The following is a 57,671-nucleotide window of genomic DNA, read 5'->3' on the forward strand; positions in this document are numbered from 1 at the left end:
TTTGTATTGTAATTTACACCAAATCTAGCTGTGGAGATAGAAACAATCCCACCTTTGGTATTACTGCTATTTGTGTCAACTATAGTTAATATAAAATTAGCGATCGCATATCATAACTGATGCTTGGGAAAAATCAGAATTTTGATGAAAATTTGAGTTAAAAAACATCAAAAGTTACCTATGCAAATCTTTACCGAATGTTATGATGCAGTAATCAGATTGCGTATTAGGATTGGTGTAAGTGATGGAATTAGCAACAAATACTCCAGTGCAAACTCTCGGAGACTATGCATACGAGGCTGTACAAAAACATTATAAGAAAATTCTCAAGTGGGAAAAATCAGTCAAGAAAGATGAAGATCCCGAAGCATTGCACCAAATGCGCGTAGGGATGCGGAGACTGCGTACTGCTGTCAGTAGATTTGCGATCGCTTTAGATTTAGCCAAGCCTGTTAGTGATAAAAATATCGGTAAAATTGCTCGAAAGCTGGGTAGCTTAAGAGACTTAGACGTACTCAAAGAAAATTTAGAAAAAGACTATAAACCACGGTTATCTCATAAAGAACAGACATATTTACATACAGCATTTGATGCGATCGCTAAACAACGCGAACAAGCATTATCTTTAGTTCTGACAACCTTAAAGGATGAAGCTTACAAGTCTTTCAAGCAATCAATGGAAGATTGGTTAGAAAAACCCATATATAAAGATTTAGCTGATATTAGTATTGGACAAGTTTTACCAGATTTACTATTACCAGAAGTGAGTGAATTTCTCTTGCATCCTGGTTGGTTGATAGGAACTGAATTTGTAGACTCACAGTTAAAAGTTCATCAAAATTGGGAAGCAGAAAAGATAGAACAACAATTAACCAAAGAAGGCGAAACACTACATGATTTGCGCAAACAAGCAAAACGTGTACGCTATCAAATGGAACTCTTTGGTGATTTATATAGCGAGTCTTACGCCGCTTACATAGCAGATGTAAAAAGTATCCAAGATATTTTGGGTTCGATGCAAGACAGCGTCGTGTTAACTGAGTGGCTAGAGAATGTCTTTAAGTCAGACATGCACAGTCATTTGCATGGACTGACTAAATTATTAGCAGATAATCGCTATCAATTATGGCAGCGTTGGCAACCATTGCAAGAACGATATTTAAAAATCGAAACCAGACATGGTTTTCATTTAACAGTATTACATCCCAAAGAATCTGGTTTTTCTCATGCAGATGAAACTAACGCCCAGAAAGTTGGATAGGTGCTTCTAGGGATAAAACGTAAACACTGCTTTGGGGAATCTGGACAATTCTGGTATTTTCTGCGGAACGCAAACCGGAAACTAAGCCAATAGCGCTTCCCAGCATTGCACCTCTATCAAATTGTTCCGGATCGCCATTGCTAATAAAGCCTAAAGTACTGCCAGTAATTCTACCCCAAACAGAACCATTTTCTACAGCTTTATCATTAGCTCGTTTTTGGGTAATAGTAGTACCAGGAATCATTTGACTCGATGCTTTAATCGAGACAATTCGCCCATTAATTACTAAGGATTGGGCGATAATTTTCGCACCGCCATCAGTCGGTTTTAAAACAATAGTTACCGGAGTATTTTCTGGTGCTACAACATTACCTTGAGCATCTTTAATTGCACTGGCTAAAGGAAGTGTCAAAGGATAATCTTTCTTTTGCCCCACATCAACAGTTACAGGGGCAGGAAAGGAGACAATAATAGCTGTATCTTGAGGGATAGTAATCTCTTGAGAAATTGCTTGGGGTTGAGGTGCTACGCTAGGAACTTGTTGCGCCATAGCTGGAACTGTAACAGCACCTAATAAAGATAGAGAACAAGCAAGATTTAAGAGAATTTGAGTTTTCATTGTCGTTTTCCTGTTGATATGAGTTATGTTGGCGAGGTTTTAACCCCTTCACTCCATCAATAGGTTTGCGATCGCAATTTTATGCAGACTGATTATACACCTGAGTTATTAAGTTTTGTAAATCTTCAATTGTCTCAGATGCGATCGCGCCTCGAAAAATCGCTGTTAAGCTATCCAAATCAGCAATTTGGTTAATTTGTGACATTAATTGTAATCCCTCATTACCAAATTTCATTTCCAGCGTCATTTGAAGATTTGCTAGCGTTTGTTCCCTTTTACCCCGTTGTTCGCCTCGTTGTTCCCCACGGATTTCACCTTCGCGCAAAATTTCTTGATACCAGGGTGACTCGCGCAATACTGTCATATCCCACCTCATAATTTGTTTAACTAAAGCGCTATCTATTACAAAAGTAGCAAAAAATGCTAAAACCGTTTCCAGTTGGTTTAATTGTTCATCCGCTTGCAATAAACGTAAGGCTTCTCTAATTTTAGATTCGTCTTCACCACCTTGAAGAATTGGTACAAAAGGCAGTAAAGATGGTACAGGTTGTTCAAAAGCGATATTAGCATCAACTTCCCACAAGTTAATTACGCGGTAATCTTGATAGGCTGCTATCCCTGCAATATTCGATTCATATCTTGTAGGAATCTCTGTATTACTCGTTTTCAGAATATTAATTAATACAGGATAAGTTGGTAGATTATATTTTTCTTCAGCTAATCCCGCATAAGCACGCATTCTTTTTGGCATTTCTGGTTTGTAGCGCAATTGTAATTCATTGAGAACCAGAAATTGTCCATACTGGGGACTTTCAACGCGGATGAGTACATCACTTTCACGACTAATCCATTGAAATTCTGAATTGAGGATTTCATCTGCTATTAAATCAGGTATCTGCGTTACCCACTTTACCCAATTATTTGGAGCCAAAATAATTAACTTTTTAGTGCTAATATCAGCCGATTTAGACATATAAAAATCTAGATTTACCCATGCATAAAATTTATCATACTTGATTCCTAATAATTAATTACGAATTACGAATTACGAATTACGAATTACGAATTACGAATTATAAATAATATTTAGCAGCTTCCGACATTTTGAAATGTAATAAATTTTCATTGCCTAGTTCTTGAACTACTTCAGGTTTACATGACAATTTACCCAAGGCATTCATAACTTCTAATGCTATAGATTTAGCTAAAAGTGGCGGTACAGAGTTACCAACTTGACGAAATCCATGCCATTTAGTCACGTGAAATCTAAACCAATCGGGATAAGAATGTAACCGTGCTGCTTCTCTGACTGTGATACATCTAGGTGTAAAAGGATGAATTGGGCGAGGCGAAGTAAACGAACCGCGATACATATCTGTACCTGCTCTTAAAGTATTACAAACACCAGCCGGATGCAATTTATGAAATCGACTAATTGGTTCTCTTTCACCTTGAACTGTCGCAGCAAAACGTTCTCTAGTCGCATCTGAATGCTTGGTACGGAAGCTAGAAGAAAGAATTCGCGAATCAAATCTACGCGGGTAGGAATAATCATTATCTAAAGTCTGAATACCGCGCAGTATGAGAGCATAATTACTTGGTTTACCATATTCTGCTTCTACCCAATCTCTTAGCAGTAACTCAGGATATTGTTCTACTTCTGGGATATCGCCAATTGCATCCCAAACTGTTGGACTTATGGGTAATACAGATGATTTTTTCTTTGATGATGTATGAGGTTTAGCTATTTGCGTCAGCCGTTGGGGATATTTTGGTAATAATACATCTTCCCTGGCACCTAACAGAAATAATCTTTCTCTCGCCTGTGGTACTCCATAATGAGCAGCGTTCAGAATTTGGTAATTTTCTGCTACTTGATAACCTTTAAGTTGGAATTCAGTAATCAAATTTTGCAGAATTTGTTTATGTTCGCCGATGGTAATACCTCGGACATTCTCCATCACAAAAAATTTTGGTTGTAATTCCAAAACTAAGCGATAAAAATGAAATACTAAAGAGTTGCGCGGGTCATCAAAAAGCCGTTTCCCAATAATAGAAAAACCTTGACAAGGACTCCCGCAGATGACAACATCAATTTCTCGATCGCCAATTTGCGATCGCTTTCTAATCTCTTCCCCGGTAGTATCCACTACACTTTGGCATAACACCGTCCAAAAGGGAAAATTATATTCGTGAATTGCACAATGAATCGGATCAATTTCCACCGCCGCTAATACATCAAACCCCGCTTGTTCAAAGCCAAGAGTCATCCCACCTGCACCTGCGAACAAATCAACTGCAATGGGTCGTTGGCTAATGCTGAGTTCTGAATTTTTCTTTCTCAGTCTCATTTATAATTTAGACTTTGACCTATAAAATCTGTTGCGGTGCGTAAACCAGCGATAACACGGAAATTATAATTTAAAGCAACATATTATATCACATCTCACCCAAAAAATTAATAATTTAGAGATGACCCTTGTACAGACGCGATGAATCGCGTCTCTAGCAAATGACAAATGACCAGGTTGTGATACGCTAACTGCGAGACAAAGCTATTAGGTACTGAAGATGACTAAACTGCGGGTAGGTTTGCTGTTTGGCGGTCGTTCTGGAGAACATGAGGTTTCAATTAGTTCAGCCAGAGCGATCGCAAAAGCTTTGAGTGCAGATACAAATGCTAGTAAATATGATATTCTGCCATTTTACATCCAAAAAGATGGTTTTTGGCAAGCAGGAGAAATTGCGCAACAAGTTTTAGACTCTGGCGCTGTTTATCAAAGTTCTGTTACCTCTCCGAATCTTTGGCAATTTCCTCCCCAAACACAAGAAGTAGATTTATGGTTTCCCATTCTCCACGGGCCGAATGGGGAAGATGGGACAATTCAAGGGTTACTCAGTCTCATGCAAGTTCCTTTTGTCGGTTCTGGGGTGTTGGGTTCAGCTACGGGGATGGATAAAATTGGTATGAAAATTGCCTTTGCTCAAGCTGGACTACCCCAAGTCAAATACAAAGCAGTCACGAGAGCGCAAATTTGGTCAAATCCTTGTGTATTTCCCAAATTATGCGATGAAATTGAAGCGGAACTCGGTTATCCCTCCTTTGTCAAACCCGCAAACTTAGGTTCATCGGTAGGAATTGCCAAAGTGCGATCGCGCCAAGAATTAGAAGCGGCGTTAGATAATGCAGCTAGTTACGATCGCCGGATTATAGTGGAAGCTGGAGTTGTCGCCAGAGAAGTAGAATGTGCGGTTTTAGGTAACGATCAACCCCAAGCCTCGGTTATTGGCGAAATTACTTATAATAGCGATTTTTACGATTACGAAACAAAATATACTCAAGGACTAGCAGATTTACTGATACCTGCTGTTTTACCAGAAGCGATCGCTAGTCAAATCCAAGACATGGCATTAAAAGCCTTTGCTGCTGTAGATGCTGCTGGACTTTCCAGAGTAGATTTCTTTTACGTAGAAGCCACAGGAGAAGTGTTGATTAATGAAATCAATACCCTACCGGGATTTACCGCAACTAGTATGTATCCTCAACTTTGGGCACACAGTGGAATCTCTTTCCCGGAATTAGTCGATAAATTAATCCAACTAGCTATAGAGAGAGATGCTACAGCCGCAGGAAAGAGTTAGCCGCAGCCATGCAGTTAATAAACAGTTTTAGAGGCAACAAAAATCAGATTTTTGGGCAAAGTTTGCAGATTTAGTAGCTTAAACTGCAAACAAAAGTTACTTCATTACAAAATCTGACTACGGATACATGATACTTGCTTCCTCCAGTATGATCTTGGATCTAGAGGGGTACAAATCTGAAAGTAATCTATGGAAAAAAGTCAGACTGTACAGCACGAGCCAACCCAACCTACTGGGGTCACTCCAGAGCTGACAAACAGTAAATCGAGAACCATCCGTAGCTCGCAATTTCTGATACATCTGCTCACGCGCCATCCTTGGCTGTTGTTGATTGGGTTATCAGCAATATTTGTTGCAAGTGCTGTGCTTGCTTTATATAACCTGGGTTCTGTTGGGAATGTACAACAGCCAGAAGAGATAGAGAAAAATCTAGATGTCGCCACCGTAGCCGAAGCAGTCAATAATACGCCCTCTGAGAACAATAATCCCACACCTTTGTGGATGGTTGCAGCGATCGCTCTCAGCTGTGCTAGTGGATGCTTCATCATTTTGCGCGTCCTCAACCGTCCAGCAAATGGTAAAACAATCCACAAAACAGCTAGACGTTATCCCATCCGCACAGTCCCCAGCAAACCACCAACAGTAGAACCATCACCAGCCAAAAATCCTCCGGTTTTTGTCCCATCCTCATCACTCACTCCCCTAGTTTCCATGCAATCTCAGACAAAACCGCGCATGACAGTTCTACCACCAGAACAAAGCTATCGTCCAGAAAAAAGCAAAGAGTCTTTAGCAGATTTAATGGATATACGTAAGCAGAGTTCTTTGTCTGCAATTTTACGCAACTAATCATTCTGTATAATTCACTGTTTTTTCAATCAGGTTATGGTAATTCCATAGCCTGATTTATTATTTAAGCGAATGTGCTTCTAATATTGCAGTCAACCGTCAACCGTCAACCGTCAACCGTCAACCGTCAACCGTCAACAGTCAACAGTCAACCGTCAACCGTCAACAGTCAACCGTCAACCGTCAACAGCCCTCACAATAGATTGCATTCTAGCGAAAATGCCAAATTGGCAACCCACTGACAGTTAGTAAAATTAAAATAAATTAGATAAACGACTTCAAGGGTATTGTTATCAGGGTCTACCAAGCTCTTAAATCGCAATTAATTATTGATGTATTACTAAGCATGTAAAAGATAGTTTAGTTCTGCAGATAGCCATTCTTTAAACATTTTATCCAAAATTTCTTGATGTCTTTCTGGCGTTAACTCAGCCGGAATAAATTCTTCTACCATAAAAATGTAACTGGCTTGGTCTACAATTAGCGGCCCTAATAAATCTCCTGGCCTAGTACTAAACACAACTGCTGCGATATCTGGCTTCAAATTCCAACGATAAAATTTGCCTTCATAGCCACAATTAATGCGGCGTCGCTCATCAATATCATAAATGTGCGCAGCTTCATAAAAGCTGAGTTCGCCTTCTTCAATTTGATAACAAATTTCTTGAGCTAATTGTATATGTGGGACTACTATCTGATAAAGAATAACTTGATCGTAATCAAGCTGATTTTCAGAAAAATATTTTTCCACATCTCTATTAAATAAACTCTGCGATAATTTTTTACTCAACAAACTATCGCGAATTCCCGCTTCCCAATCATCCGCAACAATTAGCTGATCTGCTAGCCATGCTAAAGTATCGCTGGCTTTGACTAAACGATTTTCATAGCGTAGTCTATCCGCTTCTGTCTGGATTTCTTCAGGAGTTAATGTTATTCCTCTTTCTTGGGCTGCACGATTAATAATTTTTTGGTATAAAATATTATTACATAACTCTTTAACCTGTAAAGTCTTTTTGAGATATTCAATAATCTCTTCGGGAAAAATAATATGGCCTTTGAAGTCAATCATTTTTGTCTGTGTTGTCATTGTTTTAAATGTTGAGTAAGAATTACAAATTTTAAGATATTTAAATTATAAGAATCGCTCACAGCCCCTTGTGCGATCGCTTCTCTACTTAGATTTCCAGCGTCTAAATTGCATAACTACTAATAAAGGCTGTTATCCTGACGATGGATCGTGCAACTTACAGCTATTTTCAGGTAAATAGACCACGCTGTAGGGGCACGGCATTAGTAAAATTATTGTATGTACCAACAGATTGTCGGTGCCGTGCCCCTACGATAGATGTGGTTCAAATAGGTGAAAACTGCTGTAAAAGCAGAATTTATTTGGACATATTAATCCACAGTAGAAATGGTACATTCTACTTGAGAAAATTAGCTTTCACACAGGGCAGATTAATTTATATTTATAGATTAAAGAATTCTGCCAAAAAAAGGTGGTCATTTTGGCGAAAAATATTTTTATTTATCTGGATATACTTACTAGCTGCATCCAAATTGGTGAGAAAAAAATCTCAGGATATGTAGTATCTGTAGGATTGGTATTGCTACGTATATTTGAAAATTTATACCAATACTGCTAACTAAATAGGACTTACGCAGTGTCAGATATTTTTCATGCTTTTTGTCAATGGTCAATAGTCCATAGTCCAAAAACCTGAATTTTGACCATTGACTTTTGACTTTTGACCAGCCTTGTCAGGATTTTTGTGTTCGGTGCGTAAGTCCTAATAAATAGATACCCGACCTTTTGAAAAAGCCGGGGGCTGAACAATATGAAAAATCCTCATTGAGTGAATGAGGATTTGATCGGCTGTCAAAGCTCAAAAGTCTAGCCAGTAGTTGCAGCTATTTTAAAGAGTCGCGAGAATGGGTAATCAGGTTTTGATTAACGGCTTCGGGAAACAACAACAAATTATTACCGCCTTTGAGACTAGCCTGTTTTTTATCAGATGTTTCCAGATAATCTAGGTCATGAATTTTATTTAAACCCTGAGAACCACCTTTGCTAGTGGAGAGGTTAGCTGACAAGCTTCTATTAGTAGTCGAGACAATTGTACTTTGAGGTTGGCTATTTTCTTTAATTAAACGGCTGTAAGTTCTTTGGGGAATAAAGTGCAGGGGATTGTAACCCACAAAACGGAGTAGTAGGACACAAGCCCAAGAATATCTACCTTCAGTAATAGCTTCTATAACTTGATTCAATTGTTCAGAACTAATAGCTTTTTGATAATTTTTTGGTTGAGAGGAAACTTGGTAGCTCATACAATTAACCCTTATTTTACTAGACTACATAGAAGTTTATAAATTGAGTCCGCCTTTTTGTAGCTGCTTAATTGGTTCTAGCAGCATATCTGCAATGCGACGGCGACGGATAATAATCTCCGCACTAGCTGTCTGACCGGGTTTAAATTGGATAGTTTGCTGGCGTGTTTTCACATAATTCCGGTCTAGGGCGATTCCCACCCGGTAGACAGCTCCTAGTTTTTCATCGGGCTGACTATCTGGGGAAATAGAGATCACTTTACCTGTAATCACACCATAATCTTGATAGGGATAAGCATCAAATTTTACTTTGGCGCTGTTTCCTACTTTAATAAAGCCGGCTTCTTGAGTAGGTAATACAGTCTCTAGAATTAATGGTGCATTTTCAGGAGCAACTTCCGCGATTATTTGTCCTGGTTGAACTACTTCTCCACTATTTTTAATATTCAAAGACAGAATCATTCCATTCACCGGAGCAGCTAAAGACAGCTGTTTTAACAGCGCTTTGGACTGTTGCAGAAGTTTTTCTGTCTGCTGCATTTTGGCGTATAACTGAGTTTTTTCTACTTGCAGTTTTTGAATTGTTTGTTGAGTCTGAATTTGGACTGTGTTACCTTCAGCTTGCTTTTGAGCTAGTTGTTCTTGTAGTTGTTGAGCTTCTGCAAGAACTTGGCGTAAGTCTGCTTGTAGTCGCTTGGATTCTGTGAGCGTTTGTTGGCTTTCTCCTATTTGTTGGGTAATAGTTCGTTGGCGATCGCCTAGATTTTGCTGTGCTTGAAATATTTGGTCTTTGGAGATTGCGCCTTGGTCTGCTAAAGATTTTAACCGTTCTAATCTTTCCTGTTCCGCACTAGCAGCCACATTTAGCTGGGCTACAAGTGATTTGTTAATTTCGGCTCTTTGTTGTCCTTGGGCGATCGCTACTTTTTGACTCTCAATTTTCGCTTGAGCTTGATTAATAACTGCTTCTTGCGCTTTGATTTCTGCATTATTAATCGCTAGACGGGTTTTCGCTTCTAATTGAGTTTTGTCTATTAAAACTTGGGTTTGAATTAATTGTGTTTTATAAGAGGCAATTTCTTGGGCTAACCGCTCAACTTCATTGACAGCAATTTCGCGGTCAAGTTGTGCTATTACCTGTCCTCTGATTACCGTATCCCCTTCTTTGACATCCAGACGCGCTACTTTCCCAGAGACAACTGTATTGATTTTATATGGCTTTCCTTGGGGGACTAATCTACCAGAAGCTTTACCCACTTCGTCAATTTGTCCCACTGTCGCCCAAACCATAACAGATATCCCAAACAGAATTCCCGCCAGCAGTATGTGATAGGGAAGAGCAGAGGGTGGATCGTCTAAAACTGTTTGTAAAGAAGCAGACCAATCACCTGATTTAGGTGGAACAGCCTGGGGAGTTGCTGGGGAAAAATCATCTGGGAAATTATGGCGCTGCTCCGTCGCTACCTCCGCAGAAGCAGCTGTCCCTCCATAAAGGTAGGCTGTTTCTTCGGCTAAATCTAGTAGTTGGTCATCTGCATCAAGAGATTTTTTCTTGATCGCTGATGATTCTACATGTCGAGCAACTAGGGATTTTAAAGGTTGTTTCATGGAAGCTCTCTACCATTGAAACTTCTCTCATTTAGCTACTTTTGCTCAGAAAATAGCTGTAATCAAGATGATTTTTTACCTGTAAGTAATTCAGGTTAAATGGAAATTATCTCAACATTATTGCTTGTTAAAGCTATCTTGCATGTCCAGCTATAAATCTACTACATCATCATAGGTTAGGGATAATAATTTATCTAAACACTTGGTTGTTCAAGTCTCCATATTCATCAACTTAGCTGGCTAAATTTTCAGTAATTACTACTTCTTATATCCATGCATAATGATTTATGGAGACTCTATGACTCATTATGTATGTACATAATTATATGATACTCTTTCTTACGAATGATGTTAGCCAAATTGGCTAGTTTTTTGACAGAAAAATGTAATCATCGGCACAATAATGGATTAAATTGATGTAATCGCTTATTTTTTCATGAAATCTTCACATTTATCAGGTTATATCCTTGATTTAGCCCAAATACTAGTATGTTTCCTTTCTGAGATAAACCTGAATTTTGCGTGATTTAATCACCTAAACTAAACAATAACAATTATTTAATTAAATTATTTTGCAGAATTAATCATTCATAACTCCCCTCATTTTTTAAGTTTTTCTCAGAAAAGTTGATGTTAATCACAGCCGTTTGTCAATCCATAGTTCATAAAAATCATTGAAAATCTTGGGCGGTTAACAAGTCCTGATTTGCATAGAGAAAACTTTGGCTATGCATCAATTTACCTAAATAAATTGATATTAAACATCTATTTGCTGTTGAGCTAGATGATAGTAAAGACCTTTACTGGCAATTAGTTGATCGTGGGAACCTTGCTCAACAATTACACCGCGATCTAATACGAGAATATTATCGGCATTTCTGACGGTAGAAAGACGATGGGCGATGATAAAGGTAGTGCGATCGCGGCTGATGTATTGTAAATTTCTTTGAAAGCGGCGTTCGGATTCGGTATCGAGGGAACTAGTAGCTTCATCTAAAATCAGAATCCGGGGATTAGGTAATAAAGCGCGAGCGATCGCAATTCGCTGTCTTTGTCCCCCAGAAAGATTAGAACCCCGCTCCCCTACTTTGGTACTGTATCCCAAGGGCAAACTTTGGATGAAAGCGTGAGCTTCTGCGAGTTTACTCACTTCTACCACCCCTTCTAAGTTATATTCTTCCCGATATAAAGAAATATTCTCGAAAATCGTGCCTGAAAATAAAAAGCACTCTTGGGGAACTACACCCAATTGACGGCGTAAAGATTGGGGCGAAACATGGCGAATATCATGTCCATCAATCCAAATTTTTCCTGTAGTCGGATGGTATAAACCCTGTAATAAACTCACCAAAGTACTCTTACCAGAACCACTACGACCGACAATGGCTATTGTTTGACCTGGATGAGCTTCAAAGGAAATATTTTGCAGAATATTGCGATCGTCGTCAGCATTGTAACGAAAGGTGACATTTTCAAACTGCACATCGCCTCGGAGTTTGGGCAATACCATCAAAGATTTTTCCGTAGTTTCTTCTGGTTCGGTATTAAAAATATCATCTAACCTTTCTACAGAAACCATGACTTCCTGCAATTCATCCCACAAACCCACCAAGGACATCACCGGGCCTACCACGTTACCAATCAACATATTAAAGGCGACTAATTGCCCAATCGTCAGTTGGTCTTGAATAACTAGTGTAGCAGAATACCAGAGCAATGCCGTACTACCGAGAGCATTAATTAATTCACTAACCACACCTAAGCCAATGCCCAATTTATAACCGCGAAATTGAGCATTAATTGTACTGGTGAGATTGTCTTCCCATCGCCAGCGTAACTCGTGTTCGGCGGCTGCGGCTTTAACTGTAGCCACCCCTGTGAGCATTTCTACTAGGGTAGAACTTTGTTTGGCAGCTTCATTAAAAATTTCTCGCGACACTTGGCGCAGCATCGGACTAGCAAACACGGTCAAGAGGATTAAGGGTAATAGTATTGACAGCACCAATAAGGTTAAATGCCAGTTGTAATATGCCATCAAACCTACATAGACTACTGCTGTTAACACATCTAACCAAGCACCAATCGCTTGACGAGTCAGGAAAGATTGAATTTTCTCGTTTTCTTGAACTCTGGTGAGGATATCGCCGACATGACGGGAGGCGAAAAACTGCAAGGGTAAGTTTAAAGCATGGCGGATAAATCCACTCACGAGGGTTAAGTCTACGCGATTGGAAAAGTTGACTAGCATGTATTGGCGCATACTTCCCAAAGCAATCCGCCAAACATTAAACACTAACAACCCCACCGCCATGACTTGCAAGGTGCTTAAACTTTTATGAACTACGACTTGATCGAGAATAATCTGTGTAAATAAAGGCGTTACCAGACCAAATACTTGCAAAAGTATAGAGGAAGCAATGATGGGGATGAGCATTTTGCTATAGGGCAAAAATGCACCCCAAAATCTGCCTAAAGAGGGTTTACTATTGGGTGTTTGTTTTAACGCAGGTGTGGGGGTTAATAAGAGTGCGTATCCCGTCCAGTTAGCTTGAAATTCCTTCAGACTCAGCTTGCGCCGTCCCACTCCCGGATCGGAGACTATGACATGATTTTTTTTGACTTTGTAAACAACTATATAGTGGTCTCCTTGCCAATGTGCAATCCAAGGATGTTGGCGATCGCTGAGGCGATTAAAACTGGCGCGTACTGGTCGAGCTTGATAGCCTAAGGTTTCAGCAGCTGCGGCTAGGCTTTTCAGGGAGGCTCCCCCGCGTCCCACATTGGCTAAATTCCGCAGGATGTTAATAGTAAATTTTTTCCCCCAATATTGGGAAATCATCGCCAAGCAAGCTGCACCACAATCAGATGTACTCTGCTGTTGAATGAAAGGATAGCGTTTACCAAACCAAGGACGGCGGTATTTATGGGGATGGGGAAAGGGTATAGATTGAGAGTTGGGTTGGAGGGTGGGAGCTGGTTGTTCGGTTTGTACCTTGGGTGTTGGTTGCTCAAACAATAATGTCGGGGCGATCCGGCGAGGGCGATGGGGCGAGGCTCCATTGAGATCTGCATCAGCGATGGTGGGAACGATGGCGATCGCTGCTTCCCAATGCTCTATGGGTAGTTTATAAGCTACTAAATCGGTTTGTGCTATCCAATCATCGGGGATTTCTTGGGGATATCCCCAACTGTCGCCTATTCCGATTGCTGGTTGTGATGGGTTGTTTTGACTGTGAATCTCACCACTACGTAAAAAGAAGCGTCCGCTATTGGCTGGGGTTGCTTGGGCTAGTACAGAACCTGCGGGGATGTTGATTTGTTGTAAGTAGGGTAAAAATTCTTTCAGGGTATGACTGGAAAGTGATGTCTGACGCCCAGTTCCTTTTTTGAGGCTAGATTGTTGTTGGCGCAGATCCTCCTTGATAACGGAACTTCCGCGCTGTTTTTGCAAATCGACTGTAGTTTTAAAGAACAGCAACATTTGCCGGGTAGCTGTGGTGCGTTGCAGGTAATCTGGGAGTTGGGGAAGTTGGGCGCACCATGTTTGCAACTTAGCTGTAGAGATAAACGCGATCGCACCTGTACTGGCAGCGATCGCTTTGTAACCTAAAGGGCGATCGCCAAATAACTCATCCGTACCAAAGCTATCTCCTGCTTCTAGCAATGCAGATGCTACTTCTCGTTGTGCCGCAACATCAAACCCAACTAATCGCACTCGACCTGCACAGACTATGTAAAAACCCTGGTGATTTTGTTCAGATTGAACAGATTGGTCTTCACTTGGGAATGTATTATATCTGACAATCTCCTGTCCCAAGGAAAAAGCGTTAATTTCAAATGCTTGACTAAAATTCGTGACTACGTTTTTATTTTCCGAGAGTATATTGAGTAATATCTCTTCTAGAAGTTGATGCGAGTTGCTTTGTGTGTCACCGATACCTGCTTCGACTTCTAATATCTTCTTCATAAAATACCCATACCCAACAGAATTTTAAAAAAATTTTTCTTTTTATATACAATGCTTGTTAATTTGTCAGCAGACAAAATTGGGGAATTATTCACTAGCAGTGTCATCCATATATCAATTGATAGTTATTTAGATAATTGATTGATAACTGAACTGCTAACAAAAATCCCTAAATTATCAATGAAAAAGCGCGATAAAAGTTACGTCAGCAAAAATTCTGCTTGAGACAAATTTACTCAATGCTTTGACAAAATTCACAACTTGGAAGTCATACATTGACGGAGACGAATTCATTAGGCGATCGCTCAACTGACGCAAAAAGAATATTATTTGCAGTTACTATTAACAACTTTTATCCTCAAAATCAGGACTAGAGCCGCTAACTACAAAGAAAAAACTGTAACTTTTTCTCACAATTGCGTCAGTCTTCTAGGAATTCACCTGTGAAAGACTAGTAACCTGTCTTAAAAAAGCAATTAAGACAGCTTGCACCTCGTCGATATAGGTACTTTGCAGTTGTAAACAATGTATTTACAAGATAGTTTCGGATACATAAGATGCCACCTGGGAAAAATTAGCTAGCCGAGTCGAAGGGGTTTAAATATAATGCTGCTGTTTAGGCTTCTACGTACACATACACAAGAATACTACGCATTTCATAGTTGCTTTGTCAAGAAATGGCAACTTGAAAAAGCCCGCTTATACGTTATTTACGGAATTCTTCACCATATCCTTAAAAAGTAAGTGCTATTTATAAAATTTTGGTAAAAGTCAGACCAAGCTAAATTCAGTAAATTGGATTTAACTGTATTATTTGCAACGTTTATTTATTCAGTATAAAAACTATAAAATAAAGTTAAGTATTGATTAATCTCAAGTTAAGAACATTATAAATAATTATGTAACTGCAAGTATAAGTCATATTAGCAAAGGATTTGAGCCGAATTTATTATTCCTTACCTATTTGTCTGTGTTTGTACTTTTCTATTTATATGTCTGCAATATCTACCTTAAGGATGAGGGCTTAAAAGGATATATATGGTATGCAATCTAATTAAACAGAGTTTTACAGCCGTAATCCAGAATTAGCGATCGCCTGGTGCTGAACTTTGATGAGTTGCTAGATTCCCTCGTTGATATCTTGCACTTACACCCTTAGGACTTACGCACCGAACACAAAAACCCTCACAAGGGTAGTCAAAAGTCAAAAGTCAATGGCCAAAATTCAGATTTTTGGACTATGGACTATTGACCATTGACAAAAAGCATAAAAAATATCTGACACTGCTTAAGTCCTAGGGAGCATCCCAATTTTGACGCAATACCCTAGAAGGGTATTGCTATACCAACAAAGCCTGCCTTCGCAGGCTATCAAACTTTTAGCCTGCGAAGGCAGGCTTCGTATTTCTAGCCCCACCCTTATAGGGTGAGGGCGTTTTTGCACATTTGGGATGCTCCCAAGTCCTAACCCTAGAAAAGCGAGGCTATACAAACAAAGCTTGCTTACCCAGACTAATAAACTTAGTTTATTAAAAAAATATTAACTCAATATCAATACTTGAGTGCCAGATCTGAGCGCGAAATTTTCAAAACCTCATCCTCTAGCTAGACGAGAAGGGCTTGACTGGTTTTTTAAGATATGAGGGGAAATGCACCTCTACAACCAATATGGCTCAGTTAAGCATAATTTAAGGATAATTTCAGGTTTTTGGCGCTAACTGAACCGTATTACCGCTGAGGAGACAACTAATGAGGTCGTGACCTACTGAGATTACTAGGGCTGAGTCATGTATGAACTAGTTCAAGCTGCCTGCAACAGTGATGATAAAATTGCTCTGCAAGAGCTAATTTTGGCACTTAGAGCCACTGGGAAGCCTTACTTCCTCAGAAATGAGATTTTACAAATCTTTGCTGAATATTGCCAGCAATCCCATCGCCCTATATACTTTTATCATGCTTCTGCTGTCGGCAAAATCATTAACTACTGTCATGAAATCATCTTAGAAGATGACAGTGCTTGGTTTGTAGTTCGTCCCCGAATTGCGAGTCAGGAAGTGTGGCGATTAACAGCCGAGTGTGATGATTTCCAGCAGATGACACCCCAAGCCATACTAGATGTGAGAGATCGTTTAGTTAATCGCTACCAGCCTCACATTTTAGATATAGATCTGCATCCCTTTTACGCTAATTCACCCACAATCAACGATCCGCGAAACATTGGTCAAGGGTTAAGTTTTCTCAACCGTTATCTATGCACTCAGGTATTGACAGACCCACAATACTGTTTAGAGGTATTATTCCAGGTACTACATAGATTAAATTATGATGGCATTGGCTTGCTAATTAGCGATCGCATTACTTCCGGCGCAGAACTAGCCGCAAGTATGCAGCAAGTACGCAAATTTTTGACTCAGCTACATCCTGACACCCCATACGCAAAATTTCGCGCTGACTTAGCAGAATTCGGCTTTGAGCCAGGTTGGGGTAACACAGCTTCCCGCATCAGCGAAACTTTAGAACTTCTGCAACGCTTAATTGAAAATCCCCAACCAGGACTTTTAGAAGCATTTGTCGCGCGGATTCCTGCTGTTTTTCGTGCCGTCTTAATTTCCGTACATGGTTGGTTAGGACAAGAGGGAGTGCTTGGTAGAGATGAAACCTTAGGCCAAGTTGCCTATGTTCTTGAACAAGCACGGAGTTTAGAGAACCAGCTGCGTCAAGAAATGGAATTAGCTGGTTTGGATCTTTTAGGAATTCAACCCCATGTAGTTGTTCTCACCCGATTAATTCCGAACTGCGAAGGTACATTCTGTAATTTAAGGCGAGAAAAAATAGCTGGGACAGAAAACGCTTGGATATTGCGGGTACCTTTTAGGGAATTTAATCGAGAGATTACCGATAATTGGATTTCTAAATATGAGATTTGGCCTTATTTAGAAACATTTGCTCATGATGCGGAAACAGAAATATTAACAGAATTTTCTGGTAAACCCCATCTATTAATTGGCAATTATACCGATGGTAATTTAGTCGCTTTTCTTTTGGCGAAAAGTCTGAAAGTTACCCATTGTCATATTGCGCATATTTTAGAAAAACCCAAAAATTTATTTAGTAATCTTTACTGGCAAGATTTAGAGGAACAATATCACTTTTCTGCTCAATTCAGTGCCGATTTAATTAATATGAATGCAGCCGACTTTATCGTAACTTCATCCTACCAAGAAATTGTTGGCACGCCAGAAACTGTTGGTCAGTATGAATCATACAAATTTTTTACCATGCCGGAGTTATATCACGTAATTGACGGCATAGATTTATTTAATCATAAATTTAACGTGGTACCGCCGGGAGTAAGTGAAGATATATTTTTCCCCTATAGCCAACCGCAAAACCGAGATTCTCAACTGCAAGCCCAAATTAATGATTTACTTTTTTACCGTCAAGATTCAGATATTTTAGGAGATTTACAGCAGCCAGAAAAACGACCCATTTTAACGATAGCACCGATAATTTCCATTAAAAATTTGACTGGTTTAGCTGAATGTTTCGGTGAAAGTAAAGCCTTACAAGAGCATTGCAATTTATTTATTTTAACTAGTAAGTTGCATACATCAGCAGCCGCCAACCCAGAAGAAGCAGCAGAAATTCAAAAACTGCATGACATTATCAATCGCTACCAGCTTCACGGTCATATTCGTTGGTTGGGAATGCGTCTGTCAAATCAGGAAATTGGCGAAGTCTACCGCCTAGTAGCAGATAAAAAGGGTATTTACGTTCATTTTGCCCGCTTTGAGGCTTTTGGCAGAAGTATTTTAGAAGCGATGATTTCTGGCTTACCAACATTTGCAACTCAATTTGGCGGCGCTTTAGAAATTATTGAAGAACAGGAGCATAAATTTGTATTAAATCCGACAGATTTAACAGGTTCTGCTACTAAAATAGATGATTTTTGTAGTCAGTGCGATACTCATCCCGAATATTGGCAAGAAATTTCCGATTGGGCGATTCAACGAATTCGCAACAAGTACAACTGGAAATTACATAGCAATCAGTTAGTATTGCTAGCGAAAATTTATAGCTTTTGGAATTTCGTCGCCCCAGAAAACACCGAAGCCAGATTGCGTTATATGGACACACTATTCCATTTAATTTATAAACCCAGAGCCGACAGGATTTTAGCAAAGCACATGCATCGTTAGGGAAGGAGACTGTTGACTGTTGACTGTTGACTGTTGACTGTTGCCCAATGCCCCATGCCCAATGCCCAATGACAAATGACTAATGACAATGGACAAACAAGGTAATTACCGCGATTTTATTTATCAAGACTGGATTTTAACGGAGACCCAGTTTCACCCCAACCAATTGCAGTCTCGAGAAACCATTTTCACCATTGGCAATGGTTATTTAGGCACCAGAGGTAGCTTTGAGGAAGGGTACATGGGTGCATTACCGGCTACTTTTATCCACGGTGTTTATGATGAGGTTCCTGTTGTCTATACAGAATTAGTCAATTGTCCTGATTGGTTACCATTGGTGGTGACGATTAATGGCGATCGCTTTCGTTTGGATCGAGGTGAGATACTAAACTATAGTCGCCAGCTTGATGTCAGCCAAGGTCTTTTAACTCGTTCTGTACGTTGGCGTAGTCCGCAGGGTAGTACCATAGACTTGCATTTTGAACGCTTCGCCAGCATCGCCGATCGCCATGTCTTAGGGCAACGCTGTCAAGTTACGCCTTTAGATTTTGATGGGTTAATTGAAATTCAAGCCAGCATCAACGGCTACCCCGAAAACCCCGGTTTTAATCACTGGGAATATCTGGAACAAGACAAAACCGACAGAGGTATTTGGTTACATCGCCGCACTCGCAACTCCCGAATTGATATTGGTTTGGCGGCTAATTTGACTATCTCTGGGGCAGAAGCATCATTACAGGTTTACAGTGCGCCTGGTTATCCCACATTAAGCGCCACCTTCATGGCGACAGCTAATCAAACAGTCACCGCCGAAAAGGTAGTGACGATTTTTACCTCCCGCGAAGTGTCAGCACCAGAACAAGCCGCAAGGGAAAAACTAGTAGTTTTACCGAACTATGAAACACTTCTTTTAGAGCAGCAACAAGCTTGGGCGAAAATTTGGCAAAAAAGTGATATTATAATCGAAGGGGATGTTACAGCTGCTTTTGCAGTTCGCTACAATTTATTTCAACTTTTAATTGCTGCTCCCCTAGATGACGATAAAGTGAGTATCCCTGCCAAAACCCTTTCTGGTTTCGGCTATCACGGGCATATTTTTTGGGATACAGAAATATTTATTCTGCCATTTTTCATCTATACCCAACCTGAATTAGCGAGAAATCTCCTGAGTTATCGCTACCACACCTTAAATGGAGCGCGACGCAAGGCGGCGCATGATGGCTATAAGGGAGCGATGTATGCTTGGGAAAGTGCTGATACTGGGGATGAGGTGACACCTAGATGGGCGCTACCTAACGATCCCTATGGGGAAGATGTGCGGATTTGGTGTCGCGATCGCGAAATTCATATTAGTGCAGACATCGCTTATGCTATTTGGTTCTACTGGCAAGCCACAGGCGATGATGAATGGATGCGCGATTGTGGCGCGGAGATTGTCTTAGATACAGCGATATTTTGGGGGAGTAGAGTGGAATTTAACCCCAAATACGAACGTTATGAGATTCGCGGCGTCATTGGAGCCGATGAATATCACGAATTTGTCCATAACAATACCTTCACCAACCGCCTGGTGCAATGGCATTTGGAACGCGCAATTAAAATATATGATTGGCTGAAGGCGACATTTCCAGAAAAAGCTCAGGAATTAGAAGATAAATTACATCTGGGAACAAAACAGCGATCGCGCTGGCAAGATATCATTGCAAATATTTGGCTGCTGCAAGATTCTGCCACAGGAACGATTGAGCAGTACGAGGGGTTTTTTAAATTAGAAGATATCGATTTAAATGAATACGAACCGCGCACTCGTTCCATGCAAGCCATTTTGGGAATAGAAGGAGCAAATAAACGCCAAGTCCTCAAGCAACCAGATGTGTTAATGCTGCTTTATTTGATGCGCCAATCAGGGGAATCGCCCTACGACGCCAAAACCTTGCAGGTAAATTGGGATTACTACGCACCCCGTACAGATATCACCTACGGTTCCTCCCTCGGCCCGGCAATTCACGCTATTTTAGCCTCAGACTTGGGGAAATCCGCAGCAGCTTACGAACGCTTCATGCAAGCGGCGATGGTAGATTTAGAAGATGTCCGGGGTAATAATAACGATGGTATACATGGGGCGAGTGCTGGGGGAATTTGGCAAACCGTGATTTTTGGCTTTGGTGGTATCCAAATGACCGAAAATGGCCCTGTAGCCCATCCCCAGTTACCCCCTAATTGGACGCGCTTGAAATTTCAACTGCATTGGCGGGGGAAATGGCATGAATTTGATTTGCGATCGCAAATGGAAGCAGAGGAGCAGGGAGCGGGGAGCAGGGGGGAAAGTTTCTCTTCCGTGGTTCCGGAATCACAATTACACAACAAGGTGACTACTGCTGCTGAGATTCGCGGCGTGATTTTCGATTTAGATGGTGTATTAACAGATACCGCAGAATACCACTATCGCGCTTGGCAAAGACTAGCCGATGAAGAAGGAATCCCATTTAATCGGGAAGATAACGAAGCATTGCGGGGAGTGTCGCGACGGGAATCACTGATGCTGATTGTTAAAAATAGACCGTATACAGAATCCCAACTGCAAGAGATGATGGAGCGGAAGAATAATTATTATGTAGAATCAATTCAAAATATTACACCCAAAGATTTATTACCAGGTGCGATCGCACTTTTAGAGGAATTACGCCAAGCTGGGATTAAAATTGCGATCGGTTCAGCTAGCAAAAATGCGCATACAGTTGTCGAGAAATTAGGCATTGCCGATCAAGTAGATGCGATCGCCGATGGTTATAGCGTCCAAAAACCCAAACCTGCACCAGACTTATTTTTATTCGCCGCCCACGAGTTAGGATTACCAGCAAATCAATGTATAGTTGTAGAAGATGCAGCAGCTGGCATTGAAGCTGGTTTAGCGGCGGGAATGTGGACAGTAGGACTCGGCCCTGTTGAACGTGTAGGTGCAGCGCATGTAGTTCTGCCTAGTTTAGCAGGGATTACATGGGCAGAGTTAAAAGCCAAATTGAATAATCTTGTGACTCCAAAACAATAAGAATTTTTGGCGTTGTTAAATAATTGGATAATTGGTAGCAGTTCACAGGATTTAAAACGTTACCAAGAAAAATCAGTACAGATAGATGGCATGGTTGCCAGTTGGCAACCATGCCATCTATCTGTGGTCAATTACAAATGATCGGCGATTACCTTTGTCCCTGACTGAGGTGAAGTTTATAAAGTTTTGATGAATTTATGCCTATTTTTGTTGCTATGTGTCATCAGGGCTGGCAGTATATCTAAATCATCTACCATCATTTAACTTAATATTAACTTGCCTTCTCTGGCAAGAATAAGAGCATACTCTGTAGCTTCACTTTTTACAAATACTTTCTAAATATAATGAATAAACTGCTATTCATAGATGCCTTGCGTGGCATGGCGATTTTAGGCGTATTAATCAACCATGCAGCACGAAACATCGAAGTCTGGGGAATTTTAGGTAAGAATGTACATTTAACCCCGTGGGTTTACCAGATAATGGCGCAGGGGTCGCGAGGTGTGCAACTCTTTTTTGTGGCCAGTGCTTTTACCCTGTGCCTGTCTTATGAACGACGAAAAAATGAGAAAAATCCCCTCCTAAACTTTTTTATTCGGCGCTTTTTTCGTATTGCCCCTTTGTTTTATTGCGGCTTCTTATTCTATACAATCCGCCCTGTTTTGCTTGAAAATAAAGAACTACCATCCTTCGGACACATATTCTCAACACTTACATTTACCAATGGTTGGAATCCATATTGGTTCAATGCAGCAAATGCAATCGTGCCAGGTGGGTGGTCAATTGCAGTTGAAATGACTTTTTATCTTTTGTTCCCTTTTTTGTTTAGCAGAATCAGATCCCTCAATCAAGCAATTTATGTGACAGCAGGTTCACTTTTAATCAGTAGAGTAATATTTTTTGTCTTAGATTCTTACTTCCAGATTAATGACAAAAATCTTTGGAACATTTTTATATCTGGTTGGTTTCCTAATCAACTACCAATATTTTTTATCGGTTTTATATTCTATTTCATTTTTAGCAATTTTCGCTCAACCTCTATCGACTTGGATAGAAAATATTTGAGTGAATTTATTACAAAAAAGTCTTTCATCAAACTACTGTTAGCAGTATCTATTGTATTACTAGTAATCCTTCCTTTTTTTCACCACAAGCTAATACCTATCTCCTTTGTATTTGGATTGGATTTCCTTTTATTGGCAACCTGTCTAGCTATATATCCTTCCCGCTTACTAGTGAATCGATTCTTTTGCTTTTTAGGCACAATCAGCTTCAGTGGTTACATAACGCATTTTTATGTACTGAATCTAGCTCATCGTGCTTTGCATAGGTTGCACTTAAACTATCTTCCACCTGAACTTTATTTAATAGTGCTAATAGGCATAGCATTAGCTGGAACAATAGTTATTTCTTACTTTTGTTACAAATTTATAGAGATACCAGGGCAAACACTAGGACGTAAGTTAATTGTTGCTCTGGAAGCCAGAAAATTATGGTTTTTAAAGTAGACTTGGTTTAAACATTAAGTCATCTCATCTGGAGTTTTTCTCAATCAGTCAAGATTTTTATGAATATGAGTTTATTTAAACACTAATTTCACTATCAAGTCGTAAAAATATCCGCCTAATAATACACCTGCTGCCCCGATTAATCCTAGTAATGGAGGAACTGGAGCAGGTAATTTAATCCAACCAAATACCACACCGATAATAAACCCTCCCAGCAGCGACATCCCAGCCTGTCTTAAGAAGTCCATTAGTTAGTCCTTGTTAGTTTTATGATGACTTCGGGCAGTAAAAATTAAAGCTTATAACCAATTTGGCGCAAAAAGCTTTGACGCGCTTTTACATCTTCCGGCGTTTCTAATCCTTTGGGCGAAAATCCATCAATTACCCCCAGAATCCCTCTACCTTGTTCGGTTTGAGCGACAATTACCTCTACAGGATTGGCGGTAGCGCAGTAAATCGTACAGACTTCTGGACATTGCTTAATCGCATTGAGAAAATTGATGGGATAGGCGTCTTTGAGTAAAATGATAAAACTGTGACCGGCACCAAGGGCGATCGCATTATTAATTGCTGCATCTTCCAAAGCGCGATCGCTTCCTGTACTTCTGACTAAACAAGGGCCTGAAGCTTCGCAAAAAGCAATGCCAAATTTCACCTGTGAAGATATACTTACCATAATTTCGTGCAGGTCTTCCACAGTTTTGATAAAGTGAGTTTGCCCTAAAATCACGTTACAGCCTTCGGGAATTTGCATTGCCACTGCTTTGAGTTCCATGTTGCTTGCCTCTAGATGCAGGACTGTTGGACAACAAAATTGTCATGAAACTATTTTTGTATCGCTGGGAATCATCCACCCAAGAAATACACAATTCCTTACAGGAAAGCAATTCTGACTAATTAATAAGCTTTCTTTATCCAAATAAAAAACAAAAATATTTGCTTCTATGGTTCAGAATCTCTAAAGTTAAATCAGCTAGTCAAGCTAAAATGGACTAGCACACTTTTACTCATATTATGAGAAAAAAGTCAACAGTAAAACTTAATTTATTAATTAATATATTACACCTGTGGAAATCTCTAACAAATCTGAATACGCACTTCTAGCTCTGTTAGAGTTGGCGAGTCGTTACTCTAGTGGCGAATCTCTCCAAATTCGGCAGATGGCTGTACTACAGGATATCCCCAACCGCTACCTAGAGCAATTGCTCGCTACTTTGAGGCGTGGCGGTTTAATTAAGAGCATCCGGGGAGCCAAGGGAGGTTACGTTTTAGCAAGGGAACCGCGCAAAATTACTTTACTGGAAGCTTGGAGCTGTATTGAAGGGGTAGATGCAATAACCCCGAAAATTGAGCAACATGGCAAAACCTTAGAAACCCAAATTATCCAGGAAGTGTGGCAAGAAGCGCGTCAAGCGGCTAACGCAGTTTTAGAAAGTTACACTCTCCAAGATTTATGCGATCGCCGCAGCAAGCACCGCGAAAAAGAACTGATGTATTACATTTAATTAACCTAAGACAGGGGAAAACTTATAAAACGTTTCTCCCCTGCTTCCTCTGCTTCCTCTGCTTCCTCTGCTTATCCAACTACTTCTTCTCTGGCTGTTGGGAAATAGAGAGAGTGTAGTTAACCTGACGTTGAGATACATCCCCTACGTAAAAAGAGTATTGTCCAGATTGCCAGTAACCAGCCAGTTCCGCCTTACCTTCAGAACTATCTGCGAGGACACAAAATTTACCTCCAGGCCCGTCAATTAGCAAAGTCGGCTGTCCTTTACTCTCTACAGTGACGCGCAAGTAAGGCAGGGATTTTGGTACTTGAATAACTTGACTAGGTTTAGTAGGAATATTACCACAATTACTTTTGACAGCAGCATCAGATTTGCCATTTAATACTACTGGGTCGGAGCTTAAGTTAGCACTAATGATGTTGGCAGGGGTTTGCGCCAAATTAGCATCACTCAGTACCAAACTCATAGCCAAAGCTGCGGGAACAACCGTAAATAGTTGATGTGTTTTCATATTATTAAGTAAATGCTCCCGACTGATAAGTAAGCGATATTTTTAAACATAATCTAAGCTTTGAGACGATGATAATTAGATTATGTTCCAAAATACAAGGTATAAATTCTCATCTTTACATATCAGAAATATAGGACATAAAATGAATTAAAAAACTGTAAAGTAACTATTTGCCAAGAAAGCATAAATAATCAACATATACGGAGATTTGTGCAATTTAAATACTCAGTATATAAGTAGTCAGTAAATATTTTTGTTCGCGATCGCACCTGTACTATTTTGGAATGTCCGGATTAGTGACAAATAATCATGAAATCATTGCCATAAAGGTGTTTGAGGAAGCTATTAAATTGAAATTTTGACGCAAAATATAAGTGTTAAGTTATTTAAAACCATCAGGCAAACATATACATCAGCTAAAATCACAGACAAAACCGCCTACAAGCTGAGGTAGAAAAGATTCATGAATCCTCAACCAGAAGAAGACTTGCAACGTCGCCTGCAAAACCTAGAAGCACAGATTAATTCTTCGTCGCCACAAGTTTCCCCACCAGAAACACCAAAACCAAGCTTTGAGTTTAGTTTTGCCAGCTTAAATTCTCAGTTAGTGAGATTGCAAAACTGGTTTAATAGCTTGACGGACATGAAAAAGCTAGTAGTTTTAGGCGTGACGGCGCTTTTAGGGATAGCAGTGGTGCAAGCATTGCTCAAACTTGTAGCCTCCGTCATTAGTCTGGCAGTGTTGGCAGTGTTGGTGTATGTTGGATACAAATTTTTTGTGTCTAGTAATTTTCAACAGAAAAAATAGCTGAGTTAAACCGTATCCAAAGCGGTGTAAAAATAAATTCAAAGGTAATTCAGACGATGACGACACCAGTTGTTAGGAGTAGTAACGATCGCTCTAACCGCTCAAAAAATCCCGAAAAATCCCATTCACTGTCATTAGTAACGAGACGTTTTGCTGCTTGGGCTGCGGAAATCACCTTAGTAGCTGCTAGTGGGTTGATTCCCTTTGGTTTAGGCGCTTATGCCAACTCCAAGAGTGATTTAAATCGCGTACCCCTGAATCCATTATTAGTAGTCACAGAAAGAGCGATCGCTCGTCCTTTAGCGTTACCCGTGAGCTATGGTATTCGTAATGTAGCTTGGCCGACGAATATTTTGTGGAGTTTAGCGATATTTGCCCCTGTAACTCTCTCTACTTGGCAGTTATATTTACTCGCAAAAACAGGTAGCACAATCCCCAAACGGCGCTTTGGCGTTCGCGTCGTCAACGAACAAGGAAAAGCACCCGGTTTCGGTGCAGTTATACTGCGTGAAGGTGTGGGACGTTGGACTGTACCTTTATCCGTCGCTTATTTGCTGTGGCGCTATAGCTTAGGCTTTCCCAATTTAACTTTATTTGCCGCCTTAGCATTATTAGCGATCGCAGCTGAAAGCATGGGCTTATCATCAAAGCAAGGTCGGCGCTCATTTCATGATATTGTCGCAGGTACTTATACAGTAGATGCCAATCGTCCCTTACCCAGTTCCCTCTCAACTGAGAATGCAGGAGTGGAAGATGCATCGGCAGAGGATGAAGGCGATTATTCCCAAATCCATCCGTTATTGGCAAAAATCCGCCAGAATCCCAATCTTACCATGATTGCGGTCGCCCTGGTAAGCATGACAGCCGTATTAGCAACTCTAGTCGGCACGCAAATTTACATCCAAACCCAAGAAACCCTGCGGAAATCGCAGCAAATCAACAGTCAACAATTCCTAGAACTAATTAAACAGCTAAATCCCAACTCAACAGCTAGTGTTGAAGAACGCCGCACTGCAATTTTGGCGATGGGAACTCTCAACGATCCCCAAGCGATTCAATTTCTCACCGATTTACTAGTGAAGGAACCCAACCCAACCCTAGTAGATACAGTTCAACAAGCTTTAGTCCATGTCGGCTTAAATGCTATCCCCGAATTAAAAAATCAAAATCAGTTTTTAGCTGGCGAATTAGCATCAGCCGACAAAAATGCGATCGCCGATTTAGAATTAAGACAAAAGCGCTTACAACTCAATCAAAAAGCCATCAACAAAATTCTTGCTGTTTATAGTGGTAAAAACCACGGACTTGATTTGAGCAGTACTCAACTAGGTTCCACTGGCGCAGAAGCTAATCCCCTGTTCAACTTGGTATTAGATAACATCGATTTGTCGGGAATTAAATTCAAATCTGCAAATCTCAATCAAGGTAGTTTTCGCGGTAGTCGCTTTCGCAACGTTGGTGAAGATGGGCGCTGGGATACCTACGACGATGTAGTTGCCGATTTGAGCCAAGTGCAGATGAAGCAAGCCAATTTCACCGACGCCATTCTTAGCCGCGTCACCTTGAACCGTAGCGATTTGAGCCGTGCTACCCTCAACAGAGCCAACTTATCCGATGCCCGTCTCATTGGTGCCAACCTCAGCAGCACCCAACTAGTAGGAGCCGATTTACGCGGCGCTGTGCTGGAAAATGCTAGCTTAACCGGAGCTGATTTAGGTGATGCCAAATTGAACGAAGCTGATTTATATGGAGCGCGTTTAGGGCGAGTTACTGCCATAGGTACACAATTAGCCTACGCCAACTTAACCAAAACCGATTGGCAAAGCTCAGATTTATCAGGAGCCGATTTAGAACATGCGAATCTCAGCAATGCTAATTTAACCGCTACCCGTTTAACTGGTGCAGTGTTGCGTTCAGCGCAAATGCAAAACGCCAATTTCCAAAATGCCGATCTCAGCTTAGTTGATTTACGGGGAGCCAATGTAGCCGGCGCTGATTTTCGCGGCACCATTCTCTCACCCAGTAAGCAAGATCCAGCAGATGAATTCGTTCAAACACCATCCAAAGGTTCCGTTTCCGCCGTAGTTCAAGGAGTTGATTTTTCTCAAGCCAAAAACCTAGATAGTAAACAGCTAGCTTACATTTGCACTCAAGGCGGTATTCATCCTCGCTGCCCTTAGGATTGGCGCAGGGAGCAGGGAGCATTGTAGAGACGCGATTCATCGCGTCTCCACCCAATGCCCAATGCCCCATGCCCGATGCTTATTCTTCATAACGGCGATAACATAGGTATTAAAAGGAACTTGATAATTTCAGAGGGTGTGAGGAGCAATGAAAAATCTCTGGTGTTTGATGACAGTTCTGGGGGTTGGTTCGCTGTTGAATCTGGCTACCAGTATTCAGCCAGCACAAGCTCAAGTAGCCTATGGCAGTTATATTGGTGTCGGCCCCTCTGTGGGATTGAGTGATGGTGCGCAAATCGGTGGGGTGATTGCTTTTCGTTATAAGCTTTTAGAATCGCCAATTTCTTTCCGCGCTCAAGCTTTAGTCGGTCAGGGTACAGCAGTTGTACCCACGGTTTCTTATGATGTTCCCCTAAATTGGCAAACTGATGCCTATTTAGGTGCTGGTTTGACTTTAGCTAGTGGAGACGATCCTTCTCCTGTGGGTAATAAAATTAGTTTTGCTTTACAACCAGGAATTGATTATGTTGTCCCTAATAGCAACACGGTAATTTTTGGTAACGCCATTATCGCTTTTGATGCTTACCGCGATGGTAGCGGTACTGCTTTTTCTTTACAAGGTGGCGTAGGTTTAAGATTTTAATTTAGTTAAATCAAAATTTGGCAACTCAAATTCCCAAGTCATTAAGGCGTGGGATTTTTTGTTTTTGGGTATGGGGCATTGGATAATAATCATACCAATTCACGAAATTCGCTTTTCTGAGTTTATCCTCAAGCAAAAATTTTAATTATTCGAGTACTGCAATACAGTGTTAATAAAATCCCATGAAATCAGATATTATTCTCATTGGCCCAATTGGTGCTGGCAAAACTACTATTGGAGCGCTTTTAGCTTCTAGGCTTGGCCTGACTCAATATTCAATGGATGATTTACGCTGGGAATACTACTTTGAGATTGGCTATGACGAGGAATTAGCAAAACATAAGCGAGAAACTGAGGGTTTCTGGGGAGTTTATCAGTATTGGAAGCCATTTGAAGCCTATGCTGTTGAAAGGCTGCTATCGTCACACAATCAATGCGTTATTGATTTTGGCGGTGGTCATTCCGTGTATGAGGATACTGCTTTATTCCAACGAATTCAACAAGCTCTAGCACCATATCCTAATGTTATTCTTTTACTGCCATCACCAAATTTAGATGAGTCAATCCAGATTCTCAATCAGCGCAATCACTACTTGCCAGATGATAAACTCAATATCAACGAACACTTTGTTAGACATGCTTCAAACTATGAACTTGCGAAGTTCATAGTATATACAAAAGGCAAGACACCAGAAGAAACTTGCAGCGAAATTTTGAACTTGCTATCGGCAAGTAAGAATTAAGTAAATAATTACAACATTTCCACTGTGCGTAGTTACTGCATAAGTTCTAATTTATTCCCCCCAGCCCCCAGCCCCTCCTCATTTTTTTGTCTATTTTCGTAATCTTGGGAGCAATTTTTGTGGTTTTCTAAGTCTTATGTTAGGAAACCAATTTTTTGGGGAGTGAATCATGTCACAAATCACACGCCGTCACTTTTTGCAGTTTGCCGGCTCTACCTTAGCTACACTGGGTTTAAGTCAGTTAGATATTATTCAACAAGGCGATCGCTACAGCCAAGTTTTAGCCCAAGGTACAAAGCGAAAACTGGCGCTATTAGTGGGAATTAACGAGTATCAAGATATACCAAAATTATATGGCTGCGTGAATGATGTGCAGTTGCAACAGGAATTATTAATTCACCGCTTTGGCTTTAATCCTCAAGATATTGTGACTTTAACCGATCGCCAAGCTACCCGTAAGGGTATTCTCACAGCATTTGAAGATCATCTAATTAAGCAAGCCAAACCAGGGGATGTGGTGGTGTTTCATTTTTCTGGACATGGTTCGCGGGTACGCGATCGCGATCGCGATGCCGCAGATGGACTCAACAGCACTATAGTACCCATTGATGCTACTTTACCTCCGGGATATCCCCAGCAAGCTGGCCCGGTGCAGCATATTATGGGACATACTCTATTTTTACTCATGTCTGCATTAAATACAGAAAACGTCACCGTAGTCCTAGATAGTTGTCATTCCGGTGGCGGTAAGCGGGGGAATTTCCGGGTGCGGGCGGTGGAAGGCGGCGAAAAATTTCTCCCCAGCCCTGAGGAATTAGAATATCAAAGTCAATGGCTGAAAAAATTGGGTATGTCCCCCCAACAATTTATCGAATTGCGCCGCAAAAACGTCGCTAAAGGCGTTGTGATTGCTAGCGCTAAACGCGATCAATATGCTGCGGATACTTCCTTTGATGACTTTTATGCAGGGGCATTTACTTATATCTTTACTCAGTATCTTTGGCAACAACCGGGCGATGAATCGATTAATAGTGCGATCGCCAATGTCAGCCGCAGCACAACTATCTTCGCTCGACAAACAGGCAATTTTCAAGAACCAGAATTAGAAGCCAATATCAAGCAACAACCTAACGCCCCGATTTACTTTACACCTACACCTACAGTTGCGGCTGAGGGCGTAGTGACTAAAGTTACAGGTGATGACGTTAAATTGTGGCTGGGTGGACTGGATTCGGAAAGTTTAGAAGCATTTAGCAAAAATGCCGTGTTTACAATTTTGGATGATAAAGGTGGCGAACGCGGACTAGTAAAATTAGAATCTCGTCAAGGATTAAATGGGCAAGGTAAACTGATCAAAACTCCGCAACAAGTCCAACCAGGAACTTTATTACAAGAACGAATTCGCAGCATTCCCAATGATTTAACTTTAAAAATTGGGCTGGATGAATCTTTAGGAAATAACACCCAAGCAGCGCAACAAGCTTTACAAAAAATCCCTCGCATTGAACCTAAACCATTAGGAAAACAAGAGGTACAATATATTTTTGGAAAAATGACTGAGGCAATAATTCAGGAATTACGGAAACGAAAATTACCTAATTTGCCGACAGTTGGTAGTTTTGGTTTATTTTTACCAGGACTTACTTATATAATTCCGAGTTCTTTTGGCGCAAATACTGAAACCGTAACTGATGCAGTTAAACGTTTGCAACCAAAGCTCAAATCTTTATTAGCAACGCGGATTGTCAAGCAATTACTTGGAAATATTAATTCATCGCGAATTAATGTAACTGCTTCTATGACTATTGCTGGTAGTCAAGGAATACTTGGTCAAACCTTCCCCATTCGCGGAGTCCAAAAAGTAGATCCAGGGACAAATCAACCAGGAGCGTCAAATCCTGTACCATTTGCCAAATCTGGATTGCAAAAGTTACCTATCGGCACACAAATTGCATTTCAAATTCAAAATAATGAATCACAACCATTATATATCAGTATTTTAGTGATTGATTCTCAAGGAGAAATGGCGATTATCTTTCCAAATAATTGGTCATCCGCAGAAGATGCAGCTTTAGTAGAAGGTAAGCAAAAATTAATTATTCCTCAATCTAGCGATAGTTTTAAATTAGTCATTGGCGAACCTTTAGGAATTTCTGAAGCTTTAATTATTGCTAGTACTACACCTTTAAGAACGGCATTAAAAGCGTTAAAAGAAATTGCCAGAGTCAGGGGAGTGCAAAATCGAAGCGTTCCCATTGATGTGACTAATGAACTATTAGACGTAACCAACAGCTTACTCAATGACTTAGACGCAGGTACTCGTGGCGCAATTAATGTGGAAGGAATACAACTCCCATCAGGTGTGCGGGGAATTGATACCAAGAAGTTAGCTGGAATGGCGATCGCTTTTGAGGTAGTACCAGCTAAGTAGACAGGGGAAAGAGGGACAAGGAAGACAAGGAAGACAAGGAGGACAAGGGGGATAAATGACTTTTTAAGTCAGCTAATCATGAAAATTTCTCTCCCCTAGTCCCTAGCCCCTAGCCCCTAGCCCCTAACTTTTTGAATATTCACTTTGTCAGTTTCTCAATTTACGTTATTTTTGGTATTACAAGAATAACCTACTTGGTTAACTTTAATTCCCAACTAAACATCCAGCATTGTGAGTGCTAAACGTCTGCCAGAAACCACCGCCTACGTCAAAGTTACCCGCCAATCTTGGCAACACGGCTTCCTTGAGGGTGAAGTGAGTGCAGGTGGGTATGAATGGCAGTTCCAATGGCATTTTCGCCGGGGAGAACTGTCTGTCAAGCCTTCTCAAGGTCGCGCCTTGATTAAAGAACCTCTCGGTCGTTTTTTAGAAAAGCAAGATTACCAATTAGAACCTGGAGGAGACTATGCTTTTACTATTCGCGCCGAACTTTAGGTATTTATCACTAATGTTAATTCTGTTTTGCAGTCAGTCCGTGACGTACTCCACACACTCCTATCGACGGTGAGTGTGAGCTTCTCAATGACTCCTCTTTGAGGACATTAATTGAGCTTTGAGGGCGTGCGTCCCACGCGCCTTTATGTTTATGAACTTATCCCACTAATAATATTCTTTGTTTTTTAAGTCATAAGGTTAGGAAGTCCGATAGTAACAAATATAGTGACAAATAGATATCACACTGAGTAGCCTTGTGCGGTGAAAGTCGCAAGCACGGTTTCGGATGGTAGGGGTGGAACAGCAATGTTCCCATCTACCCTAGCTAAATTGTTCATAGTTTGCCTGTTGAGTTTGCTAACAAATTAGCGCTAAATTGTTACTCATAAGTTACTAACAGCTTTGCTGGAAATTTGAAACAGAGCAGAAGTTCTACTTTCCCAACAGTCGATTAATAATTTTGACCATGACTCAGCCACAATTGAGTGAAAAAGTCCGAGAATTGATTACAAAAGCCAGAATTGTCAGTTTTGCTACTTGGCAAAATACTCATACACCAGAGGCTATTCAGCTATTCCAGGCGGCTGATGATGAGGGACGGTATCTCACCGATGAGGATTTGCAGCAGATTCAGCAGCTTGTACCTACACATACAGCGCTCATTCCTGTAAGTCAAGAACTACGCGATCGCGTCCAGGAAATCGTAGATGAAGCCAGAAGCCAAGTATTAACACAATTTCCCAACATCACTCAACCCGGTGGCGGACTCTATCCTTCAATTAGGGCAGAAGCTTGCTGGCGTGATTTTTGGCACTTCCTGCGCTGTATTACTTACGGTATTGCTGGTCAACATACTGATTATACAAGCGCTGATGGATTACATTACATGCAACTGTTGTATCAAGAATTGCAAGTACCGTTAGATGCAATGGTGGTGGGGTTAGAAGGTATTAAAGCTGCTAGTTTAAAGCCAGTAAAACCAGAGCAGCAAGAAATTGTTGCACCCTATTTTGATGGTTTGATTGAGCAATTAAAGTTATTTCGATAAACTAGCTGGAAAATAGTGTTGACTGTTGACTGTTGACTGTTGACTGTTGAAAGATCCCCGAATTCTTGGAGGAAGTCGGGGATATGTAAATTGGCAAGGTAAATTTTTATTATGAAAAAGCTATAAATGACATTTTTAAGCTACATAGTCAAACAGCATTGTTGTCATGTAGCGATCTGCCCATTCTGTACCAAAGGATTTTTCGAGAACGCGCCGGGTTTTATCATTTTGTTGCTGTTTGGTACAGTAATTTCGTTGCCCTGCAAGTACTTTGGAAATATCTAGATTTGATGTGAGCGGTGTTTGTTGACTAGCAATTTGACAATGAATGGTTAAAAATTCCCGAACTCGGTTAAGAAATTTATCTTCTTCTTCAGGGTTTCCGGGACGAATAAATAAACAAAATTCTGAAAAGATATCACCCCACTCTGGTAAGGCGCGTGGTTGAGAAAACTCCAGCGCGGATAATACAGATAATTTTTGATAATAGCTAGATGGGAGAGTGCGATCGCTACTAATAGGAGACAAATCCGCGATCGCTGCACTAATTCCGCCTTTCCCGCCAACTAAATCTGTACCAAAGATGGGAATGGCATATTCAGGATTGGGGAACATGACACAATGGAGAATATCTAATCCATTGCCAACCTGAGCCAATTCTAAATGCAGTTTGCGAAATTGCGGCGTTTGGTAGCAATGATTTTCAATGATGAGCCGTTCGCCTTCTAAATGTCCCTCAACGTATCCTAAACCTTCAGGTACAGAGTAAGGTGACAAATCTAGATTTTTTTGCCAAATTTCTTCAATAGAATCGGCTAATCTGCGAATTAATTGATTTTGACGGTTTCTGATGGAGGCTGACATAGATTTCAACATAGACTTCTCTGGAAAAAAGAATTAATATTTACCTTGGCGCATAGTTTGTGCAAAATTTGTGCAGAAGAATTAGCGAATGGGAAAATGGGCAAGTCAGCCCCTCATGAAAATCTCTCTTACCTAGTACATCACGGCGTAAATAAACATACCATTCCAAATCAGTGAAACGCTTACTCTGTCTTAATTTTGAATTTTGAATTTTGAATTTTGAATTGGTATTACCAATGGAGAATTCTACTAATTTGCTCTGGGAGATCCAGGGAGTTAAAGGGTTTGGTAATCACGCCACTCACGCCTAAATCATTAAACTGACGCTTTTCTGCTGTTTGTGCTTTAGCAGTTAACAGAATTACCGGAATTTGTTCGGTTTCTGAATGAGATTGCAGTTCTTTAAAGGTAGCTATACCATCCATATCTGGCATCATCACATCCAACAGAATTACATCAGGTTTTTGAGTTTGTGCAGTCTGGATACCTTCAAAGCCGGAACTAGCCGTGAATACTTCCCATCCCGCCGCCATTTTGATGCCGAATTGCACAACGGTTTGAATTGTTTCTTCGTCATCAATAATTAAAATTCGCTTTTCCATAAATTACCCCTCATGAAATCTGGGTGCTGTCAAGGGTAGGTAATGTGAAGGCAAAGGTACTGCCACAACCTGGAGTACTCTCAGCCCAAATTCTGCCGTTGTGCTGTTCAATAATTTTGCGGCAGATTGTTAACCCTAAACCAGTACCACCTTTTTTCCGGGAATCTGACGAATCGACTTGTTGAAATCGTTCAAAGATTCGTTCAAGTTGATCGGCGGGAATACCTTGCCCTTCGTCTCGTACCCGAAATACCACTTCTTTGGGGAAGTTTGGGGAAGTTTGTTCGGCTTCTACAGTCAGCCAAACAGTTCCCCCTGGTGATGAAAACTTGATAGCATTGCTAATTAAATTTGTTAAAGCTTGTAAGATATAATCGGCATCTGCCCAAACTGAGATATCTTGGGGTTGTTTAACTAAAGTGATTTCTTGCTGTTGTGCCATTGCTTGCATTGCCTCTGCTGCTTGGATCGTCAAATTAGCTGCATTACAGGCTTGACACTCCATGATCACTTTACCAGACTCAATGCGCTGTAAATCAAGGACATTGTTGACTAAGCGTACTAAGCGTTCAGTGCTATCATCGGCAATGCCTAGCATTTGTTGCCCTTCTGCGGAAAGATTGCCCAATCGCCCTGTAGCTAAGATTTTCAGGGCACTGTGCAAGGAAGTCAGGGGTGTGCGCAATTCATGACTGATGATCGAAATAAATTCATCTTTCATCCGTTCAATGGCTTTGCGATCGCTAATATCGCTACTTAAAGCGAAAAATCCCTTCACAGCATTCTGCTCATCAACATCAGGGATGTAAGTCACATCAACGGCTCGCGAACTGCCATCTTTTAAAACGATATCATTTTCATAGTTAACGGCTTGCCCAGATAAAGCTCTTTGTACATAAACTTGCATTCTGTGGTAGCAATCTTCGCCCCAAACCTGTTGCAGGTGAGAACCATAAATTTCTTTGGGGGATTGTCCCAGCCAATCTTGATATGCTTGATTGTTAAAGCGATATTGTTGGCGATCGTCTACATAAGCAATTAGTACAGGCAAGGCATTAGTTATTAAGCGCAGTTGCTCCTCACTCTGTCGTAACGCTGCTTCCGCCTGCATCCGCACGTTAATTTCCTCTTGTAACTCTGAAGTTCTGGCGGCGACTACTTCTTCTAAGCGTTCTAAAAGTTGAGCTTGAGATAAGGCAATACTAATTTGATCGGCTAACTGTTGCATCAATTCCAATTCAAAATCTACCCAATGGCGGTAGTTATTGCATTGATGGGCGATTAATAAGCCCCAAAGCTGATTTTGAGCGCTAGCATTGAGATTTTGGACGATGGGGACAATTAATTTCGCTTTAATCGCAAATTGATCGACAAATTCCACCAAACAATCTGCCAAACCAGCTGCCGGATCGTGAACATTCGCGATCGCTCTTACCCGTCCTTGAGCATACAATTGTTGATATTCCTGGGGAAAAACTTCTTGGGGAAATTCCAGATCCATGAGTGTGGGGTAATCTGGTAACACCGATTCGCTGATGGTTTTGCCTGTACCATCCGGCAATACATGATAAATTAGCACGCGATCGGCTTGGAGAATCCGTTGCACTTCCGTCACGGTGGTATGCAGAATTTCCTTGAGTTGTAACGACTGACGAATTTTCAGCGTCACTTCCGAAAACAATTCCACCCGTTGCTGTTGCTGGCGTAATTCCGCTTGCATCGATTCCCGACGCTGACTAATGTCTCGCAACAGCAGTAAATGACAACGGGGAAGAACATTTGGCGTTAAAGTATATTCCACCTCTCGCCGACGTTGGCTAGCAGATGCAACTAACAGTTCCCCAATCAATGATTCTTTTGGTAGACAACTCACAGACTTGAGTTGACGAGTAAATTCTGCAGTAATGAAATTAGATAAAGCTTGTCCTTGGAGTTGCTTGCGGGTTCGTCCGAGTAATTCACAAGCAGCAATATTTAGATCTAGGAAAAATCCGCGATCGTCAATTAGGGCGATCGCGTCACGGGCGTTTTTATATAAACTGTTGAGCAGACGCTTGTGAATGCGTCGTTTCTGTTTCGACTTTTTCCCGCCAAATAGCGATCGCTGCTTATAAGAACGTTTTGACACCTGCATCTATCTGCAAAAGGACTATTTTCATTCTTTACTGAACTTATCTAAAGTTCAAATGTGATTAAGTTAATGTTGGAAAATTTAACATTTTGGAATAGTCTTCAAATATCAAGCTAATAACATTACAAGTGTTAGCAAGCGATCGCAAAAGCGCAAAACTATAACTTTATTTACAACTAAATTAATTATGTTGATTTTTTGATTTTTTCGCGCCAAATTGTGATATCAAAACCGTAGATTCAATTTGATAGACTGAAAGCATTGATTAGGCTAAGTTGATCTATGACTGTTGCTATCAACCAAGCAATACAACAGAAGCCTCTCAGCTTTGAAGACTTTATCGCCAATTATGGTGACGAAAACCGCTATGAATTGATTGATGGAGAGGTATTTGACTTGGAACCAACAGGCTTGCATGAAGAAGTTGCAGCCTTGATTACTACCAAAATCTGCGTGCAAATCGACAGCGCAGACTTACCTTGGTTTGTCCTTCAGCGAGGACTCTTGCGCCCTGCTAACATTGGGATGACAGCATTTCGTCCAGATGTTGCATTTATCGATAGAAATGAACTTACCAAAGAACCGCTTTGGTACGATCAATCAATCCTAACGCTGGGAAGTTCGATTAAATTTGTTGCGGAAGTTGTGAGTAGCAACTGGCAAAATGATTATGCCCGTAAAGTTGAAGACTATGCAGTTTTAGGTATTCCCGAATATTGGATTGCTGACTACGCAGGTAATGGTGGTATTCGATATATCGGTAAACCCAAACAACCTACCCTCTCTATCTGTACTCTCGTGAATGGGGAGTATGAAATTCAACAGTTTAGAGATAATCAAACTATCGTCTTGCTGACTTTCCCAGAATTAAAATTGACGGCTGAACAGGTTTTACAGGCTGGTAAAATTATTTAAGCTCATACCAATTTGAACAAAGAAGACGACAGATTTTAGGGGCATAGCATTATTGCCCACCTGTGTCAACTTAACGCGAAACCCCCATTTCATCTAGCTCCCATGCTCTGCCTCAATTTATCAGCTTTCGAGGCAGCAGCCCACGAATATGCATTCCCAGCCTCCGGCTGGAAACGAGATAATCAAATTTGAATCCTATATGACAAATTACTAAAGTATAAGATAGAACTTTTAGAGGTGAGATTTTACTAGATGATATAGCAATGCAAGAAAGAACCGATGTGATTGAGTGTACAGATACAAAAATTATTATTAATAATTCTTATTCTCTAATATTAACTACTGTGCATACTATCTTATTTTGCTTTTTAATACTTTTTGGCATTTTTTTGGTTGCAACACCCCCTGCCAACCCTGACTCTTTTCAAGCATACTTAAGTTTATCAGGCTTCTTGTTAACTACACTTAAAGGTAATCCAGCTATTTTATGTGTGAAGCTTGCTGGTTTGTTTTGTATTTTGCTGAGTACTTTTGCATTATCTGTAAAAAAGCCCAACCTGGTAACCTTTGTCCGTGAACAAGCCAAGATTATAATTAGCGGACGTAGTTGGTTTGGCGTTATCCCCTATCAACAAGTTATTCCATTTAATCAAGTCGTTAGCAAGAATATTTCCAAAAATCACTCTGTTGTGATTTTACCATTAAAGTCTGGGAAAATGGTCTTTATTGGTAATATTGTTGAATTAAAAGTGATTGATGCAATTATTGCTATAGTTCAATACAAATCCTCTGAATAGTGCAGATCAGTATTGAGATATTATGAGGATAAAATCTTTAACTACAACTTTTGCTTGATTGCTAACATATTTGCGATCGCTGTAATTATCCTGAACCTAAATGCTTAATCAATTTCCAGGGCGAATGCTGCTCTCTCACAACTTTAATGTTTCTCCTGATACCATACCCGCCCTCAGTCGCGAAGAATTTGTGGAGGTTTTTCAATCAGGTTTGAGTGCCCATGAAAACCTAAAATGTAGACTGGTGAATCATCCCCATTGGACTGTAGAAATTTTATTCCCCACCAATGAATTTTCGCCGCAGCAAGTAGGCGAACTCTGTGCCCAAGCCCTAGCCGAGAAGCGGAGATTACAGCAATTAAGTACAGGAAATAAACCAGAAATTTTAGTTTTAGGTGGTATCAAAACAACTCCACCTACTAGTGATTCTCCTGATGCGTTGCAACCGGGCAACTGGGGTGTGGATGTAGTCGAAACTGCATCTGGCGAGGCATTTTTGCAGGCGATCGCCTGGGATGCTACCATTGCTCAAAAACCCGCAGATAGTATCTTCAAAGTTGAACTTAAGAAAGCTTAAGCAAATAATTACTAGTACTTTTGCAAGTCATCTTTGCTGGGTGAATCATTTTTTTACTTCTCTTCTTTACCTCTTTCTTAGCGCTCTTCGTGTCTTCGTGGTTCGTTTCTTTAGCCCTTAAAGTTGAGTTGTCAGAGTACTAGTTCGTAGTTCGTAATTAAAATCAAGACTAGCAAGCATACCAATCCAAGACTAATGATGGTTCAAGAAGCTCACAATAAGTTGTAACGTTGTAACTACGAACTACGAATTACGAATTACGAATTATTAATTACCAATGCCTTCTCTCAACGAAGATTTGATTCGCGCGATCGTTAAAGGTGATATTGCGACTGTAGAAAGCTTATTAGCCCAAGGTGCAGATGCTAATACCACCGGAGGCGTGACAGCCTTGGGAGCCAGTAATACAGCATTAATGTGGGCAGCTAGTGAAGGTTATTTCGAGATTGTGGAATTACTGCTAGCTCATAATATTGATATCAATGTCAAAAATCCCACAGGTTACACAGCCTTAATGTTTGCCGCAGAAGGCGATCGCCGCAATATTGTATCGTTGTTGCTAGATAGTGGTGCGACTATTGGCGATCGCAATTCCTATGGCGAGACTGTGCTGATGACAATGGCAAGACGCGGACAAACAGATATTGTGCAACGTCTAGTTAAAATGGGTGCTGAAATCAATGCCACCAATAACATCGGTGACACAGCCTTATACTTAGCAGCCGATAATGGGCATACATACACCGTCAAGGCATTAATTGAACTAGTAGCACAAGTAAATACAGAAAACCTCGGTGGTTGGACTCCCCTCATGATGGCAGCCGCCAGGGGCGATTTAGAAACTATGAAAATTTTGCTAGCACATGGCGCAGACTTTCGCCCCAAAAATCGCTGGGGTGCCACAGCCTTGAGTGAAGCCCGCAATTCCTTTCGTGCAGCGCAAGCAGCAGATTTATTAATCCAAGCAGGAGCGACAGAGTAGGACAATTGTAGAGACGCGATTCATCGCGTCTTTGATCAATGCCCAATGCCCAATGCCCAATGCCCCATGCCCCATGCCCAATAAATAATCATTTGTGCAAACCGAGTGCAAAAGTCTCTCATTTCATCAAGATTTACAAATCTTGATGCACATCTTTACTCGGTCGTAAGAAAATGATCATAACAAAGCGTATAAAACGCTAAGAAGCTTAATCGCCCAGGACATTACAACTTTCATGTTTATGGAAGCTGGAAATTTTGCTTGCAACAAATCAATCCCACGATTTGATTTACCTAGACGATTAATCTGAATTTAATTTACAAATTGAAACATTTTTCTTAAACTTTCGTTAACAGGAGAAACAGTTAATGCCATTTGGACCAGCTTCACGCTTGGGAGTTAGCCTCTTCGATGAAACCCCTCCCGTTGAGTGGGTACCAGGCCGCTCCCAAGAAGAAGCCGAAACATTCATTAAGGCAGTCTATCGGCAAGTATTGGGCAATGCCTATGTAATGGAAAGCGAGCGTCTCGTTGTGCCCGAATCGCAATTTAAGTTGGGTGAATTGAGCGTCCGCGAGTTTGTCAGAGCCGTGGCTAAATCCGAACTTTATCGTTCTCGCTTTTTCACCAGTTGTGCGCGCTACCGGGCGATTGAACTCAATTTTCGCCATTTATTAGGTCGGCCACCACTGGATTTAGAAGAAATGCGCGCCCACAGCACAATTCTAGATACTCAAGGGTTTGAAGCGGAGATTGATTCTTACCTCGACAGCGATGAGTATCAGTCCACCTTTGGGGAAAACATTGTTCCCTATATCCGAGGCTATAAGACAGAAGCTTGTACCAGCATGGTGCAATTTACCCATACCTTCCAACTGGTGCGGGGTGCTTCTAGCAGCAGCTTGAAGGGTGACTTGTCTGGTAAGGCTCCCAAGTTGAATGCCCTAGTGATTCAAGGTATTCCCACACCAGTAGTCTCACCTGCTAGTAAGGGTGCAGTGTTCTCTAGTCGTCCCACTGGTTCCGTTACTCGTCTGGGAGTCGATGGCAGTGCAGGTGGTAAAGTTTATCGCGTTGAAGTCACAGGTTATCGCGCCAAAACCTTCAACAGTATTTCCAAGTTCCGCCGTTCCAACCAAGTCTTTTTGGTGCCCTACGATAAGCTCTCCCAAGAATATCAACGGATTCACCAACAAGGCGGCGTAATTGCCAGCATCACTCCTGTCTAAACCAGCTGACAACTTAGCAAAATAGAGGAGATAGATTTCAATGACATCCCAGACAATTCTTGAACTTTGGCCGAATAGCAGCTTAGAGGAAGTTCAAACTATCATCCGTGCAGTTTACAAACAAGTTTTAGGCAACCCTCATGTCATGGAGAGTGAGCGGTTGGTGACAGCAGAATCACAATTGTGCGATCGCTCTATCTCTGTACGGGAATTTGTTCGCGCCGTTGCGAAGTCTGATTTTTATCGCAATCGCTACTTCTCGTCCTGCGCTCCCTATCGGTTTGTGGAACTGAACTTCTTACATTTGTTAGGACGCGCACCCCAAGATCAACGGGAAGTTTCCGAGCATATTGTTCGGACTGTAGCCGAAGGCTACGATGGGGAAATTGATTCCTACATCGATAGTAATGAATACGAAACAGCCTTTGGCGAAAACATCGTACCCTACTATCGCGGTAAGAATAGCGCTGCTAACTCCAAGCAAGTAGGCTACAACCGGATATTTGCCCTCGATCGCGGCCCTGCTCAAATTGACAGCGCGGTTAAATCTGCTCAATTGGTGTATGCTGTAGCCACCAACAGCGCCAATGCGATTCAACCCTCTTCATCAACTGTGATTGGTTCTGGCACAGAAAAACGGTTCAAAATTTTGGTCAAGGGTAGCAAATTTGATAGCCCCCGCCGCATTAGTACTACAGAGTACATTGTTCCAGCTAGTAAGATGACTCCACAAATTCAACGGATTAATCGGACTTCTGGCAAAATCATCAGCATTACTGAAATTGTTTAAGCTCATCCTGCCCCTTCTAGGGGCAGGATGAGCTTCAGTAGTCAGTAGTCAGTTGTTTTCTTTACCACTGACCACTGACCAATGACCAATGACGCGGCGGGGAGAGCAACCTCGCTACCCCTTGAAGGGGCAGGCTTCCCGCTGCCTTTGGTAATGTTTAACCGGGTGGGCAATGCCCACCCTCAATAATTAAGCTTTTTAATCAAAAATTGTGCCAAAAATCACTGAAAAATCTCCCATTGCAAACACCAAAGAGTTGATGAATATTACAGAGTTTGTGGCAAATTCTCTAGGGCGTTGGCGATCGCAACGCAGCGCCCATCATTTAGCATTCAGCCACTTTGAAGCCGTACAGTCCGAGATAGATATTATCGCTCTCCCAGAAGACGATCCAGCAGTGATTGACTTATGTAAAAGCTATAACATCGATCCGCAGACGGCAGTTTCCCCATTTCGCATGAGTTGGGAAGGGCAATCAGACTGGGATGACAATGAAATCAAAGGTAGCTGTATTCTCGTTCCCATTCCCGATCCTACCGATCCCCAACGCGGTAAACTCCTGCGCGATCAAGGCTATGCAGAAACCATCGCGGCTGCTGGCGACTATTACTTAACAGAAGACGGCACATTTGTCCTGACTACCGCCTACGATCGCGCCGCCGCCGAAGAAAAAATTTGGTTTGTTAACCCCAATGTACGTTGTCGGGTTTCCCTAATTAAAACCAGCGCTGGTTCGGGAGTTGTCACAGCTTCCTTTTCTTCAGAAATCCGCCAGGGTGTTCAAAGTTAAGTTAGCCATCCACCATAAAATCTCACACCAAAGCATGAAAATCTCTCTTAAGAGTCAACAGTCAACAGTCAACAATCAACGATAGATCCAAAAATACAGCACTAGTCATTTCTAGTCATATAGATACAACATCAAAACGTGCAGTTTCAATACATACTGATCGCGTTAGCTTTGCTATGTCATTTTTCACAAATTAAGGTCATCATTTGAAATTTTCATTCTCCTATTGTTTATTTATCCTCATTTAGTTATGACCTCTTCAATACCACATATTTGCGAAACTGTATCTAATGATTTAATTACCTTAGCTCGTTGGATGGCAGGTGATTTCAGCAATTATAAACAAGCATACGAAAACCCTAAAGATTACGCCCATATTCATGTTTTCTTTCGCCCTTTAGCCTTTGAATTCTTCTCAGGAATTGGGCTTTATTCCGAACAAGTTTATGACTATGATTTGTGGCGACCTTATCGACAGGGGGTACATCGTTTAGTCGATCAAGGCGACCAAATTTATATCGAAAATTACAGTTTAAAAAACCCTCTTTTATATGCTGGTGCAGCCCGCGAATTAAGCATTCTCAAAACTATCACCCCAGATTGTATAGAACGCCGATATCACTGCTCAATGATTTTCCAACGCGAGGGAGATAGATTTATTGGCGGTGTGGAACCGGGAAACTTATGCTTAATCGAAAAAAATGGCTGTCAGACTTATCTCCACAGTTACGTTGAAATCACGCAAACCACTTGGGTAAGCCTTGATAGAGGGCTGGATGTAAATACACACGAGCAGGTTTGGGGGTCTACCTTTGGGCCTTTGCGGTTTGAAAAAAAGGAGAGTTTCGCTGATGAAATTCCAAACATCCTATGAAACTTCTCTAGCCAATCTGGGCATTAAGCCGAATATGCTACCCCCAGAAGCACAGAAAAAAATGCAATGCTGGATTCGCAGCAGACATTTAATTTGTTCTGGCAACTTCTTTGTTTTTGAAACTGTAGATTACAGTGCGATTGAGCGTTTTTCTCAATGTGTGGGTGCCTTAGGAGGTACTGTGATTTCTGTCGATCCAATTGACAAAATTTGGATGGGCGCTCATCGTCAAGTAATTCTTTATCGGGCAAGAGCTAGTTTGCATACACCTTGCCACAATTTGAAACAATATTGGCTGAAATATGGAGGTTTTCGCACCCGATTTGATGAGCAAGTTTAATTGATTTGCTAGATATCAAATCAGATGAAGTCTACTAAGGTGTTGCATAATTGACACTCCCCCGCTAATGGGAGCATCCCAATTTTGACGCAATACCCTTCTAGGGTATTGCTATACCAACAAAGCCTGCCTTCGCAGGCTATCAAACTTTGAGCCTGCGAAGGCAGGCTTCGTATTTCTAGCCCCACCCTTATAGGGTGAGGGCGTTTTTGCACATTTGGGATGCTCCCCCTGCTAATTGCTTTCCTTTGGAACGCTCCGCAAACGCAATTTAGGGGGAGATTCTTGCTTCTCAGAAACACGCACTGCCTCTTTTTGGCACAGTTTTCGCGAAATGTGGGTAGTAATAATTAGCTTTGTGAGAGAGGTGAGGATGCAAAGTATGAGACCCATACGCCGAAAATTTCATCGCAGATATGGGTTCATTTTATGGAAAAGATGGGTAATTGCAAATGTAGTTGCAGAGATTTTCAATTGATTAATCATACAGTTAGGGGCACAATATTTTGTGCCCCTGGGATATCTGTGTATAATTTTATCGCGCTTCCCTAAATAGGTGAAAAACCGAGTAATTATTGAATACCTAGCAATTCCACTTCAAATACTAGGGTAGCATTAGGCGGAATTACACCACCAGCACCACGAGCGCCATAACCTAAATCTGGGGGGATAATTAACTTACGGCTACCACCAACTTTCATGGTGCTAAGTCCTTCATCCCAACCTTTGATGACTCGTCCAAGACCGAGCGGAAAGCTGAAAGGTTGACCGCGATCGCGCGAACTGTCAAACTTTGTACCATCAGTTAAAGTTCCGGTATAGTGAACTACAACCGTTTGTCCCTTTTTTGGAGTCTCCCCGGTTCCTTCTTTTAGTTCAACATATTGCAGCCCAGAATCGGTAGTCACGGTATTGGCGTCAGACATAATATTGCTCGCAATCAAATTATTGTTTTCAGTAATAGTAGTGGGTGCTGGTGCAGTGTCAGTGAGATTAGCCGCAATAGCAGAGTCCTGTTTACTACCAATTTGCGCTAATACTAACACCACAACACATACCAGCATTAACCCAACGCTGAGTAAAATCGCTTTCAAAATTAAGCCTCCCTATATGGCTAATGTGTCTCAGTTTGACTAACAGGACACAATTAGTAAATCACAAAGGATGTCTTAACGCCAAAGCTTATTTTCTAAATCCCGTACTTGCCGTTCTAAACGATCGATTCTACCGCGTAATTCATCTACTTCTGATTGTCGCGCTACGCCTAAATCTTGCATCATGTTCCGCATTTGTCGTTGCATTTGCGCTTCCCAAGTTCCCTGTTCCGATCGCAACTGCTGTGCAATATCATCCATTACAGCTTTGGCTTGTTCAGGATTGAGCTTACCATCTTTAACCAGTTCGTCGCCCACTTGTCGCAGTTTATCTGCTACTAAAGATGTTGTACCAATACCAAGCATTAATAACTGCTGCATCCAATTGTTATTATCCATACTCCCTTCCTGTGAAATTATTTCAACCCAGCCTACCCTTGCGCTTGTGTATATGCAATTGAGCTATGCTAAAAAAAGCGTAGCTATTCTAGCCTACAACTCTATTTTGGCAAATTGGCAAGAGTAAAGAATAGAAGTAGGTGTGGTTATTACGAAACGGGTATGAGGGGCTAGGGGTTAGGGAAGGGAAGGAGGACAAGGGGGACAAGGGGGACAAATGACTGAAGTCAAGAGTCTATTTCAGTAGACTTGAGCTTTGTCCTTGGGAATTCATTCCCAGGCGGGTGAAAAAGCTTACACCGACAATTACAGCATATTTCAGGTAAATTAGGTACGTGCTTCGGGGCATGGCAGTGCCAGTGCCCCTACAATCAACGATAACAGGACTTAAGCAACTGGCAATCTGCTGTATGATGTTAAGGTAAGCTGCGCAACACTTACAAAAAAGGCTAGCTGAAAGCCCTTGAGGAACAGGCGCACAGCGCCGTCCAAGCGTACTTTAGGCAAGGGATGAAAGCTGCCGGAAGCCCTTTAGGGCTGAGTGATGTTTTCTCTTTTTGGTTCTGGCAGGGTATCAATCAATTCTTCTACTATTTGAGTAATTGTTTTCTCTTTTTCCACTGCTAATAAACGCAACTTATTAAGTCTGCGCTCGGTAATCCGAATATGTAAATCTTTTTTCATTATTTGTGCACATAATGCGAACATATTTATGTGAGTATATATTTAGTAAAAAAAACAAGGAGGTGATTAAACTTGCTAACAAACTATGTATACAAACTCAGACCAAATGCAACACAATCAACAAAAATGAGTAATTGGGTAGATATGCTCAGAAGTCACTATAACTGGTGTCTTAATGACCGATTAACCCAATATGCTCAACAATTTATTATGGGTGAATATTGTGATATAAGGACTAAAGCTGAAGCTTGTCCGCTTACTTGTTTTGTTAGCAAGAATGGTGCAACGGGTGAACCTTGGAAAGAAAGTAAAATCGATAAAAAAGGTAATCCTGTAAATCCACGCCGTAATGCTGGAATGATTCAAGATGCTGCACTACCAGAGCTTAAAAAAGCTAGACCTTGGTTTGCTGGCATTGACTCAACAGCGTTGCAACAAAATATTAAAAGACTAGATAAAGCCTATGAGAACTTTTTTGACGGTCGTGGATTCCCAAAATTCAAAAATCGTTCTAATTTCACATCTTTCACGATGACGATGGGTATTAAAATCCAGAAAAATAAAATCTATCTACCCAAATTAGGCTGGATGAGATTTTATCATTCTCGTCAAATACCCGATGGATTCACAATAAAAGCAGCAACAATTCGCAAGCGTCAAGATGGTTGGTACATATCATTAAGAATTGAAGATAAAACCATACCTGACTATGTTTCTAGTCCATTGACTAATGTTAAATCAATCCTTGGTTGTGATTTAGGCTTAACAAAATTGGTACATCTTTCTGATAATTCTCAAATTGATAATCCAAGGTTTGCAACCAACAAAAAGACAAGACGCACTTTAAAACTACGTCAGCGTCGTATTAGTCGCAAAGTCAAAGGTAGTGTTAACCGCAAGAAAGAAACCAAAAAAATAGGCAGACTTCATAAGAAAATCGCTGATAAGCGTCAAGCTAGAGAGTGGAAAGTTGCGAATAAAATAATTTCTAGAAATGTTGATGCAATTGCTATTGAAGATTTAAATGTATCAGGGATGATGAGACGCTGCAAAGTTAAAGTAGACTCAACTACTGGCAGGTTTTTAAGCAATGGTCAATCTAGAAAGAAAGCATTAAATCGGTCTATTTCTGATGCAAGTTGGAGTGATTTGACTTTAAAAATTGAGTATCTGGCTGCAAAGCAAGGAAAGGTCGTAATTAAGGTTAATCCTAAGCACTCTAGCCAAGAATGCCGTAATTGTGGTCATGTGGACAAATCTAATAGAGACGGTGAAAAATTCATCTGTGTTAAATGTGGACACATGACACATGCTGATATTGGAGCGGCTAAAACCATCAGAGATAGAGCATTTGATATGGTACGTGGGGACTCCGCGAAACCTAAACGCCCGAAACAACGTAAGGAGAAATCAACACGCACTCCCGTGCAAACGTGTTGAGCCTGGGAACCTGAGCAATCAGGATATTAAGACAGCGATGTTTTAAGAATCTCCGTGGCGTAGCAAGGGAGAGTGTCAATTAGGCGCTGTAAAACCTGCTTTTTCTGCCGTAGCGGTATCTTTAAAACAGATATCTGGTTTCACTTTGGCATAATCAGGAAACTTCGTAGTGTGATAGATATTTCCTCGCTTTGCCGTAGCTTTCCCCTTAATAGGTGCGTTGCTAGGACAAGTAGTTTCATCTTGAGGTTTTACGCCTAACTTTTGTGCATCTGCGGAAATCGCTGTATTAGTTCCCGTGGCGGAAGTTTCTCCTTTTTTATCAGGCTTAACTTGAGAAACCGCCGTTGGTTTTTCGGCATTATTATTAGCAGATTCTTCTGATTTACCACCACAACTAGCTAACATTAAAACGCTTAACAATGTTAGCCCAATTCCAAATTTACGTAGTGTAATTTTTGCGCTCATGAAATATTTAATCCAACAATTCAAGTGTTATTTTCAGCAGATAGAGGTTGTTTAAAAAGTATTTTGTGACGCTTTTGATAAATTCTTGCTTGCCTATTTAATCTGAAAATATTTCTTTATAAATCTCGTTAAATGGCTTGCTGTCAACAAGATGACTTTTAAAACATCCTCTGCTACCTCTGCTTAAACCGGGGGATATTTTTGATTTACAAATCCCTTATCCAACTGTCACTTCGTTGGTAGCTACTTCGGTTGCACCACTGACGCCAGCAGCAACTTCAGCCAATTGACTCAAAGTATCTGCATCGGGTACTTTCCCTCTTAAAACTACTTTAGTTCCTAATTGAGCAACGTAAATTGTATTAATACTATCGAAACGACGATCTTCATCAAAAGCCAAGGCAACTCTTTTGGCTAAACCACTTTGGTCATATTCTCCATTTAATCCCATTCTTTCAATAGGAATTGTTTCACCTTCAGCAGAATTCTCAGCTACTAAAGTAGGCTCAGGATTTACTTGAGCATTTTCTGGTTTTTCCATACCAAAAAGTCTTTGTAACCAGCCCATAATGTATTTTCTCCAATGCTAAATCTTGAATTTACGCAAGTTTTTGAATTTACGCAAGTATTTTAACTTATTTTGAATTTAGATTGATTGTAGCCAATATTATCCAAATGAATGTTGAAAAAATTATTTATCTCAAGGATGCACATATCAACGAGATATTTAAATTATGACAAATCCAAGATTAAGTCAATGATTGTTATTTTTTGTTAAAAATTAGAGCCAATTTATTGACGTTTCCAGGCAAATCTTGGTTAATTTTATATTCTGTAATATTCAGTTTATAGAAAATATCTATGAACAAATAAAAATAATTAAATAAAACTTATAAAAAATTATTGTCTAGTCAATAGTCAAGAGTCAATAGTCAACAGTCCATAATTTTAATGACCAATGACCAATGACCAATGACCAATGACTAATGACCAAATTAATTAACGATCGCAGTTAGGGTGTTAAAGAAGTCAGGGTAAGAAATCGCTGCTGCTTCGGCGCGGTGAATGGTGGTGATTCCGCTAGTGACTAAAGCGGCGATCGCTAAACTCATGGCTATGCGATGATCTGTATGGCTATCAACATCAGTCCCGACTAAAGCAGTACCGCCTGTAATTTCCATCCCATCGGGGAGTTCGGTAACCTTAGCACCCATTTTATTGAGTTGCTGCGCCATCACGGTAATGCGATCGCTTTCTTTAACTCTTAACTCCTCTGCATCGCGAATAATTGTTGTTCCTTCGGCAAAGACGGCTGCTACTGCCAAAATCGGAATTTCATCAATCATTCTCGGTATAATATCGCCAGCAATCGTGCAGCTTTTTAAACTACTGGAACGCACTCTGATATCCGCTACTGGTTCCCCTGCGACTTCTCGCTGATTTTCCAGTTGAATATCTGCGCCCATCATTGCTAAAGCTTCTAAAATCCCGGTGCGAGTAGGATTCACGCCAACGTTTTCTACCACTAATTCCGAACCAGGAACAATTGCACCTGCAACTAACCAAAAAGCGGCGGAACTAATATCGCCAGGAACTATAACTTTTTGTCCGTAAAGTTGGGCTGGCCCGGTAATCGTCACGCTGTTGGTGTCTGGATCTATACTCAGTTCCGCACCAAACGCCCGTAACATCCTTTCGCTATGATCGCGGGAAAGGGCTGGTTCTGTTACCGTAGTTTTACCGTCAGTTGCTAGCCCTGCGAGTAAAATACAAGACTTCACTTGTGCCGATGCAATGGGAGAATGATAGTGAATTGGTTTAAGCGCTTGTCCTTGAATCGCTAGGGGTGCGAGAGAATTTCCTTTGCGTCCCCAAATTTGCGCGCCCATTTCTTGTAAAGGTTTCACTACACGGGACATAGGACGCGATCGCAAAGAAGCATCACCTGTTACAGTAAAAAAGCGCCCTGGATGGGAAGCCAAAAGTCCCAACATCAGACGCAGTGTAGTGCCAGAATTACCAGCATTCAATACGTCAACTGGTTCTTGTAAATTTCCCAGCCCAATACCTTTAACCTTGACTAAATCCGTATTTAGTTCCGAAATTTCCGCGCCCATAGCTTGAAAACAACTAGCAGTGCTGCGCGGATCTTCTCCTAAAAGCAGACCTTGAATTTCCGTTTCACCTTGGGCTATAGCGCCCAACATTAAAGCACGATGAGAGATAGACTTATCACCGGGAATCCGAATCCGACCTTGCAAGGATAAACCAAAGGGAGGTCGCTGGATAATTAATTTTTGCGAAAGATCTGTTTGCGTTTCTTGGGTTATTACAGCAGCCGACATTAGGATACACTGGCTTTTGAACACAATGGAAGTAAATCAGCGACTGCTTGTATTGCAGTAGTTGACTTCCTTCCTAGTATCCTATCGCCTTTTGTTCTATGAAACTTAATCAAATCTTCAAAAAGTGGTCAATGGTCAATGGTCATTTGTCATTAGACCGTTGACTGTTGACCGTTGACTGTTGACTATCCGCTATACTAAATTCGGTTATCTTAAGATTATTTACAATATATTCAATAAATTTACTTTTAAATTAGCTTTCCTGATAAAAATAACAGTTTTTGCTCGATCAATTCGTGCCCTAACTATTTTGATATTTATTTATCTCCCTTACCAAATAAGCAGATTCAGTTAATATCTAAGCATGTTTTATTGTTTAGTTTCTGACCCGGACTGCTAGATACCCTGGTGTTGATTTTTTGTTGTTCAATAGCTTTTAGCCCTTATCGCTCCCATGCTGACCCATCACCGCAAGCCTGTGTGCTTATCACTAATTTCCACCGACCTACCAGTTTGGTCTGTTGTGGAAACCGCCGGAACATTGTATCAAAAAGATACTGACCGTTTTCATTTACTCTTGACTGCACCGCCTTTAATTAGTTGCGAAATCATAAATTCTCAAAATACCGAGGACACACCTCCGCAAAAACGGAGTAGTGCTTATGCACCCAGCAGTCCCAGGATTTTGTGGTTAGAGATTTCCCCATATCGGGTAATAATGACCATGCAAGGTAACGCTCAAGTAAGTTATCGTCACTTCTGGGAACAGGGTGTTTATGGTGTTAGTCGTTACTGGTTACCAACAGAGTCATTGCAACCTAATGAGCCTATCCGTCTGCGGAATTTCACAACTGCTATGGTTCTCACTGGCAAATCTTTACCAGAGCATTTGCGGATAGAATACGAATTATGGGCAGACAAAGTGCAATTAGGACGGTACATCCTTAATTTAGAAATCAAGCACTAATCGTAAATTTATCTTCACCCTCACCCAGTTAAAAATCATTGTGAGGGTGAATTTTTCAGTAAGTAGTCAATGGTCAGAGACGCGATTAATCGCGTCTGTACAATTGTCATTAGTCCTGCTTCCCTAGCCCCTAGCCCCTAGCCCCTAGCCCCTACCAAAATAACTAGGCGCATTCCCGGCTTTCCATTTAATATTGCAGCCAATGCTAGGTTTTTGCTCATCTGACACAGATTTACCCGCTAGTACCGCTTCAATAGCTGCACGTAAATCCGCGCCTGTGACAGGTTTACCATTACTCGGTCGGCTATCATCTAATTGTCCGCGATATACAAGTTTCTGTTCCCGATCAAATACAAAAAAATCAGGGGTACAAGCGGCTGTATAAGCCTTGGCTGTTTCTTGGCTTTCGTCATAGCACACAGGAAATTTTAAACCCAGTTCTATCGCCATTGCTTTTAACGATTCTGGCGCATCATCTGGATAATTTTCCGCATCATTCGCACTAATAGCAATTATACCTAAATCACTATTTTCATAGTCAGTTCCTAACAGCGCCAATTGCTGTTGAATATGCTTTACAAAAGGACAATGGCGACAAATAAACATGACCAATAAGGCTTTTTTATCAGCAAAATTAGCCAAAGAAATTACTTTACCAGATACTACTTCTGGTAGATGAAAATCTGGGGCAATAGTGCCTATTGGCAACATTGTTGAAGCAGTTAAAGCCATAATTTACCGGATGAGATTTCCCTAATAGATAATACCAATTGAAAAACAATGCAACAAATTGTAGGGGCAAGGCAATGCCCATTTGTGTCAACTTAACGTGAAACCCTTGCCAAGACTCGATGAGCAAATTCCATCCCCTACCATAAAGCTTCGGGTTACCCCACCCCAGTTTTGTCTAAAGCCAAAACTTCCCCTCCCCGTTTACGGGGAGGGGTTAGGGGAGGGGTAAAACGCTTGTGGGGTAAGTGTTTGAACTTAAGTTGACACGTATGGGCAATGCCTTGCCCTCTAGAATAGATTGATGTGTCGCAAAAATTATTTGAATGGGTATAACAAAATAAAAGCACAACAATGTTGTGCCATATCTGTTTACTTAATTTACTGGAAAGAGGCTAGATTTTCAAATATTCTTCACTACCACAACTTGGTTAAAGCCATGTGGGTTAAAGTCTCCAAAAGAATAGGTAGAAAAGAAAAAGTCACCTGTCAATGGGTCAATTGCTGCGCCAATAGGGCCGTCAATTCCAGTTAAAAAGTCTTGGCGGCTGCTGCTAATGGGATCGCCATTTTCATCTATGCTGTAAACGGCAACTTTATCAGCATCTTGCTCTGTCATTAAGATGCGCTGACTCTTAAATTCTGGCATGGAACCAGACACATAAACAAAAGCATCTGTACCTCCACTGAGCGTGACTGATTTAGTTGCGGGTGCTATGTTCCAAGTCCCTGCGCCATCAGCAGACACAGTGGTGTCATAAAAAGTACTGGTATCGTAGGAGGTAATTTTTAACCGCCCAGCACCAGGAAAACCTTGAGGTACAAAAGTTAACCCACCTGTAGAGGCGTCAAAACCCAAATCGTTTAAATCGATTTGCTTGTCAGCGCTAGAACTACCAGTTTTGATTTGCCCTACTGTATTGTCATTCCATGTGGTATAGAATAAGACATTATTAGGGCCAAAGCCTAAACCTGCATCAATTAAACCACCATTTAACCCAGGTGCAGTAGCTAATAAGTTAGCTGTGCCTGTAAATCCAATAATATGATTATTAGCATCTCGTTGGAGTGCGATCGCATAAATTTGGCTATTTTCTCCCTGAGGTGTAGAACCAATAAACAAAGTATTGGGATCGTCTGCTTTAAAAGCCAATCCCACATAAGGAGTTGGTAATCCTGGTACTTCCCCAAGACTCTTGACAGTGTAAGCACTATTAAAGGGAGCAGCCAAAGTCATAAATTGGCTAAATTGTTGAGCGTAATCGATTAATTTTTTACCAGATTCTGTCTTACGCCATTCTTTTTGGGAATTAATCAGTGCATCTAAGGGAGATGTTTTCCCTGTCGCTCCCTTAATTTGAAAAATCAGATCGTTATAATCCCAGTCAGAACCTTGAGATGCAAGGATATCTTCAACACCAAAAGTTGCACCTTTATCTGTTCCCTGTCCAAGTTGGGCAAAGTGAACAGATTTGTCTGTATTCGCATTAGCAATCGAAAATATAGCAATTTTATCTTTAGGAGAATCAACCAGTTCGCTAATTTTTCCATTAGGTAATAGTAGAAAAGCAAACTGCTCCCCAGGATTCATAGCAAAGCTTTTTTCGCCTAAAAAGCTACCATCATTTTTCTCACTTTCTCCGAAGTCGCCACTAAATTTAGCACCTTCTGTAGAATCGGTAATAGCAAGATAACCAGCTACAGAATTGCTCAGAATCCGACGGGCAGATTCTTGAATAAATTCCATCGAACCAAGTTGTAAACTTTCCATCCCCTTCAAACTGAAGAGGCCAAGTTCTCCATGATAACTGCCACTATCAGCTAAAAATTCAATTTTGGCTTGCCCATCAAGCCCGACATTAAACACACCAGGATCTAAAAAAGACATTGTTTAAAAATGTTGAGCCTTACTCGCAAAAACATCTCAATTTTTATCATGCAAAATTCGACTAAAATTTTAGGTAGCAATTTACAGTACAGTGTAATCTTGCAACTAAAATTCAAGTCAAGCATGAATACAGACAGGATTTAATTGATAAATCTGCTGTTACTTAAAGATTGATATTTAAATCTAGCAAAAAAAAGTCTAGATAATATTTAGGAGATCTACGCAATTATTTGTGAATATATTATTGTTTTACGAAATAATTTCGGTATTCACAGAGATAGGTTATATAGATAAAACTCAGGTACTAAAAATACAACACTTTCTGTAATAAACAACGCTTCCTGGAAAACAAGCAGTATTTTATTTATTTTATAGAATATTATTTTTGTTTGATTCTATTCAGAAATAACGATTATTGCGCGGCATCACTTAACAAAATATTCTATCCTTCTTAAGAAAATTTCCTAGTTAAATTATATCAATTCAAATAATGTTTACGACACATCAATATATTCTAGAGGGCATGGCACTGCCATGCCCCTACCGTCTGTCGCATTCTTTTTTCAAATTGGTATTAGAACTATATTTAGAGCTTTATTAATATTAGAACCCTGACTTCTCACCAAAGTTAGGGTTCTTGTTTATCACAAATTCTTGGGAATCACTCGATAAAAATTAAAATTACTATTTACAAATTTGCTAAAAGACCAACAATACCGTGTCCTGTAACAACTTCTAAGACTATTAGAGACACAAAACCAATCATTGCTAAACGACCATTGAGGAGTTCTGCATAGGGTGTAAAGCCAGTGCGTAGACGCGAAGCGGCTTGTCGCCAGACATCGCCTTGCTCATCCACATATACCTTTGGTTCAAGGGCAAAGTTGTTCATTAAACCTTGGTCATCAACGATGGAAGTATTTGTACGCATAAGATTTTCCCGCTTTGATTTACTATGTAACGAAGTGTAACGCATATGGTTAACTTTTGTAAATAAAAATTTCAGAGATCGCCGTTTAGAATACGCCAAACTCCTGCTACACAAAGGTTTTAGTAATATTTATATTTATGAGAGATGTAACGAGCAAACAAATTCTTTACGTCTCAGGTAAAATTTGGTAGCAAAACTTTTCTGTAAAACTAGCCCTAATTGTGATTGAATAGTGTGCTGGGAATTTTTCGGAATTTGAGCCAACAATGATAGGAACGGGCCAGGCAACCCAATTTGAATACAAACCACTGCACAAGCCTAACCAGCTAATTTATGGTCAAGGTCAAACAGCAGTGATTACAGGGTGGACTGTAAAGGCGAGTGTTGCCAAACATTTACAACCACAAGATTATGCAGTGATAGGGCAACTATACTCACCCACAAGAGGGTTAAATTTACTACTTCGGAATTTGTTATTTAATCCTCATGTCCGCTATTTAGTGGTGCTGAACGCTACAAAAGAAGACAAAAATGCAGGGGCGTGTGAGTGCTTATTAGATTTTTTCCGTAATGGCTTTGAAGAAGGTTTAAGTGATACTGGGCGTAAATGCTGGGTAATTAACTCTAAGATTCCAGGTTACGTTGATATAGAAATTGATGTGAATGCTTTAAAACATCTGCGGCATTCTATAGAGTTTAAAGAAGCAAATTCGATTACAGAAGTAGTTGATATAGTTAAATCTTTTGCCCAAAGAGAAGCATTAGAACCTTGGGGTTCGCCGTGGGAATTTCCCATGTCTACCATTGAACCGACAGTTTTACCAGGGACACGCTATGGGCATCGGATTGAAGGTAAAACTATAGCTGAAACTTGGGTAAAAATTATTCATCGCATTAAAACAACTGGAACAATTCGACCCACTGGCTATGATGGTAAATGGCAAGAATTAATTGATTTGATGGCAGTTGTTACTGATGAGCCAGAGAATTTTTATTTCCCTGAACCTAATTATTTACCGATTGATCGTAATTTTTTAGAAGAATACATTTGCCAAATTTTAGATGATGCACCTTACCGAGAAGGGTTGAAATATACCTATGGTCAACGTTTACGTTCTTGGTTTGGAAAAGACCAAATTGAGCAAGTGATTCACAAATTAATAGGAGAAATTGACGCTGCAAGTGCAGTCATGAATTTATGGGATGTAAAAGACCATGATAAAGGTGGTAGTCCTTGCTTGAATCACATTTGGCTGCGAGTTGTAGATAATGAATTATCACTAACTGCGACTCTCAGAAGTAATGATATGTTTGCGGCTTGGCCTGCAAATGCAATGGGATTGAGAGCTTTACAAAAACATATTAGAGATGAGATTGCCAAACGTTCTGAATATAACTTGAAAATGGGGCCATTGATGACCCTCAGTCAGTCGGCTCATATATATGATGATACTTGGAGCAATGCTGAACAGTTGATTCAACAACAATATGCTGCAATTTGTAGAAAAATAGATTACTACGATCCAGCAGGAAACTTCTTAATTGAAATTGTGGAAGATAAGCTTGTTGTTACACACACAACTCCCGGTAGTGGAGAAGTTGTAGGTTGCTATTCCGGTAAAGATGCATTGAAATTAGTGAGAGAAATTTGTGCAGCTTCACCTTCTATACGTCCAGATCATGCTGGATATTTAGGTATGGAATTACAAAGGGCTGCTGATTGCTTAAAAACTGGCAATAAATATATTCAGGATAGTAAATAATGGCTTTAGATGAGCAAAGACCAACATGGGATGAGTACTTTTTGATGTTGGCTAAGTTAGCAGCTACTCGCTCAACTTGTCTAGCTTTTCCTGTAGGCGCTGTAATTGTGAAAAATAAGCAAGTAGTAGCCACAGGTTATAATGGCTCACCATCAGGTTCAGCTCACTGTACTACTCAAGGATATTGTTATCCAGGTCTAAGTAGTTGTGATGCTAGTAAGACTTTACCATCGAGGGCTGTACACGCGGAAGCCAACGCGATCGCCCAAGCTGCAAAATATGGAATCTCGACAGAAGGTGCAAGTATTTATGTAACTTTAGAACCTTGTTTGTCTTGTTTAAAGTTAATTATCTCCGCAGGAATTAAAGAAGTATTTTATGAAACTTCTTTTAACAGTGGAGAAAAAGCTTTAGTCAGAGATTCCTTTGTGAATGAAGGTTTAGTTATACTGAAACCAGTTCAACTTTCTGAAGCCACAGCAAAAAGAGCAGCTTCATTTATACTCTTATCCACCTCTGTTGCTAGTTATGACATAGTGAATAATTCCTAACACCGAAAAAACAATAACTATTTTCATTGATTATGTTTAGTGATATAGATATTAAGAAGCAAATAGAAGAGAGAAAAACAATTCTCTAAAAGGGATATCTATCGCTCCGTTTGAAGAA

Annotated in this window: 50 protein-coding genes; 28 read left to right on the top strand and 22 right to left on the bottom strand. The window is 40.7% G+C overall.

Annotation, left to right across the window (positions count from 1 at the left end; all coding sequences use genetic code 11):
- The first annotated feature begins 244 nt into the window (after nucleotides 1–244).
- The gene (locus H6G08_RS03185; RefSeq protein ID WP_190538844.1) at nucleotides 245–1,261 is read left to right on the top strand and encodes a CHAD domain-containing protein; all 1,017 of its coding nucleotides are present in this window, start codon (nucleotides 245–247) and stop codon (nucleotides 1,259–1,261) included.
- Here the strand turns inward: H6G08_RS03185 and H6G08_RS03190 are convergent.
- From H6G08_RS03190 to H6G08_RS03200, 3 genes are all read right to left on the bottom strand, one after another.
- The gene (locus tag H6G08_RS03190; RefSeq protein WP_096641898.1) at nucleotides 1,239–1,880 is read right to left on the bottom strand and encodes a hypothetical protein; all 642 of its coding nucleotides are present in this window, start codon (nucleotides 1,878–1,880) and stop codon (nucleotides 1,239–1,241) included. The two genes, H6G08_RS03185 and H6G08_RS03190, sit on opposite strands and share 23 nt — an antisense overlap.
- Nucleotides 1,881–1,959: 79 nt before the next feature.
- Nucleotides 1,960–2,853, bottom strand: coding sequence for an RpnC/YadD family protein (locus H6G08_RS03195; protein ID WP_190538845.1), 894 nt, complete (start codon nucleotides 2,851–2,853; stop codon nucleotides 1,960–1,962).
- 100 nt (nucleotides 2,854–2,953) lie between these two features.
- Nucleotides 2,954–4,231, bottom strand: coding sequence for a DNA cytosine methyltransferase (locus tag H6G08_RS03200; RefSeq protein ID WP_190538846.1), 1,278 nt, complete (start codon nucleotides 4,229–4,231; stop codon nucleotides 2,954–2,956).
- A 220-nt stretch (nucleotides 4,232–4,451) separates the two neighbouring features.
- Between H6G08_RS03200 and H6G08_RS03205 the strand changes: the two genes are divergently transcribed.
- The 3 genes from H6G08_RS03205 to H6G08_RS03215 all read left to right on the top strand — a co-directional run bounded on the left by H6G08_RS03205 (nucleotide 4,452) and on the right by H6G08_RS03215 (nucleotide 6,613).
- Complete coding sequence (locus tag H6G08_RS03205) at nucleotides 4,452–5,522, top strand: D-alanine--D-alanine ligase family protein (RefSeq protein ID WP_190538847.1); 1,071 nt, start codon at nucleotides 4,452–4,454, stop codon at nucleotides 5,520–5,522.
- A 189-nt stretch (nucleotides 5,523–5,711) separates the two neighbouring features.
- Nucleotides 5,712–6,371 carry a hypothetical protein gene (locus H6G08_RS03210; protein WP_190538848.1) on the top strand — a complete coding sequence of 220 codons (660 nt, stop codon included), beginning with the start codon at nucleotides 5,712–5,714 and terminating at the stop codon, nucleotides 6,369–6,371.
- 74 nt (nucleotides 6,372–6,445) lie between these two features.
- The gene (locus tag H6G08_RS03215; RefSeq protein WP_190538849.1) at nucleotides 6,446–6,613 is read left to right on the top strand and encodes a hypothetical protein; all 168 of its coding nucleotides are present in this window, start codon (nucleotides 6,446–6,448) and stop codon (nucleotides 6,611–6,613) included.
- 98 nt (nucleotides 6,614–6,711) lie between these two features.
- Here the strand turns inward: H6G08_RS03215 and H6G08_RS03220 are convergent, their stop codons facing one another.
- From H6G08_RS03220 to H6G08_RS03235, 4 genes are all read right to left on the bottom strand, one after another.
- Nucleotides 6,712–7,443 carry a peptidylprolyl isomerase gene (locus H6G08_RS03220; RefSeq protein ID WP_190538909.1) on the bottom strand — a complete coding sequence of 244 codons (732 nt, stop codon included), beginning with the start codon at nucleotides 7,441–7,443 and terminating at the stop codon, nucleotides 6,712–6,714.
- Nucleotides 7,444–8,285: 842 nt separating this feature from the next.
- Entirely contained in the window at nucleotides 8,286–8,702 is a 417-nt protein-coding gene (locus H6G08_RS03225; RefSeq protein WP_190538850.1) for a HetP family heterocyst commitment protein, read from the bottom strand.
- Between the two features lie 36 nt (nucleotides 8,703–8,738).
- Entirely contained in the window at nucleotides 8,739–10,310 is a 1,572-nt protein-coding gene (locus H6G08_RS03230; protein ID WP_190538851.1) for a beta-barrel domain-containing protein, read from the bottom strand.
- A 757-nt stretch (nucleotides 10,311–11,067) separates the two neighbouring features.
- Nucleotides 11,068–14,277, bottom strand: a complete 3,210-nt coding sequence (locus H6G08_RS03235) for a peptidase domain-containing ABC transporter (protein ID WP_190538852.1) — start codon at nucleotides 14,275–14,277, stop codon at nucleotides 11,068–11,070.
- Between the two features lie 1,787 nt (nucleotides 14,278–16,064).
- On the opposite strand from H6G08_RS03235, the gene H6G08_RS03240 reads away from it, so the two are divergent.
- The 3 genes from H6G08_RS03240 to H6G08_RS03250 all read left to right on the top strand — a co-directional run bounded on the left by H6G08_RS03240 (nucleotide 16,065) and on the right by H6G08_RS03250 (nucleotide 23,033).
- A complete protein-coding gene (locus H6G08_RS03240; protein WP_190538853.1) occupies nucleotides 16,065–18,476 on the top strand; it encodes a sucrose synthase in 2,412 nt (803 codons plus the stop codon).
- Between the two features lie 88 nt (nucleotides 18,477–18,564).
- Nucleotides 18,565–21,525, top strand: a complete 2,961-nt coding sequence (gene pgmB / locus H6G08_RS03245; protein WP_190538910.1) for a beta-phosphoglucomutase — start codon at nucleotides 18,565–18,567, stop codon at nucleotides 21,523–21,525.
- Nucleotides 21,526–21,869: 344 nt separating this feature from the next.
- Nucleotides 21,870–23,033: an acyltransferase family protein gene (locus H6G08_RS03250; protein ID WP_190538854.1), complete on the top strand. Its 1,164-nt coding sequence runs from the start codon at nucleotides 21,870–21,872 to the stop codon at nucleotides 23,031–23,033.
- A gap of 71 nt (nucleotides 23,034–23,104) precedes the next feature.
- Here the strand turns inward: H6G08_RS03250 and H6G08_RS03255 are convergent, their stop codons facing one another.
- Nucleotides 23,105–23,281 carry a XapX domain-containing protein gene (locus H6G08_RS03255; RefSeq protein ID WP_096599596.1) on the bottom strand — a complete coding sequence of 59 codons (177 nt, stop codon included), beginning with the start codon at nucleotides 23,279–23,281 and terminating at the stop codon, nucleotides 23,105–23,107.
- Between the two features lie 44 nt (nucleotides 23,282–23,325).
- Entirely contained in the window at nucleotides 23,326–23,808 is a 483-nt protein-coding gene (locus H6G08_RS03260; protein ID WP_190538855.1) for an adenosine-specific kinase, read from the bottom strand.
- Between the two features lie 292 nt (nucleotides 23,809–24,100).
- Between H6G08_RS03260 and H6G08_RS03265 the strand changes: the two genes are divergently transcribed.
- Nucleotides 24,101–24,538, top strand: a complete 438-nt coding sequence (locus H6G08_RS03265) for an RrF2 family transcriptional regulator (RefSeq protein WP_190538856.1) — start codon at nucleotides 24,101–24,103, stop codon at nucleotides 24,536–24,538.
- Between the two features lie 79 nt (nucleotides 24,539–24,617).
- On the opposite strand, the gene H6G08_RS03270 is transcribed toward H6G08_RS03265, so the two are convergent.
- Nucleotides 24,618–25,052, bottom strand: a complete 435-nt coding sequence (locus H6G08_RS03270; RefSeq protein ID WP_190538857.1) for a hypothetical protein — start codon at nucleotides 25,050–25,052, stop codon at nucleotides 24,618–24,620.
- A gap of 463 nt (nucleotides 25,053–25,515) precedes the next feature.
- On the opposite strand from H6G08_RS03270, the gene H6G08_RS03275 reads away from it, so the two are divergent.
- The 7 genes from H6G08_RS03275 to H6G08_RS03305 all read left to right on the top strand — a co-directional run bounded on the left by H6G08_RS03275 (nucleotide 25,516) and on the right by H6G08_RS03305 (nucleotide 33,403).
- The gene (locus tag H6G08_RS03275) at nucleotides 25,516–25,860 is read left to right on the top strand and encodes a hypothetical protein (RefSeq protein WP_190538858.1); all 345 of its coding nucleotides are present in this window, start codon (nucleotides 25,516–25,518) and stop codon (nucleotides 25,858–25,860) included.
- 56 nt (nucleotides 25,861–25,916) lie between these two features.
- Entirely contained in the window at nucleotides 25,917–28,040 is a 2,124-nt protein-coding gene (locus tag H6G08_RS03280; protein WP_190538859.1) for a pentapeptide repeat-containing protein, read from the top strand.
- Nucleotides 28,041–28,191: 151 nt separating this feature from the next.
- Nucleotides 28,192–28,686, top strand: coding sequence for a hypothetical protein (locus tag H6G08_RS03285; protein ID WP_190538860.1), 495 nt, complete (start codon nucleotides 28,192–28,194; stop codon nucleotides 28,684–28,686).
- Nucleotides 28,687–28,868: 182 nt separating this feature from the next.
- Complete coding sequence (locus tag H6G08_RS03290) at nucleotides 28,869–29,429, top strand: shikimate kinase (protein ID WP_190538861.1); 561 nt, start codon at nucleotides 28,869–28,871, stop codon at nucleotides 29,427–29,429.
- A gap of 169 nt (nucleotides 29,430–29,598) precedes the next feature.
- A complete protein-coding gene (locus tag H6G08_RS03295) occupies nucleotides 29,599–31,860 on the top strand; it encodes a caspase family protein (RefSeq protein ID WP_190538862.1) in 2,262 nt (753 codons plus the stop codon).
- Between the two features lie 231 nt (nucleotides 31,861–32,091).
- Nucleotides 32,092–32,355, top strand: coding sequence for a DUF3146 family protein (locus tag H6G08_RS03300; protein WP_096641881.1), 264 nt, complete (start codon nucleotides 32,092–32,094; stop codon nucleotides 32,353–32,355).
- 466 nt (nucleotides 32,356–32,821) lie between these two features.
- Nucleotides 32,822–33,403 carry a bilin-binding protein gene (locus tag H6G08_RS03305; RefSeq protein ID WP_190538863.1) on the top strand — a complete coding sequence of 194 codons (582 nt, stop codon included), beginning with the start codon at nucleotides 32,822–32,824 and terminating at the stop codon, nucleotides 33,401–33,403.
- Nucleotides 33,404–33,538: 135 nt separating this feature from the next.
- On the opposite strand, the gene H6G08_RS03310 is transcribed toward H6G08_RS03305, so the two are convergent.
- The 3 genes from H6G08_RS03310 to H6G08_RS03320 all read right to left on the bottom strand — a co-directional run bounded on the left by H6G08_RS03310 (nucleotide 33,539) and on the right by H6G08_RS03320 (nucleotide 36,997).
- On the bottom strand, nucleotides 33,539–34,279 hold the full coding sequence (locus H6G08_RS03310; protein ID WP_190538864.1) for a phycocyanobilin:ferredoxin oxidoreductase: 741 nt from the start codon (nucleotides 34,277–34,279) through the stop codon (nucleotides 33,539–33,541).
- Nucleotides 34,280–34,497: 218 nt separating this feature from the next.
- On the bottom strand, nucleotides 34,498–34,869 hold the full coding sequence (locus H6G08_RS03315; RefSeq protein WP_190538865.1) for a response regulator: 372 nt from the start codon (nucleotides 34,867–34,869) through the stop codon (nucleotides 34,498–34,500).
- A 10-nt stretch (nucleotides 34,870–34,879) separates the two neighbouring features.
- Nucleotides 34,880–36,997: an ATP-binding protein gene (locus H6G08_RS03320; protein ID WP_313941046.1), complete on the bottom strand. Its 2,118-nt coding sequence runs from the start codon at nucleotides 36,995–36,997 to the stop codon at nucleotides 34,880–34,882.
- A 285-nt stretch (nucleotides 36,998–37,282) separates the two neighbouring features.
- Here H6G08_RS03320 and H6G08_RS03325 point away from each other — a divergent pair, with 285 nt between their 5' ends.
- From H6G08_RS03325 to H6G08_RS03365, 9 genes are all read left to right on the top strand, one after another.
- A complete protein-coding gene (locus tag H6G08_RS03325; RefSeq protein WP_190538867.1) occupies nucleotides 37,283–37,915 on the top strand; it encodes a Uma2 family endonuclease in 633 nt (210 codons plus the stop codon).
- A gap of 263 nt (nucleotides 37,916–38,178) precedes the next feature.
- Nucleotides 38,179–38,712, top strand: a complete 534-nt coding sequence (locus H6G08_RS03330; RefSeq protein ID WP_190538868.1) for a hypothetical protein — start codon at nucleotides 38,179–38,181, stop codon at nucleotides 38,710–38,712.
- 100 nt (nucleotides 38,713–38,812) lie between these two features.
- Nucleotides 38,813–39,289 carry a DUF2656 domain-containing protein gene (locus H6G08_RS03335; protein ID WP_242046047.1) on the top strand — a complete coding sequence of 159 codons (477 nt, stop codon included), beginning with the start codon at nucleotides 38,813–38,815 and terminating at the stop codon, nucleotides 39,287–39,289.
- A 277-nt stretch (nucleotides 39,290–39,566) separates the two neighbouring features.
- Complete coding sequence (locus H6G08_RS03340) at nucleotides 39,567–40,271, top strand: ankyrin repeat domain-containing protein (RefSeq protein WP_190538869.1); 705 nt, start codon at nucleotides 39,567–39,569, stop codon at nucleotides 40,269–40,271.
- Nucleotides 40,272–40,639: 368 nt separating this feature from the next.
- Nucleotides 40,640–41,500 (top strand): phycobilisome linker polypeptide, encoded by an 861-nt coding sequence (locus tag H6G08_RS03345; protein WP_190538870.1) that lies wholly within the window; start codon nucleotides 40,640–40,642, stop codon nucleotides 41,498–41,500.
- A gap of 40 nt (nucleotides 41,501–41,540) precedes the next feature.
- On the top strand, nucleotides 41,541–42,290 hold the full coding sequence (locus tag H6G08_RS03350) for a phycobilisome rod-core linker polypeptide (protein ID WP_190538871.1): 750 nt from the start codon (nucleotides 41,541–41,543) through the stop codon (nucleotides 42,288–42,290).
- Nucleotides 42,291–42,501: 211 nt separating this feature from the next.
- A complete protein-coding gene (locus H6G08_RS03355; protein ID WP_313941053.1) occupies nucleotides 42,502–43,080 on the top strand; it encodes a phycobiliprotein lyase in 579 nt (192 codons plus the stop codon).
- Between the two features lie 250 nt (nucleotides 43,081–43,330).
- A complete protein-coding gene (locus tag H6G08_RS03360) occupies nucleotides 43,331–43,954 on the top strand; it encodes a chromophore lyase CpcT/CpeT (RefSeq protein WP_190538872.1) in 624 nt (207 codons plus the stop codon).
- The gene (locus H6G08_RS03365; RefSeq protein ID WP_242046048.1) at nucleotides 43,932–44,294 is read left to right on the top strand and encodes a CpeR family transcriptional regulator; all 363 of its coding nucleotides are present in this window, start codon (nucleotides 43,932–43,934) and stop codon (nucleotides 44,292–44,294) included. The genes H6G08_RS03360 and H6G08_RS03365 overlap by 23 nt, the downstream gene beginning before the upstream one ends.
- A gap of 572 nt (nucleotides 44,295–44,866) precedes the next feature.
- On the opposite strand, the gene H6G08_RS03370 is transcribed toward H6G08_RS03365, so the two are convergent.
- The 3 genes from H6G08_RS03370 to H6G08_RS03380 form a co-directional block, all read right to left on the bottom strand.
- Complete coding sequence (locus H6G08_RS03370; protein ID WP_190538873.1) at nucleotides 44,867–45,388, bottom strand: FKBP-type peptidyl-prolyl cis-trans isomerase; 522 nt, start codon at nucleotides 45,386–45,388, stop codon at nucleotides 44,867–44,869.
- A gap of 75 nt (nucleotides 45,389–45,463) precedes the next feature.
- The gene (locus H6G08_RS03375; RefSeq protein WP_096641866.1) at nucleotides 45,464–45,787 is read right to left on the bottom strand and encodes a phasin family protein; all 324 of its coding nucleotides are present in this window, start codon (nucleotides 45,785–45,787) and stop codon (nucleotides 45,464–45,466) included.
- 531 nt (nucleotides 45,788–46,318) lie between these two features.
- Nucleotides 46,319–46,471 (bottom strand): hypothetical protein, encoded by a 153-nt coding sequence (locus tag H6G08_RS03380; RefSeq protein WP_190538914.1) that lies wholly within the window; start codon nucleotides 46,469–46,471, stop codon nucleotides 46,319–46,321.
- Nucleotides 46,472–46,543: 72 nt separating this feature from the next.
- Here H6G08_RS03380 and H6G08_RS03385 point away from each other — a divergent pair, with 72 nt between their 5' ends.
- A complete protein-coding gene (locus H6G08_RS03385) occupies nucleotides 46,544–47,911 on the top strand; it encodes an RNA-guided endonuclease InsQ/TnpB family protein (protein WP_190538874.1) in 1,368 nt (455 codons plus the stop codon).
- A 75-nt stretch (nucleotides 47,912–47,986) separates the two neighbouring features.
- Here H6G08_RS03385 and H6G08_RS03390 read toward each other — a convergent pair whose 3' ends face one another.
- From H6G08_RS03390 to aroA, 3 genes are all read right to left on the bottom strand, one after another.
- Nucleotides 47,987–48,379: a sunset domain-containing protein gene (locus H6G08_RS03390; RefSeq protein WP_190538875.1), complete on the bottom strand. Its 393-nt coding sequence runs from the start codon at nucleotides 48,377–48,379 to the stop codon at nucleotides 47,987–47,989.
- Nucleotides 48,380–48,596: 217 nt separating this feature from the next.
- Complete coding sequence (locus H6G08_RS03395) at nucleotides 48,597–48,947, bottom strand: BON domain-containing protein (RefSeq protein ID WP_190538876.1); 351 nt, start codon at nucleotides 48,945–48,947, stop codon at nucleotides 48,597–48,599.
- 427 nt (nucleotides 48,948–49,374) lie between these two features.
- On the bottom strand, nucleotides 49,375–50,724 hold the full coding sequence (aroA, locus tag H6G08_RS03400) for a 3-phosphoshikimate 1-carboxyvinyltransferase (RefSeq protein WP_190538877.1): 1,350 nt from the start codon (nucleotides 50,722–50,724) through the stop codon (nucleotides 49,375–49,377).
- 454 nt (nucleotides 50,725–51,178) lie between these two features.
- On the opposite strand from aroA, the gene H6G08_RS03405 reads away from it, so the two are divergent.
- Nucleotides 51,179–51,691 carry a hypothetical protein gene (locus H6G08_RS03405; RefSeq protein WP_190538878.1) on the top strand — a complete coding sequence of 171 codons (513 nt, stop codon included), beginning with the start codon at nucleotides 51,179–51,181 and terminating at the stop codon, nucleotides 51,689–51,691.
- Nucleotides 51,692–51,835: 144 nt separating this feature from the next.
- Here H6G08_RS03405 and H6G08_RS03410 read toward each other — a convergent pair whose 3' ends face one another.
- From H6G08_RS03410 to H6G08_RS03420, 3 genes are all read right to left on the bottom strand, one after another.
- The gene (locus H6G08_RS03410; protein WP_190538879.1) at nucleotides 51,836–52,423 is read right to left on the bottom strand and encodes a thioredoxin family protein; all 588 of its coding nucleotides are present in this window, start codon (nucleotides 52,421–52,423) and stop codon (nucleotides 51,836–51,838) included.
- A 400-nt stretch (nucleotides 52,424–52,823) separates the two neighbouring features.
- A complete protein-coding gene (locus H6G08_RS03415) occupies nucleotides 52,824–54,308 on the bottom strand; it encodes a DUF4114 domain-containing protein (protein ID WP_190538880.1) in 1,485 nt (494 codons plus the stop codon).
- Between the two features lie 688 nt (nucleotides 54,309–54,996).
- Nucleotides 54,997–55,239 (bottom strand): CAB/ELIP/HLIP family chlorophyll-binding protein, encoded by a 243-nt coding sequence (locus tag H6G08_RS03420; RefSeq protein ID WP_190538881.1) that lies wholly within the window; start codon nucleotides 55,237–55,239, stop codon nucleotides 54,997–54,999.
- 266 nt (nucleotides 55,240–55,505) lie between these two features.
- Between H6G08_RS03420 and H6G08_RS03425 the strand changes: the two genes are divergently transcribed.
- Both H6G08_RS03425 and H6G08_RS03430 read left to right on the top strand, forming a co-directional pair.
- A complete protein-coding gene (locus H6G08_RS03425; protein WP_190538882.1) occupies nucleotides 55,506–57,002 on the top strand; it encodes a thymidylate synthase in 1,497 nt (498 codons plus the stop codon).
- The gene (locus H6G08_RS03430) at nucleotides 57,002–57,553 is read left to right on the top strand and encodes a deoxycytidylate deaminase (RefSeq protein ID WP_190538883.1); all 552 of its coding nucleotides are present in this window, start codon (nucleotides 57,002–57,004) and stop codon (nucleotides 57,551–57,553) included. Before H6G08_RS03425 ends, H6G08_RS03430 begins: the two co-directional genes overlap by 1 nt.
- Nucleotides 57,554–57,671 lie beyond the last annotated feature (118 nt).

The sequence above is a fragment of the Calothrix anomala FACHB-343 genome, from assembly GCF_014696435.1.
Lineage (GTDB): Bacteria > Cyanobacteriota > Cyanobacteriia > Cyanobacteriales > Nostocaceae > Aulosira > Aulosira anomala_A.

Bases quoted from the DNA above. Each gene is read 5' to 3' on its own strand.
- aroA (WP_190538877.1), bottom strand. From the start codon at position 50,724: ATGTCGGCTGCTGTAATAACCCAAGAAACGCAAACAGATCTTTCGCAA.
- H6G08_RS03380 (WP_190538914.1), bottom strand. From the start codon at position 46,471: ATGAAAAAAGATTTACATATTCGGATTACCGAGCGCAGACTTAATAAG.
- pgmB (WP_190538910.1), top strand. From the start codon at position 18,565: ATGGACAAACAAGGTAATTACCGCGATTTTATTTATCAAGACTGGATT.
- H6G08_RS03240 (WP_190538853.1), top strand. From the start codon at position 16,065: ATGTATGAACTAGTTCAAGCTGCCTGCAACAGTGATGATAAAATTGCT.
- H6G08_RS03200 (WP_190538846.1), bottom strand. From the start codon at position 4,231: ATGAGACTGAGAAAGAAAAATTCAGAACTCAGCATTAGCCAACGACCC.
- H6G08_RS03210 (WP_190538848.1), top strand. From the start codon at position 5,712: ATGGAAAAAAGTCAGACTGTACAGCACGAGCCAACCCAACCTACTGGG.
- H6G08_RS03335 (WP_242046047.1), top strand. From the start codon at position 38,813: ATGCTTAATCAATTTCCAGGGCGAATGCTGCTCTCTCACAACTTTAAT.
- H6G08_RS03360 (WP_190538872.1), top strand. From the start codon at position 43,331: ATGACCTCTTCAATACCACATATTTGCGAAACTGTATCTAATGATTTA.
- H6G08_RS03390 (WP_190538875.1), bottom strand. From the start codon at position 48,379: ATGAGCGCAAAAATTACACTACGTAAATTTGGAATTGGGCTAACATTG.
- H6G08_RS03345 (WP_190538870.1), top strand. From the start codon at position 40,640: ATGCCATTTGGACCAGCTTCACGCTTGGGAGTTAGCCTCTTCGATGAA.
- H6G08_RS03305 (WP_190538863.1), top strand. From the start codon at position 32,822: ATGACTCAGCCACAATTGAGTGAAAAAGTCCGAGAATTGATTACAAAA.
- H6G08_RS03340 (WP_190538869.1), top strand. From the start codon at position 39,567: ATGCCTTCTCTCAACGAAGATTTGATTCGCGCGATCGTTAAAGGTGAT.
- H6G08_RS03260 (WP_190538855.1), bottom strand. From the start codon at position 23,808: ATGGAACTCAAAGCAGTGGCAATGCAAATTCCCGAAGGCTGTAACGTG.
- H6G08_RS03405 (WP_190538878.1), top strand. From the start codon at position 51,179: ATGCTGACCCATCACCGCAAGCCTGTGTGCTTATCACTAATTTCCACC.
- H6G08_RS03365 (WP_242046048.1), top strand. From the start codon at position 43,932: ATGAAATTCCAAACATCCTATGAAACTTCTCTAGCCAATCTGGGCATT.
- H6G08_RS03430 (WP_190538883.1), top strand. From the start codon at position 57,002: ATGGCTTTAGATGAGCAAAGACCAACATGGGATGAGTACTTTTTGATG.
- H6G08_RS03415 (WP_190538880.1), bottom strand. From the start codon at position 54,308: ATGTCTTTTTTAGATCCTGGTGTGTTTAATGTCGGGCTTGATGGGCAA.
- H6G08_RS03350 (WP_190538871.1), top strand. From the start codon at position 41,541: ATGACATCCCAGACAATTCTTGAACTTTGGCCGAATAGCAGCTTAGAG.
- H6G08_RS03205 (WP_190538847.1), top strand. From the start codon at position 4,452: ATGACTAAACTGCGGGTAGGTTTGCTGTTTGGCGGTCGTTCTGGAGAA.
- H6G08_RS03425 (WP_190538882.1), top strand. From the start codon at position 55,506: ATGATAGGAACGGGCCAGGCAACCCAATTTGAATACAAACCACTGCAC.
- H6G08_RS03250 (WP_190538854.1), top strand. From the start codon at position 21,870: ATGAATAAACTGCTATTCATAGATGCCTTGCGTGGCATGGCGATTTTA.
- H6G08_RS03190 (WP_096641898.1), bottom strand. From the start codon at position 1,880: ATGAAAACTCAAATTCTCTTAAATCTTGCTTGTTCTCTATCTTTATTA.
- H6G08_RS03325 (WP_190538867.1), top strand. From the start codon at position 37,283: ATGACTGTTGCTATCAACCAAGCAATACAACAGAAGCCTCTCAGCTTT.
- H6G08_RS03410 (WP_190538879.1), bottom strand. From the start codon at position 52,423: ATGGCTTTAACTGCTTCAACAATGTTGCCAATAGGCACTATTGCCCCA.
- H6G08_RS03290 (WP_190538861.1), top strand. From the start codon at position 28,869: ATGAAATCAGATATTATTCTCATTGGCCCAATTGGTGCTGGCAAAACT.
- H6G08_RS03275 (WP_190538858.1), top strand. From the start codon at position 25,516: ATGAATCCTCAACCAGAAGAAGACTTGCAACGTCGCCTGCAAAACCTA.
- H6G08_RS03230 (WP_190538851.1), bottom strand. From the start codon at position 10,310: ATGAAACAACCTTTAAAATCCCTAGTTGCTCGACATGTAGAATCATCA.
- H6G08_RS03375 (WP_096641866.1), bottom strand. From the start codon at position 45,787: ATGGATAATAACAATTGGATGCAGCAGTTATTAATGCTTGGTATTGGT.
- H6G08_RS03330 (WP_190538868.1), top strand. From the start codon at position 38,179: ATGCAAGAAAGAACCGATGTGATTGAGTGTACAGATACAAAAATTATT.
- H6G08_RS03280 (WP_190538859.1), top strand. From the start codon at position 25,917: ATGACGACACCAGTTGTTAGGAGTAGTAACGATCGCTCTAACCGCTCA.
- H6G08_RS03270 (WP_190538857.1), bottom strand. From the start codon at position 25,052: ATGAAAACACATCAACTATTTACGGTTGTTCCCGCAGCTTTGGCTATG.
- H6G08_RS03310 (WP_190538864.1), bottom strand. From the start codon at position 34,279: ATGTTGAAATCTATGTCAGCCTCCATCAGAAACCGTCAAAATCAATTA.
- H6G08_RS03185 (WP_190538844.1), top strand. From the start codon at position 245: ATGGAATTAGCAACAAATACTCCAGTGCAAACTCTCGGAGACTATGCA.
- H6G08_RS03420 (WP_190538881.1), bottom strand. From the start codon at position 55,239: ATGCGTACAAATACTTCCATCGTTGATGACCAAGGTTTAATGAACAAC.
- H6G08_RS03395 (WP_190538876.1), bottom strand. From the start codon at position 48,947: ATGGGCTGGTTACAAAGACTTTTTGGTATGGAAAAACCAGAAAATGCT.
- H6G08_RS03255 (WP_096599596.1), bottom strand. From the start codon at position 23,281: ATGGACTTCTTAAGACAGGCTGGGATGTCGCTGCTGGGAGGGTTTATT.
- H6G08_RS03225 (WP_190538850.1), bottom strand. From the start codon at position 8,702: ATGAGCTACCAAGTTTCCTCTCAACCAAAAAATTATCAAAAAGCTATT.
- H6G08_RS03285 (WP_190538860.1), top strand. From the start codon at position 28,192: ATGAAAAATCTCTGGTGTTTGATGACAGTTCTGGGGGTTGGTTCGCTG.
- H6G08_RS03220 (WP_190538909.1), bottom strand. From the start codon at position 7,443: ATGATTGACTTCAAAGGCCATATTATTTTTCCCGAAGAGATTATTGAA.
- H6G08_RS03295 (WP_190538862.1), top strand. From the start codon at position 29,599: ATGTCACAAATCACACGCCGTCACTTTTTGCAGTTTGCCGGCTCTACC.
- H6G08_RS03315 (WP_190538865.1), bottom strand. From the start codon at position 34,869: ATGGAAAAGCGAATTTTAATTATTGATGACGAAGAAACAATTCAAACC.
- H6G08_RS03235 (WP_190538852.1), bottom strand. From the start codon at position 14,277: ATGAAGAAGATATTAGAAGTCGAAGCAGGTATCGGTGACACACAAAGC.
- H6G08_RS03195 (WP_190538845.1), bottom strand. From the start codon at position 2,853: ATGTCTAAATCGGCTGATATTAGCACTAAAAAGTTAATTATTTTGGCT.